This is a genomic window from Micromonospora sp. NPDC003241, from assembly GCF_053589795.1.
Genome location: NZ_JBSFSO010000032.1, coordinates 1 through 57671, shown reverse-complemented (window position 1 = coordinate 57671; position 57671 = coordinate 1). Strand labels below are relative to the sequence as shown.

The following is a 57671-nucleotide window of genomic DNA, read 5'->3' as shown; positions in this document are numbered from 1 at the left end:
ACGAAGGCGTCGATCTGGCCCTTGGTGAGGCCGGGCATGCAGACGATGTGACTGATCGGACCGTCGGTGGCCAGGAGCCACTTGCGGCGTACGGATGCCGGCGGCGTGTCGAGGACGACGGTGAAGGCGTGCGGGTGACGCCAGGCGGGCCAGCCGACCGCGGTGAGCCGGTCGACTGCGTACGCGGCGAGGCGGCGGGCCTCGCTGACCCGCCAGCGGTGCCCCTCGCGACCGTGGGTGGCGATGGCGTGCCAGAGCAGGGCGGCGGCCAGGCCGCAGCGGGAACCGGTGACGGTGGTGTCCACGGTGTCGGTGTAGGCGACGGGGGTGCCAGGGGAGCGGAGTCGACCACGGAGGAGGACGACGCCACACGGGGTGGGCGTACCGAAGAACTTGTGGCCGCTGATGGCGATGCTGTCGATGCCACCGGACGGGTCGAGGCGGAGCCGACCGTCGAGGGCGAGCGGGATGCCGGCGAGGGCGGCGTCGACGTGCAGGTACCCGCCGGCCGGGTGGGCGGCCAGGACGGCGTGGAGACGGGCCGGGTCGTCCACGGCTTCGGTCATGGTGGTGCCGGCGGTGGCGACCACGATCGCCGGGCGGGTGGGTCGTCGGCGGAGCTGGGCGGCGAGCTGCTCGTGGTCGATCTCGCCGTCCGGACGGGCGGGTACTGCGAGACGCCGGGCACCGAGGATGTCGAGGATCTTGGGGATGGAGTAGTGGGCGGCGGTCGAGTGGTAGACGACCGCGCGGGGATGACGGCGCTGGGCGGCGTGCAGGGCGGCCAGGTTGCCTTCGGTGCCGCCGGTGGTGACGTACCCCCATCGGTCGTCGGCGGGCATGGCCAGCAGGTCGGCGACCCAGGCCACGACGGCCCGTTCCATGGCCTTGGTGTGGGCGGCGCCGCCCGGGTCGGTGGCCGGGTCGCCGATGTTGTTCCACAGCCGCCGGCCGAGCCGCGCCATCACCTCACCGTGGTCGAGGTCGACCGCGCCGGGGAAACCGATGCTCGTCGACGCGGCGGCGTCGGCCCGGTCGACCAGATGACGGAGTACGGCCGCCACGTCGATCCGGTCGCGTCCCAGGTCGACCAGTTCCGCGTCCACGACGGACGGCAGCGTCGGGGTGTCGGTCACGGGCGTTCCCGGGGGAGCAGGTGGGCGGCGAGGACGGTGTGCAGCGACCCGAGGGCCCGCCACACCTCGCGGGTGTGCTGGTCGCCCTGCTCGGTGAGGTCGTGGTGCGGGTTGTAGTGGATGATCCGGTCGGGGTCGAGGGTCCGGGTACAGCGGATGCCGTCGACACCGAGCCTGGCGTGCGGATCCCGGTCGACGTGCAGGGCGGTGCCGTCGGTCAGCAGCGCGTAACACTGGCCCTTGAGGTCGAACGCGGACAGCCGCCGACCGCCGGGCGGCGCGTCGCGCAGGGTCCGGGCGACCTGGTGCCAGCGGCCCTGGTCGGTGTCGAGGGTGGTGACCCCGACGCCGACGTAGACGGCACCGACCGGTGGGCTCATGTCACCGCCGTTGACCATCGACCGGTGCGGCCCGAGCGGATGCCACCGGTCGCCGGTCGCGGCGCAGCGGGCCACGTTCTCGGCCGCGATGTCGGCCAGCTCACCGAGGAGCCGGGGCAGGTGATCGGCCTCGGGCGAGGCCAACCACAGCCGGTACGCGGTGTGCAGCCGGTAGCCGTGCGGCTCGGTGGGTGCGGCGGAGACGAAGAACAGCATCACCCCGTGCGGGCCGAGCGCGTCCCGCCGCCCGTAGCGCTGGTCCGCCTCGACGAGGTGGCCCACGTTGAGCCGCTTGGTCCGGAAGACGATCTGCCGGCGCAGGTCGGCCCACCGTCGAGCCTCCGGTGACACGGTCGTGGCATGTGTGGTCATCGACTGCCCCGTTCAGATCGCCACGTCGACGGAGTCGGGCACGGCGTTGGTCCTCGGCGTGCCGCGACCGATGCCGGCGTACACGTCGGGGCGGCGGGCACGAAGGTGCCGGGCCCACAATCCGCCACCGACCGCCGCGCCGAGAAGGCTCAGCGGCAGCAGGTACGGGTACGGCGAGCCGGGTACGGCACCGAGCAGCGATCCGACGTTGCCGACCATGGCGGCCAGCAACGCCGACCCGGCGAACACCCCCAGGATGGGGGCGATCCGCCACTCCCAGCGGCCCGGCCGGGGACCGCGTACGGCGGCGGGGGCGGTCGTCGCGGCCACCGACGCGATCAGCAGCAGGCCGAGCAGCCCCATCGCGCCCAGGGTGGACAACCAGGTGAACATGACCGCGAGCGGGTCGGCGCCGTGCAGCGCGAACGCGGCCACCACGACCGCCGCCACGGTGCTCTGGGCCAGCGAACCACCGCGCGGCGCGCTGACCCGGGTCCCGGTGCCGGAGTGCGCGAGGCGGGCGGGCAGCACCTGCTCGCGGGCCATCGCGAAGACGTACCGGGCGACCACGCTGTGGAAGGCCAGCATCGAGGTGAGGATCGCGAGCACCAGCAGCACCTCCGCCACCGGCGGCCACCCGCCACCGGCCCGCGCCAGCACCGCGAACGGCAGCCCGGCCGCCGGGTCGGCGGCCAGCGCGGCGACCTCGCCGGGACCGACCGCGACGCCCATCGCCCAGGCGGCGAGCGTGTAGACGGCACCGAGGACGACCACCGCGCCGACGGTGACCCGGCCCAGCGCCCGACGGTCGGTGGTCTCCTCGACCAGCGAACCGGGGGCGTCGACGCCGGTGAACGCGGCCACGCAGAACGCGACCGCACCGCCGACACCGCTGACCGCCAACCCCGACGCGTCGAAACCCGCCCAGGACAGCGTGCCGCCGGAAGGGCGTGCCACGGCGGCCAGCACGAACACCGCGACCACCAGCAGCGACGCGGCCAGCACCGCGACCAGGAACCGGGTGGACAGCACGATGGCGCGTACCCCGAGCACGCCGACGACGGCCAGCGCGAGGCCCGCCCACACCCACCACGCACCGCCGAGCCGCGCGGCCACCGTCGCGCCGAACAGCCCGTACAGGCTGATCTGGATGGCGTTGTAGGCGACCAGCGCGACCAGACCGGCGGCGACACCCGCGCCACGGCCCAGCCCGTGTGCGGCGATGCCGTAGTGGGCAGCCGGGTGCCCGACCTGTCGGGCCATCGCGGTGTAACCGACCGCGAGCAGCGCCACCGCCCCGGCCACCAGCAGGAACGTCAACGGCAGCGCCACCACGCCGGTGGTCGCGTAGGTGGCGGGAACACCACCGACGAGCACCACCAGCGGCGCCGAGGCGGCGGCCCCGAACACCCACGACCCGAAGGGCGTGAGGGTACGGCGGGCGAGCGCCACCGGCACGTGCGCGGAGCCGGTCAGGGTCGGCATGGCAGATCCTCCTGGGAGTGTCGGGGAACCGGGACGCGGTGCACGCGTACCCGGCGGGGCAGAACGCTGTCGGGGTCGAGCGCGGCCCGCCACAGCCGCCACAGCACCGGACCGCCGCCGTCGAGCCGGACCGGCGTGCGCGGTGCGTAGCCGAGTCGCGCGAGCAGGCCGGTCCGGGGCCGGTCGGTCACGATGTCGGCGTACGACGGCAGGGCGTGCGGGTCGATCAGCCGGTGGCGGGCGGCGAGCAGTACCTGCCCGGCGTGCTCGTCCCCGGCCAGGTGGGCGAGCCGGTGGTGCGGTCGGTGCGGGTGCACCGCGTCGGTGTGCGCGTGCAAAAGCACGAACCGGCCCGCGTCCCGCCCGAGCGCCCGGTGCAGGCCGAACGGTGCTGCCGAAGCCGGCGCGGGCGGGCCGAGCCGGGGATACCAGACCGCCACGGCGGCGCGGTCCCCGCTGGTCTCGACCTGGCCGTGGGCCAGGCCGTGCGCCACCACGAACCGGGCGTACGCGGCCAGCAGCGCCCGCCGCCGGACCGGGTCCGGCACCAGCCAGGCCGCCAACCGTCCGCTCGCCAGATCGGCGGTGAGCAGCCCGGTCAACGCGGGCAGATCGGCGGCGGTGGCCCGCCGCACGGTGAGTCGTCGCACGTCACGCCTCCGCCGGACGGTCGACGGCACACTGGTCCCGCTGCCGCCCCGGCCGCCGCCCCCACCGCGCCGAGTCCCCGGCCCGCCCGAACGTGACCGCCAGGTGCAGGTCGGCGGCGGCGATGCCGGAGCCGGGCAGCCGGGACCGGGCCGCCTCGATCAACGCCGGAGGCCCGCAGACGTACACGGCCTGCCCTGGCCGATGGTGACGCCTGGCGACCGTGACCAGGTCACCCCGGGCGGCCGGCGCCACCGCCGGATCGTCGGAGAACGCGGGTACGACCGTCAGCCAGTCGCGATGGGACCGCTGGAGCAGGTCCAGGGTGGACGCGTCGTACAGGTCGAACAGGGTGCGCGCGCCCACCACCAACGTGACCCGCCGCCCGTCGGGGGCCGTGGCGACCTGCTCCACCATCGCCCGCAACGGCGCCAGCCCGGTCCCACCGGCCGCCAGCAGCAGATCCGCACCGCCGGACGCCTCCAGCGACAACCCCACGTCGACCGCCGGCCCCAACCAGAGCGTGTCGCCCGGCCGGACCTGCGTCGCCAGCAGCGGCGACAGCGTCCCCGCCGACACACCGCGAACATGGAACTCCAGTGTCCCGTCCGGACGCGGCGCGTTCGCCGGGGAGTACCACCGCCACACACCCGGCAGCCGGGGCGTACCCACCGGCACCGCCTGCCCCGGCCGGAACCGCAACCGCCGCACCGGCCGGACCGTCAACACCGTCACCCCGGCGACCGGCTCCGACCGCGCCTCGACCTCACCGACCATCACCTGCGGCCCGTCGCCGACCGCCCCCGCCACCCGCTCCACCAGCCGCAACGCCCGCCGGCACCCGCGCTCCCAGCGCCCCGCCGCCCCCGCGTCCCAGGCCGTACCCGAGAACCGGCCCACCGTGTCCACCAACGCCGCGCTGATCGCGGTGTCGTGATAGGCGTGCAGCCCGAACCGCTGGTACATCCGCCCCAACACGGCCAGCGCCGCCCGCCGCCCCGCCGGATCGTCGCGCCCCGCGATCACCTGCCCGAGCGTGGTGAAGAACATCGGCGCGTACAGGTGCGGCAGAAACCGCACACTCCGATCCTCCATGAACGCCCAAAAATGATCACTGGCCCGCTCATGCACCCCACGAACGGCCACCCACGACGACCTCGGGTCAGCCATCACTGGCATCCCGTGCCATTGACGTGAAATTCATGGCGTCCCTTTCATGATGAAGCAGGGCGGCGAGTCCAGGGGCACTGCTGTTCAAAGCGCGATCTGCGGGAAGCCGTTCCTGGACATCGGGCTCTGAGTGATTACTCGGCCCGCCGCCGGGTGACCCCTCTGCGCTAGCTCTTGCTGCTCTGAGCCTTGCATCGGCGAACCCAAGGGCGACAGGCCGCCGTTCGTGCGCGCCAGGGTGCGTGAAAGGTGCGTCACTCAATCACGAGCGGCATCAGGGCATGCTGTCCGATCGATGTCGGTACACTGAGCACAAATGCGAGGCGGGGGTATTCATTGAGGTTGCCGGCGCGGGTCACCAACCCAGTTCTGGGCGTGCTGATCCAGCACAGCGGTTACAACTCGCTCGACGAATTCGCCAGCGCTATCAACGACCAAGGTCGGCAAGGCAGCGGGCTCCGGCTCAGCTATGACCACGTGGCGGTGAAGCGCTGGCTCACCGGCGGCACCTGCCAGCAACCACACATCGTCGCGCAAGTTCTCACCGATGCCTGGAACGTACCCATCCCCGTAGCGGTGATCTGGCCTCAACTACGCCAAGGTGGACCGCCTCCACCGCCATATATGTCTCCCTGCGCGGCGGCTCGTACGCTTGACGAGCTGGCTGCCTACATCGGGAGCGACATGCTTACCAGGCGCACCCTTCTCAGCGATGCCATGGAAGTTGCCGTGGGCGCGGCTTTCACCGGTCCACTGTTGCGCTGGCTCGACGCCCCCAGCGTCGGCCTGCCAGCCGAGGCCGCAGCCGCTTCGGGTCGCCTCACCATGGCGACCGTCGCTGGCATCGAAGCGGCCACTGCCCAGTTCGGCGCCCAAGACGCCGCGATCGGTGGTGGACTCAGTCGGGAAGCTGCCGTCGGTCAGCTCAAACACGCTGTCGACCTGCTTCGGGACGCCTCCTACACCGAAGCGGTCGGCAACCGTGCGCTCGCAGCCGTCGCCGAGCTTGCGGGAATGGTCGGCTGGATGAGCCACGACGTCAGCATGGACGGTCCGGCTCAGCGCTACTTCACTTTCGGGTTACACGCCGCGCGAGAGTCGACGCATCACCGTGCTCTCCTGCTGCGCGTCAACCTGCTCGCCGACATGGCTCGACAGATGCAGGCTCTTCGTCAACCTGACACCGGCCTGCGGCTGGTGGACGCCGCCCTCGACCTGATTCCTCGCAACAGACAGCCAGCGGTGTCGGCGATGCTGTGGAATCTCAAGGCGCGCCTTCTCGCTCCACTCGGCACTGCCAGCGTGCCCGAGATCCGGCACGCGACCGCCCTCGCTGTCGACCTACTCGCCCATGCGGGCGAGGACGGAGCAGCTCTCGCCTACATCGACCAAGCAGAGCTGGCGGGTAACGCCGCACTCGCTTGGCAGGACGCCGCCAACCACACTCCTGCCCTGGCCTCCCATGCCGAGCAGCAAGCCTTGTTCGCGCTGAGCCACCGCCCCAGCGGCTACAGCCGCTCTGCCGTCTTCGACCAGGTCAGCCTCGCCGCAGCCCGGTTTACCCTTGCCGAAGCCGAGCAAGCGACGGCCGACTCACACACTGCGCTTGACCTCGCCGCCAATGTGCCCACCTCCGCTCGTGTGCTTGACCGACTGCGGACCCTGCTCGACCATTCCTCGCCTTACCGGCGTCGTCCGGACGTACGCGATCTCCATGAGCGACTGCACCTGGCTTTGAACAACGCCTGACAGTTCAGCCCACCGGAAACCAGCGGATCATGGGGTCCCCACGGCGGAGCGAATCGATCCGCCTACTCGCCTCGATAGCATGCGACGGTGAGAGAGGCGCGCGTCGGATGTGGGCCGCCACCGAACGTAGCTCATAGATGTCCCGCAGGGTCGTCCATCCTGCGCTGCCGCTGGGATCGGTGCCGTAGGCATCCAGAAGCTCGCGGAGCATCTGTGGCGAGCCGCCGAAGCGCTGCTCCACAGCCATTGGAACCAGGTCCCACTCCCGTGGCGCCGATGCCACCCCATCCCAATCGGCCAACACGGGGCCAACGTCAACTACCCGGAGCACGTTGGCCAACTGGGCGTCGCCATGCACCAGGCCCGTAGGACCCAGGGTGAAGATCGATGTGTCCAAGGCATCCTGCAACTCTGCCGCTCGACTCGCCAACCAGCCGCGGTCACTGCTATCCAGCCACGAATTCGACTGCGTGACCTCGACCAGTCGGTCAAGGGGCCGGAAGATGGGCAGTTCCTCGGGCGGCTCCGCGAGCCCATGCAGTCGGCGTAACAATGCACCTAGGTCGGCGGGGGTGACCGGTTCGGCGTCGAGGTAGACCTCGCGCCAGAACGTCACGGCATGCCGGAAGCCAGCCTTATCATCGAGCATTATTGGCTGCGTGACCCCGGCCACGGGCATCACCGACGGAAACCCCAATGTCTCAAGCCATCGGGTCACCACGACAGCCCGACGCGCACGGCCCTCCACATCGGCTCCTACGCCTACCCGGACGATGATCCGGTGTGAAGGAACTCGGAAGACGCCGTTGCTATGCAGCCGAATCAGCCGTAGATCGCCGACAGTAAACCCTGCTCGGTGCAGCGCCTCCACTGCCAGTTGCATCAGCTCTTGTGCCGAGGTCGTGGCTGTCCCGATAGGGCGATCTCGACTGCCGTCTGACTCGATCACGAGCCTCGTCTCCCGTCATCCGAGTTCACCATCTTGAGCCTTTCCGTCTCGTGGCCCACGGTCAAGCGGCACAAGTGCCGGCTCTGCTGGCTGGTCGCGAGCGCAGTCGACTGGAAGCTCGTCAGCGTGGATACCGGTCCGCTGGCAGGCGGGTAGGGGCCCAAGATCGAACGACGGCGGAGTGATTGACGGCGTCGGCTAACGGACCACGTTTGCGAAGAGCAGATCAACGGTGGCAGGCGAGTTTGCGGCTGGTCCAGATGGCCTGCCCCTGCCTGCGCGGGGAGCAGCCACTGGAGGCGACGGCACTGTTGCCGGAGCCGAGATCACCCCCGCGTGCGCGGGGAGCAGCGCGGCGGTGGCGGGTCCGGTCATGCCGGCGGCGGGATCATCCCCGCGTGCGCGGGGAGTAGACCTGGTCCGAGGCCGGCATGGGACTCCGCATGGGATCACCCCCGCGTGCGCGGGGAGCAGCTGCAATCGGGTCGATAGCACCGCCCCGGCGTGGGATCACCCCCGCGTGCGCGGGGAGCAGGACACGACCTCCGACGAGGAGACCGGTCCGCAGGGATCACCCCCGCGTGCGCGGGGAGCAGGCCGCCAAGATCGGCTGGGGTCGCAAGGGCGACGGATCACCCCCGCGTGCGCGGGGAGCAGTCGCAGTGGAACGACGAGCAGCTGGCCGACCTGGGATCACCCCCGCGTGCGCGGGGAGCAGTCGGCCCATGCCCACACCGGGCGCAGACCGGCGGGATCACCCCCGCGTGCGCGGGGAGCAGGAGTCGGGCCCCGACCACGCAGGCTAGCCCTCGGGATCACCCCCGCGTGCGCGGGGAGCAGTCGGGTGGGCAGAAGGCGATGCCGACCCGCAAGGGATCACCCCCGCGTGCGCGGGGAGCAGGACGCCATCCCGACCGCCGTCGGGTATCAGGTGGGATCACCCCCGCGTGCGCGGGGAGCAGGATGGCGCGGCGGTTGGTGGAGTCGGGTCAGAGGGATCACCCCCGCGTGCGCGGGGAGCAGACGGCCACGACGGTGGACTGCGGCACCATGACGGGATCACCCCCGCGTGCGCGGGGAGCAGAGGCCATTTCGCGCGCGAAAGCGAGGATGAGGGGGATCACCCCCGCGTGCGCGGGGAGCAGCGCGGGTGTTGCCCCGAGCGTTGCGATTGGTCGGGATCACCCCCGCGTGCGCGGGGAGCAGGTCAGGCGGCGGCCGGCTCACGAGGCCGGCAGGGATCACCCCCGCGTGCGCGGGGAGCAGACCGAGCTGTGGATGTGCCAGCCCGCCAGCGCGGGATCACCCCCGCGTGCGCGGGGAGCAGCACCCACCGTCCGTTCGGCTGAACCCGGCAGAGGGATCACCCCCGCGTGCGCGGGGAGCAGCACCGGCGGGGAGACGCGCGGCCGGTCTCCGCGGGATCACCCCCGCGTGCGCGGGGAGCAGCGCCAGGAGAGGGCGCGTTCGATGCCGGCCCAGGGATCACCCCCGCGTGCGCGGGGAGCAGGTTGGTCAGGCGATGAGGCCGGACAACTGCTTGGGATCACCCCCGCGTGCGCGGGGAGCAGCAGACGTTGCGGCAGTAGCGGATGGCGCGGGCGGGATCACCCCCGCGTGCGCGGGGAGCAGTCGTCGACCCGCTCACTGAGCAGCGACGACGGGGGATCACCCCCGCGTGCGCGGGGAGCAGCTGCCACGGCTTGAGCAGCGCGACGACGTCGAGGGATCACCCCCGCGTGCGCGGGGAGCAGGTCGGCGAGGGTCAGCCAGTGGTCCGGCTTCGGGGATCACCCCCGCGTGCGCGGGGAGCAGAGTCAGGAAGCCTGCACGGCAGGCCGAAAAAGGGGATCACCCCCGCGTGCGCGGGGAGCAGGGTTCCCTCCCGGTCAGGCTCACGATCGCGGCGGGATCACCCCCGCGTGCGCGGGGAGCAGGTGGTGAAGCGAGTCTGAGCGATGCACGGCGCGGGATCACCCCCGCGTGCGCGGGGAGCAGGATGTGGCCCGGATTCGCTCCATCAAGCCGGAGGGATCACCCCCGCGTGCGCGGGGAGCAGCGGGTCGGCAAGTCCGCCATCCAGATGCGGATGGGATCACCCCCGCGTGCGCGGGGAGCAGAACCGGCAGGTGGATCATCATGTGTCGACTCCGGGATCACCCCCGCGTGCGCGGGGAGCAGGTCCCCTCGGGGGACCCGGGGCAGGGGGGGTGGGGATCACCCCCGCGTGCGCGGGGAGCAGCGAGCAGATCAGCCGCTCGCGGGTGTGTCCGCGGGATCACCCCCGCGTGCGCGGGGAGCAGGACGTCAGCGCGTCGGACGCCCCGGTCGGATCGGGATCACCCCCGCGTGCGCGGGGAGCAGACTTCTTGACCTGCGGCGCTAAAGATCAAGTGTGCGGTTTTTCTTCACTTCACTCCTCAAGATCACCAAGCTGCTCGGTCTCGGGGTGACGAGTTGGGCTGACGTTCACGTCAGCGTGACGGTCAGCTTAGCGGCCATCGGTGATCAGGCGTGTGCACCAACCGCGCGGACCGGTCTTGCCGCGTCCGTGAGATTCCGACTCCGCAGAGCCGTTGGAAGATCGCGTGCGATCGGGCAGCGTGCCATCGTGGGTGGACCGCTGACGAGACATGGGTACGGCGCTTCGACGGGATGGCGATGCTGTGAGGACTGTGCAGATCCGCACCTACCGCGTGCGTGAGGGGCGGCTGGACGAGTGGGTGCAGGCGTGGCGGACTCTGGTGGTGCCGTTGCGGCGCGAGTTCGGGTTCGAGATCCACGGGTCGTGGGTGGACCGGGAGCGCGACGCCCACGTCTGGGTCATCTCCTACGACGGGGAGCAGTCCTTCGAGGAGGCGAACGCCGCATACTGGGCCTCGTCACAGCGTGAGCAGCTCGGTCTCGATCCGGCGGAGTATCTCGTCGGCGAGGAGGTTCGCACGGTGGAGCAGGTGCTCTAGCCGTCGGTGACGGGCATCAGGTGGGCGCGGCGTTCGTCGGCGGTGAGCTGCCGGAACACCCGGTGTCGTGCCGCCTCGGTCATCGCCGCCAGGTCCAGGTCGACGGCCCAGATGCGAGCGGTGGCGTCGGCGGAGCCGGTCACGACGTGGGTGCCGTCGGCGAGCCACGCCAGGCAGGTGACCGCGTCGCGGTGCACGCCGAACGATCCCCGCATGCGCGGGACACGACTGACCAAGGAATTGTTTGCGGTCCGGGACCTGGGATAATCCCCTGCCTGCGGGGGGAGCAGGCGGACGTGCCGACCTCGGGCATAGAGGAGACGGGACCACCCCCGCGTGCGCGGGGAGCAGGGCCTGGTCACCCGACGAACGGCAGCTCGCGAGGGATCACCCCCGCGTGCGCGGGGAGCAGCTGCCCTGCGGCGACTGTGCGCGGGGTGTGGCGGGATCACCCCCGCGTGCGCGGGGAGCAGTGCTCGCATCCGGGGTGGGCGTACCTGGTGGCGGGATCACCCCCGCGTGCGCGGGGAGCAGGCGACCTCGCGGACGATGTCGGCCTTGCCGGCGGGGTCACCCCCGCGTGCGCGGGGAGCAGGGCCGGCGGATTCTCGGCGCAGAGCGGATTCTTGGGTCACCCCCGCGTGCGCGGGGAGCACTTGTTGACCTGGGGTGCCGGAGATCAGGTACCGGATTTTCCTTCACTTCGTTTGGGTTCCGTCGCGGAGCTTCCTGGGTCCGCCGGCTGCTTTCGGCCGAACCGGCGGCGCTTCGATGCCTTGCTCCAACCTTGGGCTGTCGCAGGGTTGTAGGTTCGGCGTTCGGTCGGCCGACGCATCATGGTGACGCCGTCGAGGTCGACGGGCTCCCAGTGGTGATCGTGCACCTCGAAGGTGAGTCGCTGCTCGCCTTGCTGCTGATAGACCAGGAGCGCCCGCCCTGGCCCTGCCATCTCGACGACCTTGGCCCAGAGGCGTTGGCGGATGCGGGTGTTGACGTGTCCGACATACACCCCGGCAGAGATTTCCAGCAGCCATTGCGTCAGGTGTCCACGGAGGCCTTCGGGACAGGCGGTGAGGATGATGACGGTCATCAGAAGTCGACATCTCCACTGTAGTTGCGACCACCGGCCAGCTCGTACCCCTCCTCATCCCACAGGTGGACGGTGTCGGTGCTGGCTTCCTCGTCGAGCCATGCCTGATCGATCGGTCCGGAGGCGCTGCTGGTGAGCAGGAGGCTTCTGATGTCACGTACGCAACGGTCGAGGAGCGTGCCGTCGTGGACGCGGTCGCGGACCGCACGCCGGGTGTCGGCTCCGATGTCGGTCGATTCGGAGGCGGCGATGTCGAACGCCACCGGGATGCTGATCTCGGCCTTGTAAAGATCGGCGATGTCGTACACGAAGGATCGCTCGTGGCCGGTGTGCACGAAGCCGAGACCGGGTGAGGCGCCGATGGCGACGATCACCGCGTGCACGACGCCATAGAGGCAGGCGTGGGCGGCCGACAGTGCCTGATTGACCGTGTCGCTGCTGTCGAAGTCGTCTGGGTTGTATTCGCGGTTGTTCCAGGTGACGCCGGTGCGGAGGGCGTGCTCGCGGTAGCAGCGGCGTACCCGCGCGCCTTCTTTTCCGCGTAGCTGTTGCATGGTGAGGGTGTGGGTGTCTTCGCCGGGGAAGCGCATTCGGTACATCGCTCGGGCCACGTGGAGCCGCCGGTTGCGGTGCGACACGGCGGCGGCCTGGGCGATGAGAAGGCGGCTCGAACGAGCGAGCGTACGGCCGTGGGCGTAGTACCGGACGCCGTGCTCGCCGACCCAGACGACGGTCGCGCCGTTGTCGGCGATCAACATCATCGCCTGCTGGGTGACGCTGGTGCCGGGGCCGAGCATGAGTACGCCGAGGGTTGCCGCCGGTATGTGGATGACGCCCTTCTCGTCGGTGGCGGTGATGGCGTTGCTGTCTCGGTGGATGACGCAGCGTTCGAGGTAGATGAAGCTGATTCGGTCTTGTGCGCGGTTGAGTTCCGAGAGTTCGGCCGGTGGTACGCCTGGGTGCTTCACGACCCGCCCTGTGCAGGAGCCACGGTCAGCAGACCGCACCCGTAGGCGCGGGCGTGTCCGATGCCCTGGGTGAGTACGCGTCGGAACAGGTTCGGGTCGGTGACTTCGAGAACTCCGTCGTAGGCCGCCGTGACAAGGGTGACCGGACGTTCGCCCCGGTTCCTGCCGAACCGGTGGACCTGGCGGTTGTAGCTGCGGAGGTTCAGTTCCCCGTCGTCCTGCCTTGCCACCGTGAACCCGTTGCGCTCTGCTCGGCTGGTCAGCCACTCGATCTGCTGTGTGGCGGTGACTTGACCGAAGCGTTGGGTGGTCGGGGAGGTGTCGGTTTTGCGTCCGGTGCGGACGGGATTCGCGGTGAGCCGGAATGCCCACTGCTGGTCCTTGTCGAGGGAGCCGAGGAGCCGGTCGTAGGGGCGGGTCTGCCAGCCCTCGGCGCTGGTCGGCCAGCCGGCCTGTTCGACCAGATGAGTCAGGTCGGGTGCGGTCGGGCTGACGATGTAGAGGACCGTCTGCCGGTGCTGCTGGTCGAGGCGCCACAGCGTCCGCGCGTCATCGCGGGTGTGGTCCTCGGGCCGAGGGAAACCGGACAGCACGGCAGCGTGCATCGCCTGCGGCGAGGCGAGCAGCTTGCGTGCGCCGCGTCGGGCAGTGTTCACGAGGAATCGAGTGAGATGCATTCGTCGTCCTTAGAGCCACGACAGGGGGTCGTGGTCGGCTGGTGGCGCGCCGGCAGCGGCCACGGGAACACGGCCCTCGGGGTTGGGCACGACGACCTGGGTACGCACGACGGCTCGCCACCCGTACTGCCGGTGGGCGGGGTCGAAGCTGATCGGCTCGTCGGGAAGTGTCTCGCTGACCTCTGCTCCCGGTGGCGCGTCGCTGAGCACCTCCAGCGGCACGGTCAACCCACCACGCTCACGTAGGCGTTTCGCGGCCTGCCAGGGCCAGTCGGCGAGTACCTGGGCGACGGTGCCGGGATGAACGCCGAGTGTCATCGGGGCGACCGGTGGGCAGGAGCGTCGACCGAGGTAGAGCGGGTAGGTGGGTCGGCGTACCGCGTCGTGCAGGCTGGCGAGCAGGTCGTCCTCGCCGCCGATCGCGGCGAGGAACACGGCGTCGGAGAGGTAGTAGCGGGTGGTCAGCGGCATGCTGTCGCGACCGTCGAGGCTCCGCGCGACTTGGAAGTCGCGCAGGATCTGGCCGGGCTGATCGATCCTGACCCCGAAGTCGAGGCCGAGTAGCTCGGTGAGTGGATCGGTCCGCCGGAGGCCTTTGGCTGCGGCGAGCATGCCGAGGACGCCGCTCTTGGTGGGGGCGATCTCGGTGTGTCGTTGGCTGAACCGGCTGGTCGCTCCCCACGACTGGAGGGGGCCGGCCAGCCGTAGCAGCAGGACGCTCATGCGGGCGTTCCGAGGCGGTCGGTGACCGTCGTTCCGACGGCGGCGACCAGCTCCGGGAGAGGGAGCACGTCGCCGAGAGCGGCCAGGGCGGCGGTGCGGGTGCCGACGTGGGTGACCCAGGCGGCGACGGCCGGGTCGCCGTAGGCCTGCTCGACCTCGGTGGTGTGCGCGGCGAGTTTCTCGGCGGCGGTGGTGACGATGCCGGATCGGTCGCCGAACTGCCGTTCCCGGACGGGTTCCTCGAAGGCCCCGACCAGGTTGACCGGCTGGGTGTCGCGCAGCCGCACCATGACGGCGTCGGGGCGGGTGCCGTTGGCGAAGGTGTTCCGTTTGCCGGAGGGCATGCTCGTGGTGAAGGCGTGCAGGAACGCCTCCACGGCGTGCCGGGTGGCGGCGATGTCGCCGAGGGTGTCGTGCAGTCGGTCGACGTCGATGGCCGCGTACCGGTAGAGGGTGGCGGAGTTGAACTCGATCGTGCCGATCATGCCGGCGCCGGTCTCCTGGTTGTCGTGCTTACGGTCGTCGACGGCGGTGTAGTAGTCGAACTCGTTGTCGACGGCGTGCACGCTCAGGGCGTGGGCGACCTGGACGGCCGCGTCGACGTTCAGGTCGGGCACGTCGGCCAGCATCCGGCCGAACATGGCGATGTCGACGGAGTGGTCGGTGTCAGCCAGCTTCTGGAGCTGCTTGGCGTCCAGCTTCGTTCCCGACAGTTCGGCGTCGATGGCCGCTCGGGCGAGGTTCTCCTGCTGACGGTGACTGAGGAAGAGCAGGTAGGTGGACTCGATGTCCACGCTCTGACCGGTCTCCTTGGCCTTCTTCGCCGCGTCCTTCTTGGCGGTGGCCTCTCTCTTCACGAGGCCGGACGCCTTGAGGACCTCGGTGGCCAGGGCGGATGCCTTGTCCTTGAGCTGCGGTTCGAGGTCGGCGATCCGCTCGGCGATGGCCTCACCGACGCGCTTGGTGCGCTCACCGAGCTGGGAGTCGTCCAAGGTGCGGCCGAATGCGAGCCGCACCGCACGCTTCCAGGACTGGGAGGAGACGCGAGCGCGGCGTACTCCGCCGTACATGGCGGTCTTGGGTGAGCCCGAGTCGTCGCGGTTGATGTTGCTCGGCGGGACGGTGTGCAGGATGTGGACGTCCAGGATGGTGCGGGTCATGGTCACTCCTCGGAGGTGGCGCCGTCCGGCGCGGAGTCGGTGTTCGGGTCGGTGACGTCGCCGTTCGGGTGACTCTCAGGCTCGGGCTGGCGATAGAAATCCCGGCCCCACAGACCACGGACCTCGGCCGGTCCCCACGGCTTCTGGAGCTTGACCAAGTCCTCGGCGAGCACCCCGTAGTCGAGGGCGATCCGGTGGTCACGCAGGAGTCGGATCAGGCTCCGCAAATGGGTGATGACCGAGCTGTAGCTGGTGGCCGTGCCGAGGGCGGCGAAGCGACGGCGTACGGCGTCGATGCTGGTGGCCTTGTGGGTCAGCAGGTTGACTGCCGCGCCGAGGCCTTTGCCGTCCTGGTGCATCTCCTGGTCGCGGATGGACTGCTGGTGCACCGCGTAGAGGGTGAGCGCGGTGTGCATGGCCCGCTCGGTGTGCGTGGGATCGTCGCCGATCCAGTCTTCGAGGTAGCTGTCCGTCACCCGCGTCTGTTCGAGGGTGGTGAAGTCCTCGCCGGGACTGCGGCCCGCGCTCGCCCGGAGCCGGGCCAGTGCGGCGATCGCGTAGCTCTCCTCCTTGAGGTATCCGGCTTGCAGTGCGGCGACCTTGGCGGCGACGTAGCCTCCGAACCGACCACGCCGACGGGCGTAGCGGTTCGGGGTCGGGATGTCGTGGTCGGTGTGGGCTGTGGCGGTCACGCCGGCACCTCCTGGGCAATGGGCGCGGTCTCGGGAGCGGCAGCCAACGGCAGGGCCCGGCGGAGTGCGGCGCCGAAGAACATGTCCGCGCGGGGGCTGCTCACATGCTTCGTCTTCTCCGGGTCGATGTAGCGGCCCGCCCAGGCCTTCGGACCGGACCTCTCGACGAGGTCACTGCCGATCCGCCGGACGCATCGCGCCGCCTGCCGCTGCCACTCGACGCGGGCGTGTTCGGGATCGTCGGACGGGCCGAGGTCGCTGAGCCACCGGCGGAACAGCACGTCCAGCTGGGAGTAGGCGAGTTCCGCAGCGCGGTCGGCAGCGGTGGCCGGTGGGTCTTCGGGCCGTTCGCCGTAGCCGCCTGCGGCGCGGCAGAGGTTGACGGCGAGCCCACGCAGGGCCTTCACGGCGGCCTCGGCATCGGCGGCGCTATCGACGATCGTGGTGGTCCAGGGTCCGGTCGGGTCGAACGCCTGCACCGTCATGGTCAACGCGTCGTGATAGACCTCGTCCACGACGGACTGCTGGTTGCCGTACACGACACCGATAGCGCGCGTGGTGACCCGATAACCGTCGTCGATCATGTTTTTCGACCGCAGCCGGGCGAGCCACTGGGTGATGACCGGGGGACGTCGCGCAGAGGCGTCAGCGCCAGGCTTCTCGGCCGTGGTGGGCAGCAGGCCGGCCAACCCGCGCCACAACGCCTTGGTGTGGTCATGTAGTGCCGGCAGATAGACGACGGGCTGGCCGAGCTTCTTCTCCTGGTTGGTGCTGCGCCGCCAGCCGCTCATCGGCTCCTGCTGCTGCAGATTGTTCCAGGTGATCCGGTCACCGTTAGCGATCATGGCGCCGGTGATGCCGGCCTGGTCACCGAAGAGTCTGATCCGCCGTGACTGCCAGGTGTAGAGGTTGAGAAGGCCGTGCGGTCCCCGATCCTGCTCGCGCTCCTCGGCCGGCCCGTGCGGGTCCCGTTCCCAGACCGGGGAATCACGTCCGGGATCCTGCCGCAGGTAGGGGTTGTCGAGAGTGATCAGGTTGAGCAGAAGGGTCTCCCGCAGAGTGCGACCTTCGAGGTGGACCAGGCCGAGCGAGCCGCAGGAACCGGGCCCGATGGGGTAGCCCTTACCGCCCTTGACCCGGGTGTCACCGACCGCGCCCGACTTGATTCCGGAGGTGTCGTAGGCCTGGCAGTGCACCAACCAGACGGCTGCCTCGGCCGGAGTGAGTCGCTCCAGACCAGGACCGAGTCGAGTGGTCAGGTACGGCGCGTTGTTCGGCACGTCCGCGATCAGCCGCTCCATGCCGAACGTGTCGTCGTTCTGCGTACGCAGGCCGGCCACCTGATAGAACGGCGTCACCGGATGCAGCAGATCGAAACGGTCCCGGTACTCATCCAGGTATCCGACGATGTCGGTGGCCGGCAGGTCGGACCGTTGCCAGAGATCGCGCCAGGCCCGCTCGTCCTCGGGGCCGTGGACTGCACGGTGCAGGATGGCGAGGAGGAGCCGGAGAATCGCCGCCGTCTGGGTCGGCAGGTCGCCAGCGACCGCCCGGAGGTCCGTCGCCTGCGCGAAAAGCTCGGCAAGGGAGACTGAGCGGCGGCGGCCCGCCAGGTCGAGGACGGGGATCCACGGCTGCCTGATCAACGAGAAGGAGGCAACGGCATCCAGCATGTGAGGGTTCTCCAACCACTGCGGTCAGCCAAAAGGTGTTCGGCCTAACCTGTCCCTACCAAGGAATCGCGCTAGGCACTCTAGCTGTTCCCGCACAATGCGGGGTGATCCTCTGTCGCTACCCGTATTTACGGTGCTCCCTGCGTAGGCAGGGGTCTTAGCAGGTCAGACAGAACCTGCGACGTGCGGTGGACCGGCGAGCATCGACGGCTGTCCGAAATCAGACAGCCGTCGATCAGCTCGGTGCATTCCTCGTCATCCGCAGGCCGCTTGACCGGTCGTACATGAGAATGAAGTCGGCGAGTCGACCATGTCCGTTCTCATCGAGGTCGAGGATCAGCTCTCCGCCGAGGAGGGGGTCCTTCTCCCAAGCACCAAAGGCGTTCCGTTGCTCCAGCTCGGCGATGACCCGGTCGACGCCGCCGTTCGAGGTGATCGCCTTCGGCAGTGGCAGGGCACATCTCAGCATCGTCCGGGCGATCTTCTTGGGCGGTACGAAGTCCGTCGGCACCACCATGCCGCCGCCTTCGTCCAGCCACGGCGGCGTTATCAGGTCGTCGCCTCGGCGTATGAGGATCAGCACCTCCAGTGCCTCGGCCCCGTCATCCCGCACATGGGCTCGCCCCCGCCGCTCGTTGCCACCTACGGTCTCGGCGTCGCCCACGCTGGCATCGAGCCATCCCACGAGGGATTCACCCGCCCGTCCGACCGCTCCGACCCGGAAACTCTCCGCCCGCTTACCGGCCGCCTCCCCGTGCATCCGTGCCGTAGCCGCCGCTTCGGTGAGCACGGGCTGCCACGACCCAGGGCCGATCGCCTCGGTGCCATAAGCGGTCTGGACTGTCGGCGCAATGTCGTGGGGGAGGCGCAGGAGCCGCTCGTCGTCGAGGTACGGCAACAGGACGGCCGCCGCCCGCAACAGCGTGGAGCGCTCATAGACCCTGGCCGAGCCCGTCACTACGGTCGGTGGCTCGGTCGACCAGTCGGCGCCGGTCACCAGGACTCGCGGCTGCGTCAACCGGGCAGGGCGATCGGCACGGAGATGTCGGTGCAACCGGCCGACGCGTTGCAGAACCAGATCGACCGGGGCGAGGTCCGTGACCAGCAGGTCGAAATCAATGTCCAACGACTGCTCGGCAACCTGACTGGCTACCACCACGTGGCAGAACGGTCGGCTCCGGCCCGCCTTCGCCAGATGCGACGGCGACCCGAAGGTATCGCGTAGCCACGCGTCCTTGACCGCTCGGTCGGCGGCCATGAAGCGCGAATGCGCGACCGCCACCGGTATCTGTGGTCCCAGCTTGTCGCGCAGTTCGGCGGCGGCATCCAACACCCGTGCGACAGTGTTGCGCACCACCAGGACACAGCCGCCTTCCACCAACTCGGCTCGAAGCCGAGCGGCGAGCACGTCCAGGTCGTCGGCGATTCTCTCCAACCGCACCCCAAGCGTGCGGCCCGAGGCGGCGCACGTCGTGGTCGTCGGCTCGCGACCGACGCCGGAGACGCTGAGCAGCGGATATCGCACGTCATCTCGGAGAACTTGGTAGCTTTCCAGCCCGGTAACACCGCCACCATCGCGGGACCAGCGACGGGGACGTCCGGCGGCCCGCCGCGTGCCCAGCCGGCCGTCGTCGTACGCCCGCATCATGCTGGCGCGTCGATCGGCAGGCAGGGTCGCGGAGAGAACGACCACGGGTACCCCGTGCGCCGCCAGCCACTCCAGCGCCCGGTCGAGATACCGACTCATGTAGACGTCGTAGGCGTGGGCCTCGTCGATGACGACGACTTTGCCCGCCAGGCCGAGATGGCGCAGCGCGACGTGCCGCGTCTGCAACGCGGCGAACAGCAGTTGGTCGACGGTGCCGACGACGAAACTGGACAGCATCTTCCGCTTCCGCCCGGCCAGCCACGCGTGCACCGCAGTCTCCGTACCCCCCTCGTCCTCGGCGATCGCGCTCGGCAGCCCGCCACGGTAGAGGCGGCTGTACTCGTCGTTGAGCATCGCCTTGCCGTGTGCGAGGGCCGCGTCGCGCGCACCCCGGTCGAGATCGGCGTCCGGAAGACGGCTGAGCCAGGTGAGGACCCGGCTGAACATCGCATCGCCGGTTGCCCGGGTGGGCAGCGCGAGAAAACAACCGCCTGCGCCGGAGCGCCGGGCGAGGATCTCCACCGCCGCGAGCGCTGCCTCCGTCTTACCTTCCCCCATCGGTGCCTCGACGATCAGTAGACCCGGCAGCGGCATGGCCCGAGCCTGTTCCACCACCGCCGCCTGCACCGGATACGGCCGAGCCCCCGCCGGCATCTCGAAACGCCGTGCGAACAGATCGGGTGTGTCCAGGTCCGCGACGTCGACAGGCGCCCAGGGGATGGGCAGGTCCAACTCGTCCCAGGCCCGAGCTAGTCGGTCGGGAGCGTCCTCCTGGCGGTAACCGTACGGAAAGAGTTCGTCGTTGCTGGCGATCCAGTCGGAGACGATCACGATCGCGGTCAGCAGAACCTGCACTGACTGCGGAAGGGCCACCTCCCGCCAACTCGGTAAACGGTCGATGCTGCCCGTGCGTCTGCCCATCCACTGGAGCAGTTCCCCGCGCACCTCCGGCCACGGCCCGTCGACACCGAGAAGGTACGGCCGCTCGCGGATCCGCAGAAGGTCGGCATCGGTCGGCGGCACCCCGTGATGGCCGCCGACCACGACGGCGTAAGCGTCGACCTGATCGCGGGACCACCCGTGCTCAACGGTCAACCAGTCGACGAGAGCCAGGTGCCCCGCCGGCCCGTGGGGAGCGCAGAGCCGGTCGGACTCGACCCGTCGATCGAAGGTAAAACCGGCCTGCTCCATGTCCTTCCGGAGATGCCGTACCTGCCAGGCGAAGGCCGGGCTGACCTTGCCGATGTCGTGAATGCCGGCAAGCCAACACGCCAACCTGCGGCCGTCGTCGTCGCCGCCCGGCAACGCCGCTGAGATTTGCTTGCGCACCGCACTCGGCAGCCACACGTCCCACAACTTGCCAGCGACGTCGGCAGAATCGGCGAGATGCCGATAGAGCGGTAGCCAGAAGCCTCGGTCGCGGTTGGTCTTTCCCCAGACCAAACGGGCGCACTCACTCAGGCCATGTTGGTCAGTCACGGATGGAACCAGAGCAGAGGGGTACGACATCGTCGCCAACTTCCGCGCCAATCGGTAGTGCCGCTGCCTGCCATGCGGCCCATTGCCTAAAGTGAACGACTGTCCGGTAGGCGCGACACGGCTGCGGCGACGACCGCTCTGGTTCGATCCGATCGGGCAGGTTGTCCAGTGCCTGATCGGTCTTAGGCGTTACGGGATTCAGTAGGCTGATCGGGCATGACCGGCCAGAGTGGACGTATGTGCAAACTGAAGGACGGCGATGATCGTGGTGCTCGAAGTGAATGAAAACCGGGAGATTGATCTTTAGGGCCCCAGGCCAGGAAGTCTGCTCCCCGCGTACGCGGGGGTGATCCCAGGGTTCCGCCGCCGGTGACCGACCCCAACCCCTGCTCCCCGCGTACGCGGGGGTGATCCCGCCTGGCGGTTCTCGTCGTTCCGGCCGGCCTGCTGCTCCCCGCGTACGCGGGGGTGATCCGGCGTGGGAGGGCTACAACGCCGAGCGGACGTCCTGCTCCCCGCGTACGCGGGGGTGATCCCAAGATCAGCAACCACAGCGCTTTTGCCCGTATCTGCTCCCCGCGTACGCGGGGGTGATCCCCGCATCAACCCAGCGCTAGCGAAGTCCGGGCACTGCTCCCCGCGTACGCGGGGGTGATCCCATCATGTTCATGGGGCGGTCCGCCTGGGTGAACTGCTCCCCGCGTACGCGGGGGTGATCCCGGCCACCAACGTCACCGGCATCACGTCGACCACTGCTCCCCGCGTACGCGGGGGTGATCCCGTGGTGCAGATCCACCACGAGGCGGTCGAGGTCTGCTCCCCGCGTACGCGGGGGTGATCCCCGACGACACCGCCCGCCGGCGGACAGGAGGGACTGCTCCCCGCGTACGCGGGGGTGATCCCTTGCCCGCCGTGAGGGCCGCCGTCGCCACGGTCTGCTCCCCGCGTACGCGGGGGTGATCCCGATTCCGAGTACGGCGGGTGGGTCTCAACCCGCTGCTCCCCGCGTACGCGGGGGTGATCCCGCTAGCGACTCCTCGTGCACTGGGAGGGTGGGCTGCTCCCCGCGTACGCGGGGGTGATCCCTGCGACCGGTACAGCGCCAACGCCAACACCTCCTGCTCCCCGCGTACGCGGGGGTGATCCCGCCGCATTGATCAGATCCAGGGCGGGAGTGCGCTGCTCCCCGCGTACGCGGGGGTGATCCCTCCGGAAGCGTCTAGCCCCATTGATCGGACGTCTGCTCCCCGCGTACGCGGGGGTGATCCCGAGACACGCCCGTACCACAGCCGAAAGGCGGGCTGCTCCCCGCGTACGCGGGGGTGATCCCGCTCAAGGCGCCGCAGGCGCCGACCGCCACCGCTGCTCCCCGCGTACGCGGGGGTGATCCCATGCCCAGCGCCACGCCGACGAACGACATGAGCTGCTCCCCGCGTACGCGGGGGTGATCCCCCCCTGTGCGATCATCAGCGTTGCCGCGGTGCCTGCTCCCCGCGTACGCGGGGGTGATCCCCGGATTCAGACGACCGTTTACCGGATCGGGTACCTGCTCCCCGCGTACGCGGGGGTGATCCCGCGATCTGCGCGTGCTCGGACTCGAACGCTCGCTGCTCCCCGCGTACGCGGGGGTGATCCCGTCCGCCCCACTGAGCTTGAACTGGGTCATCGCTGCTCCCCGCGTACGCGGGGGTGATCCCCGCCGGTCCTACCTGCGGACCTCCGACGGTATCTGCTCCCCGCGTACGCGGGGGTGATCCCCACTCCCGCACGGCGGCGTCCTGAGGGCCGGCCTGCTCCCCGCGCACGCGGGGGTGATCCCGAGGAGAAGCAGCCCGACCTGATCGAGCGGCGCTGCTCCCCGCGTACGCGGGGGTGATCCCGTGGAGCCGAAGCGGCACTACATGCCTGTGGCCTGCTCCCCGCGTACGCGGGGGTGATCCCCCGATCACCGGCACACCCGGGACCGGATCAGCCTGCTCCCCGCGTACGCGGGGGTGATCCCTCGCGCCACGTCAGCGCGGTCACGTCGGGCTCCTGCTCCCCGCGTACGCGGGGGTGATCCCGCTGCGCAGGTGTACCGCGAACGGGTGCTGCACTGCTTCCTGCGTACGCGGGGGTGATCCAGGTTCCGGATGTGCATGTGCCAGGGCAGCTTCTGCTCCCCGGCGCAACCGGAGATGATCCCATCTTCAGGTGGGGCCTGTCCGTGAGTGGCGACTGCTCTCCCGCGCACGGCGGGCGATTCCGCAGCATCACGTTCTGGCCGGTGTTCGTGTTTGTGCTTGATCAGGCGTGCGGTGGTGCGATGGCTCGACCCGACCAGCGGTGCCGAAATCGGGCGTGTCGCCGTACCCGGACTGGTGGGGTTGCGTGGTCCGGTGCTGTCGTCCTGAGCGGTCATTACCGTCGGTCAGAGGAGCGATTCCCGGCGTGATCGAGCCGTCCGACCCGTCCGATTAGGGTGACCAGCGTCGTCGTACGTTAGGGGGATCAGGGAACAGGATCAGGGGGAGTGTCAGCCCCCTGACGCCGGGTCTTCTCTGGTACGAACGTAGGAGTTTCGACGAGAGGACAGCGCCCTTATGACCCATGCCCTGGTCACCGCCGAGAACCTCAACGCCGCGCTCGACGACATCGTGGATCGGGTGCCCGGCGCCAAGTTCGCGGTGGTGCTCTCCCCGGACGGCATCATGCTGGGGGCCTCGCGGGGCATCGACGAGGAGATCGCCGAGCAACTGTCCAGTGTGGTCTGTGGGCTCCAGGCGCTGGGGCTGGCCGCTGCCCGACTGTGCGGTGAGGGTGAGCTGCACCAGGTGGTGGTGCAGATGTCGCGGGCGTTCCTGTTCCACGCCACCGCCGGCAACGGGGCGATCCTCACCGTCGGTATCGACGGCTCGGCGGAGGTCGGGGACATGGCGTACGAGGTCGCCCTGTTCTGTGCGCAGGCCGGCGATCACCTGCCGGTGTACGTGGAGCCGGCGCCCCACCTGACCGGGCGGTGATCCGCTAGCCGCGGTCGCGCTGCGCGTCGTACGAGGGCGCCGGGTTGGCCACCTGCCACAGTTCGGCCGGCAGGTTCGCGATGACGTCGTCGTAGTCGGCGGGGGCGACGTCACCCCGAATGGTGTCCATCACCGCCCGGATGCCGGCCTCGGCCAGGTCGGGGTCGACGTCGGCCCGGCCGCCGACGCGCTGGACGAACACGTCGAGCCCGAACCGTTCGGCGGTCTCGCTGGGCGCGAACGTGTACGCCCGCAGCCCTTCCGGGAGTTGGTCGGCCAGGTCCCGGGCCTCGCCGCCGTCGATCCGCTCGGCCAGCGTGGTCAGGGTGGCGCGCGCGATGGCGGTCGCCTGCTCCGTCGACGCGCCGGTGCGGTTCGCCACGGACTCGATGAACTCGTTCTCGTCCAACCCGCCGGCCCCCTTCTCGCAACGGATCTGGCGTCTACCCGGGAATCGTCGTGACAAACGGCACTCTTCACCCGAGTACGGCCGCTGGGGCATCGACGAGTCTTGTGCGCCGGTGCGCGGAACGGATAACGTCGCGCCGTCGCGGTAATGGGAAGCCGGTGTGAGACCGGCGCGGCCCTCGCCACTGTGACCGGGGAGTTCACTCCGACTTGTACGCCACTGGGTCCGTGGAGGACCTGGGAAGGCCGGAGTTCGCGACGATCCGGGAGCCAGGAGACCGACCCCGACGTGTGATCTCGTCCACGAGGTGTTGGAAGGGGAGGTCGACTCATGCACATCGCTGAGGGCTACCTACCACCGGTGCAGGCGGCGGCATGGTTCGCGGTCTCGACACCGTTCGTCATCCACGGTGCGCGCAACCTGGTCCAGCAGGTCCGCGCGAACCCCGACGCGAAGCTGTTGCTCGGCGCGGCCGGGGCGTTCACCTTCGTCCTGTCGGCGCTGAAGATCCCTTCGGTGACCGGCTCCTGTTCCCATCCGACCGGTGTGGGTCTCGGCGCGATCCTGTTCCGAGCCCCCGTGATGAGTGTGCTCGGCACGATCGTGCTGCTGTTCCAGGCACTCCTGCTCGCCCACGGCGGGTTGAGCACGCTCGGCGCGAACGTCTTCTCGATGGCCATCGTCGGCCCCTGGGTGGCCTTCGGCGTGTACGCGCTGATCCGCCGGCTCGGTGGCGGCCTCGGCATCTCGGTGTTCTTCGCCGCCGCCCTGGCCGACCTGGCGACCTACTGCGTGACCAGTGCCCAGCTCGCGCTGGCCTTCCCCGATCCGGATTCGGGCTTCGTCGGCGCGCTGGCCAAGTTCGGGTCCATCTTCGCGGTCACCCAGATCCCGCTGGCGATCAGCGAGGGGCTGCTCACCGTCCTGGTGGTGCGGTTGCTGGTCCGGGTGAGCCCGCAGGAACTGCGCCGGCTCGGCATTCTGCGCCGTCCGGCCCCGACGACCCAGGGAGCGGTGGCGTGAAGTCGTTCGGCCGGACCAACCTGTTGTTGCTGCTCGCCGTGGTGGCGTTGGCGGTGGCGCCGCTGGTGCTGGGGCTCGGCAGCGGCGAGGAGCCGTTCACCGGTGCCGACGCCCTCGCCGAGGAGGCGATCGTCAACGACCACCCCGACTACGAGCCGTGGTTCAGCTCGATCTACGAGCCGCCGTCGGGCGAGATCGAGTCGGCGTTGTTCGCGCTCCAGGCCGCCCTCGGCGCCGGGTTCCTCGGCTACTACTTCGGGGTCGCCCGGACCCGGCAGCGGCTGCGTGGCGAGCAGACCGCGACCGGGGAGAAGACCACCGACTAGTGCTCGCGTTGGACGTGGCGGCGTACGCCAGCCCCTGGCGGCGCCGCCACCCGGCGGAGAAGGCCCTGTTGGCCCTGGGCCTGTTGGGGTGCGCGTTGCTCCTGCCACCGTGGCCGGGTGCTGCGGTGGTGGGCCTGACCGCGGCGGCGGCGTTGCTCGGGCCGGCGGCGCTGCCGCCGCGCCTGCTGGTCCGGGCGGCCCGGACCCCGCTGTTGTTCATCCTGACCGGCTCGGTGCCGATGCTGGTGGCGGTCTCCGGCCCGACGCGCGTGCGGTGGGCGCCGGAGGGGCTGGCGACGGCCGCCGCGACCGCCGGTCGGGCCTGTGCCGCGCTGCTCTGCCTGCTGCTGTTCGCCGCCACCACGCCGCTCGCCGACGTGCTGCCCCGGTTGCAGCGTCTCGGGGTGCCGAGCGCGGTCACCGAGGTGGCCGCGCTGATCTATCGGATGTTGTTCCTGCTGTTGGAGAGCGTGCACGCGGTGCGGCAGGCCCAGGCGGCCCGGCTGGGGTACCGGACCTGGGCCAGCACCTACCGGTCGCTGGCCGGGCAGGCCGGTGCGGTCTTCGTCCGGGCGTTCTCGCTGGCCCGGCGTTGGGAGGAGGGGTTGGCGCTGCGCGGTTACACCGGCTCGTTGGCGGTACGCACCGAGGTCCGTCGGCCGTCGGCGGCGTTCCTGACGGTCACCGTGCTGCTGTTGGCGGCGGTGGTGCTGGCCACCCGGCTGCTGGTGGCGCTCGGATGAGCGGCGACCCGCCCCCGGAGCTGCGCGAGGTCGGCGACCCGCCGCTGTTGGAGCTGCGCGGCGTCAGCTTCGGGTACGAGGCGGAGCGGCCGGTGCTGACCGACGCCGACCTGCGGGTGCCGGCCGGGCGGCGGATGGCCGTGCTGGGGCCCAACGGCGGTGGCAAGACGACCCTGTTCCGGCTGATGGTCGGCGCGTTGGCCGCCGACGCGGGCACGGTGCTGGTCGGCGGGGTGCCGCTGCGTCGGACCCGGGCCGGGCTGCTCGATGTCCGCCAGCAGGTACAACTGGTGCTCCAGGACCCGGACGACCAGTTGTTCGCCGCGACCGTCTTCCAGGACGTCTCGTTCGGGCCGGTCAACCTCGGTCTGGACGACGCGCAGGTGCGGCAGCGCTGTGCCGAGGCGCTGGCGGCGTTGGAGATCACCGACCTCGCCGACCGCCCCACCCACCTGCTGTCGTACGGCCAGCGCAAGCGGGTGGCGATCGCCGGGGCGGTGGCGCTGCGGCCCCGGGTGCTGATCCTGGACGAGCCGACCGCCGGGCTCGACCCGTCGGGGGTGGAGGCGCTGCTGCGGACGCTCGACGCCCTGCACCGGGCCGGCACCACGCTGCTGCTCGCCACGCACGACGTGGACCTGGCATACCGGTGGGCCGACGAGCGGGTGCTGGTGGCGGGTGGCCGGATCCGGCAGGGCGTGACCGGTGCCGAGCTGGGCGGCGGGGACCTGCTCGACGGTGCCGCGTTGACTCCGGCGTGGGCGCCGGTGGTGCACCGGCTGCTGGACCGCGTACCCGACCTGGCCGGTGCCCGGCCACGGACCCCGGCGGAGTTGGCCCGGCTGTTGGACGCTCTGGTCGGAGCCGGCCGAAAGGTTCCGGAAGGACCTTGACGCATCGATCAAGATGGTTACGATTTGCGCAATGCGACGGATTCGCCCGGAGCTCACCGGCCCCGACCCGACCGACGTCCATCCCGCCTGGCTGCCGCCGGCCGCGTTTCGCGCCGTCGGTTCCCGGCACACGCTCGTCCACGGCGACGGCCAGCTCGTCGACACGGTGCTGCACGAGGTCCGACTCGCCTGCGCCACGCACGGCGGCACGGTCCGCCGCTGCGCCGACGGCCCCCCCGCCGACCTCGTCCTCGCCCTGACCGAGACCGCCGGGCGTCCGGGCGGGACCGCACCCGCGACCGAGCCGTCCGACCGCTCACCGTCCGTCGTGGACGAGGACGGGACGCGACGGGTCCTCGACGCCGCGCGGGCCGACCTGGCCGCCGCCGGGGGTGGGCCGCTCGGCGACGAGGGGTACGCGGTCGTCCGCCACGGTGAGGTCACGGTGGTACTGGCCGACGCGCCGGCCGGACTGCTCCACGGACTGTTCCACGTCGTCCGGCTCGGCGAGTCGGCGTTCGGCGCACCGCATCCGGCGCGGGCGTACCGGCCGGTGATGCGGCGACGGATGCTGGACCACTGGGACAACGTCGACGTGCACCCGGTGATGGGCCAGGTCGAGCGCGGGTACGCCGGTGGGTCGATCCTCTGGCGCGACGGCCGGGCACACCCGGACCGGGCGCGGGTGCGGGCGTACGCGCGACTGTTGGCCGCGTGCGGGATCAACGCGGTGTCGGTGAACAACGTCAACGTGCACGCCACCGAGGCGCGGCTGCTCACCGACCGGCTCGACGACGTCGCCGAGATCGCCGACGACCTGCGTCCGTACGGCATCCGGGTGCACCTGTCGGTGAACTTCGCCGCGCCGGTGATGGTCGGTGGCCTGCCCACCGCCGACCCGCTCGACGAGAAGGTGCGCGCCTGGTGGGCCGAGACCACCGCCCGGGTGTACGCCCGCATCCCGGACTTCGGCGGTTACCTGGTGAAGGCCGACTCGGAGGGGCAGCCCGGCCCGTTCAGTTACGGCCGCGACCACGCCGACGGGGCGAACGTGCTGGCCGAGGCGTTGGCGCCGTACGGCGGCGTGGTGCACTGGCGGGCCTTCGTCTACAACCACCGGCAGGACTGGCGGGACCGCTCCACCGACCGTGCCCGCGCCGCCCACGACACCTTCGCCCCGCTCGACGGGAGCTTCCGGGACAACGTCGTGGTGCAGGTCAAGCACGGTCCGGTGGACTTCCAGACCCGGGAGCCGGTGTCGCCGGTGATCTCGGCGATGCCGGGCACCCGGTTGGCGGTGGAGTTCCAGGTGACCCAGGAGTACACCGGCCAGCAGCGGCACGTCTGCTATCTGGCGCCCTGGTGGCACGAGGTGCTGCGGTTCACGCCGTGGGGCGACGACGGGCCGACGGTCGCCGACGTGGCCGCCGACGGGGGTGGGCTGGCCGCCGTCTCCAACGTGGGCGACGACCTGTTCTGGACCGGTCATCCGCTGGCCCAGGCCAACCTGTACGCGTACGGGCGGCTCGCCTGGGATCCGCGCCTGCGTCCGGAGGACGTGCTCGACGAGTGGATCGACCTGACCTTCGATCCGGCGGCCGGCGCCGATCCGGAGCTGTTGCGCCGGACGCTGCACGAGATCATGGACGACTCGTGGCGCACCTACGAGCGGTACACCGCCCCGCTGGGGGTGGGCTTCATGGTGCGACCCGGGCACCACTACGGCCCGGACGTCGACGGATACGAGTACACCCCCTGGGGCACCTATCACTTCGCCGACCGGGACGGGGTGGGCGTGGACCGTACCCGGGCCACCGGCACCGGCTTCACCGGCCAGTACCCGCCACCCTGGTCGCAGGTGTACGAGTCGCCTGAGCAGTGCCCCGACGAACTGCTGCTCTTCTTCCACCACGTCCGCTACGACCATGTGTTGCGCAGCGGCAGCACGGTCGTGCAGCACATCTACGACACCCACTTCGCCGGGGTGGCGGAGGTGACGGCGATGAGTGACCGCTGGGCGGCGCTGACCGGGCTGGTCGACCCGGTCGTGCACGCCCGGGTGGACGAGCGCCTCGCCGAGCAGCAACGCAGCGCCCAGGAGTGGTGCGACCAGGTCAACGCCTATTTCCACCGTAAGTCCGGAGTGCCGGACGCGTACGGTCGCCCGCTGTACTGAGCGTGGGCGGGGTCGGTGCGGGTTGACCGACTCCGGTAGCGTGTCGGCGGTCTGCCTGGGGGAGGTTCCCCAGCGTTGTCCAGGGAATGGGGCTGTCAGTTGTCACTGTCCAAGAGGGTCGCCGTCGTGGCGGTCTCCGCGCTCACGGCACTCGCGATGACCGCCTGCGGTGGCGGCGGCGGTTCGTCGTCCGACTCGGATGCTGCGGCGCAGCCGAACGTGCTGGAGCAGCTCGCCAAGGACCTCAAGGGGTCGCTGCAGAAGACCGTGGAGAAGACCGAGTCCAGCGACTCGGTGACCATGTCGATGCAGGGCACGGCCGCCGGTGAGAAGATCACCGCGCAGGGTGTCATCGATCTGCGTGACCCGATCAAGGTCGAGATGACGACCACCGACTCGGACGGCAAGCCGACGACCATCCGGATGATCGAGACCGCGGTCTACGTCGAGGTCCCGGAGGCCGACCGCGCCAGCATGGGCGGCAAGCGCTGGCTGAAGATCGATGTGGGTGCGGCCGGCGCGCAGGCCGGCATGGACTTCACCAAGCAGCTTGAGGACGTCGACCCGACCAAGCAGGTCAAGGCGCTGCTCGCCAGCGAGAACGTCACGGTCGTGGGCGAGGAGAACGTGAACGGGGTGGACACCGTCCACTACACCGTGACCCAGTCGATCCAGGAGTACCTCCAGCAGGTCGACGCCGAGATGCGCAAGGGCGTCGAGCAGGAGCTGGCCAAGCAGGGCGTCAAGGAGATCACCATCGACCTCTGGGTCGACGGGCAGTACCAGCCCCGTCGGGCCAAGGTCGTCACCGGCAACCTCGGCGACATCACCGTCGACTACACCGACTACGGCAAGCCGGTGAACATCGAGACCCCGCCGGCGGCGGAGACCACCGACTTCGCCGAGATGATGAAGGGCCTCGGGGACCTGACCTCCTGACCCGGAACCACCACGACTGCCCGGTCGGTGAGTACCCCTCACCGGCCGGGCAGCGTCGTCTCCGCCGGAAGATCCAGGTACGCGGCGAGTCGCGCCGCGCCGGTGAGCAGGTGCCGGCCGCGTACGGTGAGCCGCTCCCGCCAACCGCGCAGCGAGGCGGCGAGCGGGGCGGCACCCCCGGCGGCGCGTACCCGGCGGAGCACGTCGGCGATGTGGTCGAGCCGGTATCCGCCGCGCCGCAGCAGGTGGGCGAGTTCGGCGTCCCGCACGTCGTCGGGGGAGTAGACGCGGTAGCGGGTCGCCGGGTCACGGTCCGGCCGCAGCACGCCGGCCCGTTCCCACTTGCGCAGGGTCGCCGGCCGTACGCCGAGCCGGTGCGCCAGGGCGCCGATCGGCAACCCCTCCCGGCGGCGCGGTTCGGGCGCGACCCCGGTGAGGACCGCCACCGCCGTCTCGACCGCGTCCAGGGTCTCCCGGTCGCGGCGCAGCAGGGCGTGACCCTCGTCGATCACCCGCAACGCCGTGTCGATCTCGCCCCGGTGCACGGCGCGCATGATCTCGCCGCTCGCCGCGTGCCCATGCCCCGGGATCAACGCCAGGTACGCGTCGAGCGCCCGGGCGTGCCGCTCGGCGTATCGGCGGTACCCGCTCGGACTGCGTTCGGCGGGCGGTAGGACCCCGTCCCGCTCGTAGTTGCGGACCGCCTGCGTGGACAGGCCGTACGGACGGGCGAGGTCGACCGGTCGCCGTACCCCGCTGTTTGAGGGTTGCACCACGTTCACCGTGCCATCTTGCTGGAAAGTCTCAATGGGCGGTTCAGCGATACGGTCGATGGAGTGACGAATCTCCTGGACCTGCTTCCCGTACCGCCGACCCTGCTCGCGCTCGGCGAACCGACCCACGGCGAATCCGCCTTCCTCCAGATCCGCAACGAGCTGTTCCTGGCGTTGGCGCAGCGCGGCTACCGGTCCATCGCGCTGGAGAGCGACCGGGCCGCCGGCCTGGTCGCCGACGAGTTCGTGCGGGGCTCCGCCACGGTGACCCTGGACCGCGCCCTCGCCGAGGGGTTCAGCCACGGGTTCGGCGACGTCCCGGCCAACCGGGACCTGCTGGTGCGGATGCGCGAGTACAACGCGGGGCGGCCGACGGCCGAGCGGCTGAGCTTCCACGGCTTCGACGCCCCGCTGGAGATCACCGGTGCCCCGAGCCCCCGCACCTTCCTGCTGCGCGTCTGCGAGTTCCTGGGCCAGGACCGGACGGCCGAGATCGACGCCCTGGTGGGGGACGAGGCGCGGTGGAGCGACCAGGCGGCGATCTGGGAACCGGGGCGGTCGGTCGGCGACACGCCCGAGGCGCACCGTCTGCGGGTGCTCGCCGACGACCTGCTGACCGAGCTGTACCTGCACGCTCCCCGGCGGCCGGGCGGCTGGCGGGCGGCGTACGCGCAGGCCACGTCTGCGGTCGCAGTGCTGCGCTACCACGCGGCGGCCGCCGCGCCGCTGGGCCGGGAGGAACGCTTCGCCCGACTGGTGGCGGTCCGGGACGCGCTGATGGCGGAGAACCTGCTCGCGATCCGCGCGGCCGAGGCGGACCGGGGCCCCACCCTGGTCTTCGCGCACAACCGGCACCTGCAACGCGACCCGGGCACGATGACGATGGCCGGCACCGAGGTCACCTGGTGCAGCGCCGGTGCCATCGCCGGCTCGCTGCTCGGCGACGGGTACGCGGTGGTGGTCGGCAGCCTCGGCGTCAGCCCGGCACTCGGCATCGAGGCACCCGAGCCCGGCTCCTTCGAGGCGGCCCTCCAGCGCGACGGCGACCTGCCCCGGTACGTCCCCGTCGCGGCGGTGCGTCCCGCCGGAAAGCGCAGCCACGACTACCGCTACTTCCCGCTGGAGCAGGCGACCGTGGACCACGCCGACGTGCTGCTGCACGTGCCGACCGGCACCGACCCGGCGATGCTCGCCGCCCGGATTCTGGCGCTGCCCGACACCACGCAACTGGTCGCGAGCGAGGAGAACGGTGCGCCGGAAGGTGCCTGGGGCGACCGGTTCTTCTCCGTCGGCCCGGATCACCGCCGGCCGTTCGCCACCATCGTGGAACGCGACGTGCCCGGCTTCGACGAGGACTCCGGACTCGACCGGCCGGGTGTCTTCCGGCTCAACCTCGACCTGGGCCGGACCGAGTTCGCGCGACTGTTCGGCTTCCCGCCCGCCGACTTCCCGCAGCACCGGCACGAGTACGACTTCGCCCGGCTGGACACCGTGCTGCCGCATCCCGCTTACGCCCGGCAGGGCTTCGCCAGCATCGTCATGCCCGGCCCGCAGATGCTGCCCGAGATCGACCGGCTGCTGGCGATCGCCCACGCCCGCGCCGTCGCCCGTGGTGAGCGCTCGGGGTGAGGTGTTAGGAGGGGACCCCTGCTATGCACGAGACGTTAGGAAGGGTCCCTTCCTTACACCTCACCGCACGAACTCCTCGCGGACCACGTCGGTCATCGGCGCGGCGCCGCGCACCAGCGCCAGCGCCATCAGCGACCCCATGGCCGCGGTCGCCGCCTCCGACGCGACAAACGTCAGCGTCGTCGCCGCGACCAGCAGCAACGCGGTACCGACCGCCACCACCGGCGTACGCAGCACGAAGTAGCCGGCCAGCCGCAGCACGTCCCGCAGCCGGAACGTGAACAGCGAGGTGATGACCAGTGCGTTGACCCCGACCACGGCGACCCCGACGCCGACCGTCACCAGCGGCACCACCCACCAGCCGGGGACCCCGGCCACCGGCAGGTTGACCAGGTTGACCGCGATGATGGTCAGCCACACCAGCGTCGCCACCCAGACCAGCAGCGCACCGACCAGGTTGGCCCGGTAGCCGCGCCAGAACAGCCGCCCTGGGTGCAGGTCGGTGAGGTCGAGGCGTTGGTGGTGCAGCGTGTAGAGCGCGGCGGACAGCGCCGGGCCGAGCGGCACCGCGCAGAGCGCGACCAGCGGCAGGTTGCTCGGGTGACGTTCCAGCGCGAACAGGGCGACCAGGCCGGGTGCCGCGCAGACCAGCAGCAGCACCTCGACCACCAGCAGCGTGTAGACCAGCGCGGCGCCCCGCGACAGCGGCCCGTCGCCGAACTCCCGCACCACGACGCTCACGGCCGCTCCTGGCCTTGCAGGCGGCTCTCGGTCCCGCAGGGCGCGGTGTGGTCGACAACGGTGATGCGCATCCTCGTCCTCGGGCTCGCGGGGGCGGGCGGGAGAGTGGCCGGTCCGATCGCACCGACACGATCGGACCGGCCCGGGGTCAGCCGTTCGCCTCCTTGTAGCGCTCGTACGCCTTGTTCGCCAGCTCCACGTACGCGTCCATGTTCTTGGTCTTCAGCTCCGCCAGGTAGGCGTCCCACTGGCCGAGGTCCCGCTGGCCGAGGACGAACTGGAGGGTGGCCTGGTAGACGTGGTCGCGCAGCGGGGTCTCCCAGAGCGACACCTGCTCGCGTTCCTCGTCGTTGAGCGGGTACGGCGGTGGCGGTGACTTCGGCGCGCGGGCGTTCATCACCTGCTGGAACTCCTGCTCCTCGGGGGAGAAGAACGCCTGGACCAGCTCGGGCTTGCCACCGTAGGCGAACACGCCGTTGTAGAAGCCGAAGTCCTTCTGCAGGTGCTTGGGCGCGCTCGGGTTCAGGCCGATGACGTTGACGTCGGGGGCCAGGGTGGGCTTGCCGGAGGCGTCCTTGACGAAGGTGGTCCCCTCCACGCCCCACTTGGCGAACTCCTGGCCGGCGTCGGAATACCAGAGCCAGTCGACGAACTGCATCATGGCCACGAAGTTCTTGCTGTCCCGCGCCTTCGACGAGATCATCATCCCGTTCTCCAGGCGGCTGGAGGGGTTGATCTCACCGGCCGGTCCGACCGGCAGCGGGATCTTGGCGATCTTCGCCTTCGGGTTGGTCGCCGCCAGGTCGGGCCGGTAGTCGTTGACCACGGCCTGGGCGTTCGCGCTGATCACGAAGGACTTGCCGTTGGCGAGCTTCTGCCGGGCGGCGTCGTCGGTCTGGGTGAAGCTCTCCGGGTCGAGCAGCTTCTCGGCGACCAGCTTGTTGAGGTACTCCAGCACGTGCCGGTAGTGCTCGCTGGCACCGGTGTACTCGAACTTCTGCGCCTGCGCGTTCCAGCTCATGTGCTGGAAGTTCCAGCCGGCGCCGTCCAGTCCGTGCGTGACGGCCAGCAGGTTGAGCAGGTTGCCGGCCGGGTTGGGCTGGCTCCACCGGTCGGAGAACGGATAGACGTCCGGGTACGCGGCCTTCATCGCCTTGAGCACGGTGTAGAGCTCGTCCCAGGACTTCGGGATCTCCAGGTTCAGCTCTTCCAGGATGTCGGTCCGGATCGCCAGCGAGTAGTCGTGCCAGGGCTTCTCGTGCAGACCGGGCAGCAGATAGAACTTGCCGTCCTGCTGGCGGAGCGTGTCGATCTCAGGCTTGAGGTTCCACTTCTCGATCTTCTCCTTGAGGTTCGGCATCAGATCGAGGTAGTCGCTGACCGGCAGGATCGCCCCGGAGGAGACGAACGTGTTCACGTCCGGCGGGTACGTCTTGGGAATCAGCAGCGGTGCGTCACCGGCGCCGATCAGCAGGCTGCGCTTCTGGTTGTAGTCGCTCAGCGGCACCGCCACCGGATCCAGCGTGACGTTGGTCCGGGAGGTCAACTCGGACCAGAACAGCCAGTCGTTCTTCAGCGGGTAGTTCGGGTGGTTGTTGTAGAGGACGGAGAAGGAGATCGGCTCGGTGGCCTTGAACTGCGTACCGACCGCGTAGTTCTCCATCGCGCCGGCCCGGTTCTCCGACAGGTCCTGGTTGTCGGACGGGTCGTCGCCACAGGCGACGAGGCTGGAGGCGGTGAGCAGGGCGGCAGCGGCTATCGCCACCTGGCGCCACGATCTGCGGAGCATGGCGGTCCTTTCGGTGTGGTGGTGGGAGCGGGGGTGTACCGCTGGTCAGCCCTTGACCGCGCCGAGCATGATGCCCCGGACGAAGTACCGCTGGACGAAGGGATAGACCAGGAGGATGGGCAGGGTGGTGAGCACGATGGTCACGGACTTGAGGGTCGCCTCGGCCTGCACCTCGTTGGCCTCGGCGATCGCACCGACGTTCTCCGCGCCGGTGGCACCGGCGATCAGGTTGCGCAGGTACACGGTCACCGGCCACAGCTCCTGCTTGTCCATGTACAGGAAGGCGGCGAACCAGGAGTTCCAGAAGGCGACGGCGTAGAACAGCACCATGGTGGCGACGATGGCCTTCGACAGCGGAAGCACGATCCGCAGCAGGATGCCGTACGTGTTCAGCCCGTCGACGGCGGCGGCCTCCTCCAGGTCGGTCGGCAGGCTCTCGAAGAACGCCTTCATCACCAGCAGGTTGAACACGTTGATCGCGTTGGGCAGCGCGATGGCCCAGACGCTGTTCTTCAGGCCGAGGCTGGTGACCAGCACGTAGTTGGGGATCAGGCCGCCGGAGAAGAACATGGTGAACACCGCGATGCCGACCAGCGCACCGCGTCCCTTGAGGTCCTTCTTGGACAGGACGTACGCGTAGCAGGTGGTGAGCACGATCGAGATGACCGTGGCGGTGACGGTGTAGACCAGGGTGTTGCGGTAGTTCGTCCAGAACAGCGAGTCGGACAACACCAGGCGGTACGTGTCGACGGTGAACCCGCGCGGCACCAGGTTCACGTCGCCCGCGATGATGTACGCCTCCCTGCTCAGCGAGCGGGCCACGATGTTGACGAACGGATAGAGCGTGACCAGCACGACCAGGGTCAACACGATCGCGTTGGCCACCTGGAACGCCCGGTAGCCCCGGCTCTGCCGGATACCCCTGCGTCGACGGGGACGGGGACGGGGACGGACGGCGGTCGGGTCGACGGTCACCACAGGCTCGTCCCCACCGTGCGACGGGCGATCAGGTTCGCCGACAGCACCAGGATCAACCCGATCACCGCCTCGAACAGGCCGATCGCGGCGGCGTAGCTGAAGTTGCTGGACCCGAAGCCCATCCGGAACAGATACGTGGAGATCACGTCGGCGGTCGGGTAGGTCAGCGGGTTGTACAGCAGCAGGATCTTCTCGAACCCGACCGCCATGAAGGTGCCGATGTTGAGGATCAGCAGCGTCACCATGGTCGGCCGGATCCCCGGCAGCGTGACGTGCCAGGTCTGCCGCCAGCGGTTCGCGCCGTCGATCCGGGACGCCTCGTACAGGTCCTCGTCGATGGTGGTGAGCGCGGCGAGATAGAGGATGGTGCCCCACCCGACGGTCTGCCAGACCTCGGAGGAGATGTAGATGGTCCGGAACCACTCGGGGCGTTGCAGGAACGGCACCGCCTCGCCACCGGCGGACGTGACCAGCGAGTTCACCGTGCCGTCCATGGAGAGCAACTGCATCACCATGGCTGCCACGATCACGATCGACAGGAAGTGCGGCAGGTACGACACGGACTGCACGAACCGCTTGAGTCGGCGCGCTCGCACCTCGTTGAGCAGCAGCGCCAGCACGATCGGCAACGGGAAGCAGAACAGCAGCGTCAACCCGCCCAGCACCAACGTGTTGGTGAAGACGTTCCAGAACGTCGGGTCGGCCAGGAACATCTTCACGTACCGCAAGCCGACCCAGTACTCGCCGAAGATGCTGCCGCCGGGCTGGAACCGGCGGAAGGCGATCACGTTGCCCAGCATCGGCAGGTACCGGAAGACCAGGAAGAACAGCAGCGGCAGGATCGCCAGCGAGTAGAGCTGCCAGTCCCGGCGCAGCGCCCGTCGCCAGGTACGCCGGGCCGCGCGCGGGGGGCCGGGCGGGCGGGCCGGTGGGTCGGGGGCCGGCGCGGTCACCGTGGCCGGGGCACTCATCGCCGGCCCCGGGTGGCGGGGGCGACCCGGGCCCGCGAGACCAGTTCCCGCTCGGGGCCGACCTCGCGTTCGGCGCCGACCAGCCGCAGCGCCAGGTGCGCCACCGGGTCGCCACTGGACCGGGCCAGCCGCAGCTCGACGTCACCGGGCTCCACCACTCGTCGGCCGCGCAGCCCGGTGAAGGAGGTGACGTCGGCCGGGACCTCGAAGGTGACCCGGGCCGCCTCGCCCGGACGCAGCGGCACCCGGGCGTAGCCGACCAGGCGTACCACCGGTCTGGTGGTCTGCGCGACCGGATCGTGCAGATAGAGCTGGACCACCTCGGTGCCGGCCCACGAGCCGGTGTTGCGGACCGTGACGCCGACCGTGGCGGTGCCGTCGACCGGCCACGGCGTGGGCCCGGTGTCGTCGGCGTCGGCCCCCGTGACCTCGTCGGCGTCGGCCACCGTGGCGCCGTCCCACGCGAAGGTGGTGTAGCTCAGGCCGTGCCCGAACGGGAACGCGGGCGTCGGGTCCACCGACGACACCTGCGTGCGGTGGCCGAGCGGCGGGGAGAGGTACGTGCCGGGCAGGCCGCCGCCGTGCCGGGGCACGCTGACCGGCAGCCGCCCGGACGGGTTGACCTCGCCGGTGAGCACCTCGGCCAGCGCCTGACCGCCGAGTTGCCCGGGGAAGAACGCCTGCACGACGGCGGCGGCGTCGTCCACCTGCGCGCCGAGCGCGTACGGCCGGCCGGAGAGCACCACCAGCACCACCGGCGTACCGGTGGCCAGCACCGCACGGACCAGTTCGGCCTGCACGCCGGGCAGGTCGAGGTCGACGGCGTCGCAGCCCTCGCCGGAGGTGCCCCGGCCGAACATGCCGGCCCGGTCGCCGACGGCCAGGACGCAGACGTCGGCCTCGGTGGCGGCCTGGACCGCCGCCGCGATGCCGGAGGTGTCGTCGCCGGTGACGGCGGTCCCCGGCAGGTACGTCAGGCGGGGGTGGCGCTGCTTGAGGGCCGTACGCAGCGACGGGATCTCCACCCCCACGCCGTGCTCGGGATAGTGCACCCCCACGTGCAGCGGGAACGAGTAGCAGCCGAGCATCGCCATCGGATCGTCGGCCACCGGGCCGATCAGGGCCACCTGCCGGTCGGCGGCGAGCGGCAGCACGCCGTCGGCGTTGCGCAGCAGGACGACGGACTGGCGGGCCAGCCGCAACGCGACGGACCGGCCGGCCTCGTCGTCCAGGCGCAGCTCGTCGACGTCGGCGGGCAGCTCCTGCCAGCCCTCGTCGAGCAGCCCCAACTCGATCTTCTGGATCAGTACCCGGCGCAGCGCGCGGTCGACCAGCGCCTCCGCGACGGCACCGGAGCGGACCGCCGCCACCAGCGGGGCGCCGTAGGCGTCCACGGTGGGCAGTTCCACGTCGATACCGGCGCGCAACGCCAGGCCGGCGGCGTCCCCGGCGTCGGCGGCCACCCCGTGCAGGCTCTGCAGGAAGCGGACGGCGAAGTAGTCGGCGACCAGGACCCCGCCGAAGCCCCACCGGTCGCGCAGCAGCCCGGTCAGCAGCTCCTCGTCGGCGGCCACCGGCACCCCGTCGATCTCGGCGTAGGAGTGCATGACCGAGCGCGCGCCACCGAGCCGCAACGCCATCTCGAACGGTGGCAGGATCACGTCGGCCAGTTCCCGGCGGCCCATCGGCACCGGCGCCAGGTTCCGTCCGCCCCGGGAGGCCGAGTAGCCGGCGAAGTGCTTGAGGGTCGCCACCACCCCGGCCCGTTCCAACCCCCGCACGTACGCCGCGCCGACGGTCCCGACCAGGTACGGGTCCTCGCCGATGGTCTCCTCGGTGCGGCCCCAGCGGTAGTCGCGGGTCACGTCGAGCACCGGGGCGAGTCCCTGGTGCACACCGGCTGCCCGCATCGACCGTCCGATCCGGTCGGCCATCTCCTCGACCAGTTCCGGATCGAAGGCGGCACCCCAGCTCAGCGGTGCCGGGTAGACGGTGGCCCGCCAGGCGGCGAAGCCGGTCAGGCACTCCTCGTGCACCTGCGCCGGGATGCCGAACCGGCTCGCCGCCACGATCTGCGCCTGCGAGGCGGCCAGCGACCGGGCGCCGCGGACCGGATCGACCGGTGCGGTGCCGAACGGCCGGGTCAACTGCCCCAGGCCGTACCGGATCGCCTCCGGCCACGGTGGAGTGTGCTCGACCATGTCGGTCTGGTGGGGTGCGACGCCCTCGCCGGAGGCGTCGGCGCCGACCCAGAGGCCGACCAACTGGGCGACCTTCTCCTCCAGCGACATCAGCGGGATGAGCGCGTCGGCCCGCTCGTCGGGGCGCCGGGCCGGGTCGCGCCACCGATTGCCGTCCGGTGACGTCAATCGATCGTCGACAGGTAGCTGACTCGTCATGCGAACCCCTCTGGCCGCACCGGGGCAGGTCGTTCCGGCAGGCCACACCGACGCCGCTGCGGACGGCGATTATCGATAGTTTCGGAAACCAGTTCGTCACCTGTGTCGGGAACCTATGGGTGTCGATGGAGTGTGTCAAGGGCTCACGAACCGACTGCCCACACGGTTCCCACAGGGCAGGCAAGCGATTTCCGGACCTTCGTGCACGCTCCCGCCATATCGACTGCCGTCGTCGCCATCGGAGCGATCCCGTGCTATGGTTCCCCGAAATTTTCGGGATCGTTGCAGAGGGTTCGGATGACGGAGAACCGATCGCCGGACGTGCTCGGCTCCACCACCATCGCGACCATCGCCCGAGAGGTGGGGGTCTCGGCGGCGACCGTCTCCAAGGTCCTCAACGGCCGGTCCGACGTCGCCGCCGCCACCAGGGCGCGGGTCGAGGCCAGTCTGGAGCGACACCGGTATCGTCGCCGTGCCCGGCGGTCGTCCGGTGAGGGTCAGATCGAGCTGGTGTTCCACGAGTTCGGCTCGGACTGGGCCCTGGAGATCATCCGTGGGGTCGAGGCCGTCGCCGCCCTGCCACCGGTGAACCTGGTGCTCTCCCAACTCGGCGGGGCACGTCGACCGCCGCAGTCGTGGGTGGACGCGGTGCTCGCCCGGCGTCCGCTCGGCGTCCTGCTGGTCATGTGCAACCTGACCGACCAGCAGCGCCGACGCTTCGACCGGCAGTCGATCCCGGTGGTGGTGATCGACAACGACAGCGCCAGCGCCGCCTCGGTGCCGGCGGTCGGCTCGAACAACTGGAACGGCGGCCTGCTGGCCACCCGTCACCTGCTGGAGCTCGGTCACCGGCGGATCGCGATCATCTCCGGCCCGCAGGACGTGCTCTGCGCGCGGGCCCGGACGGCGGGATTCCGCTGCGCGCACGAGGAGATGGGCGTACCCGTCGCGCCCGACCTGGTCCGCTTCGGCAACTTCCACCTCGACGCCGGCTACACCCACGGCATGCAGTTGCTCAGTCGCCCGGACCGCCCGACGGCCGTCTTCGCCGGGTCCGACCTCCAGGCGATGGGGGTGCTGCGGGCCGCCCGGCAGCTCGGTCTGGACGTGCCCGGCGACCTGTCGGTGGTCGGCTACGACAACCTGCCCGTCTCGGCCTGGATCGGTCCCGCGCTGACCACCGTCAACCAACCGTTGCGGGACATGGCCGGTACGGCGACCCAGATGCTGCTCGACCTGGCGCGCGGGGTCGCGCTGCCGACCAGCCGCATCGACCTGGTCGCCGAGCTGATGATCCGCGAGAGCACCGCCCCGCCGTCCACCTGAGCGACCGCTGCGAGGAGCCATGCCCCTGTTCGACCTGCCCCTCGACGAGCTACGGCGGTACGCGCCGACCGTGCCGGAGCCCGCCGACTTCGACGCCTTCTGGCAGGGGACCCTGCACGCGACGGCGGCGACACCGGTGCTGATCGACGTCCGGCCCGAGCCGACCGACCTGCGTCTGGTCGACACCTGGGACGTCACGTTCGCCGGCTTCGCCGACGAGCCGGTCCGGGCCTGGTACACCCGGCCCTCCGGGGTGCACGGAGCACTGCCGGTGGTGGTGGAGTACGTCGGCTACGGGCGCGGCCGGGGCCTGCCGCACGAGCGCCTGACCTGGCCGGTGGCCGGGTACGCGCACCTGCTGATGGACGCCCGGGGACAGTCCGGCCAGTACGGCCTGGGTGACACGCCCGACCCGCACGGCGCGACGCCCGGTGGGCCGACGCCGGTGACCCGGGGCATCCTGGCGCCGGAGGGCTACTACTACCGGCGACTCGTCACCGACGCGGTCCGGGCCGTACACGCCGCCCGTGCCCTGCCCGGCACCGACCCGGCGCGGGTGGTCGCCGCCGGCAACAGCCAGGGCGGTGGCCTGGCGCTGGCCGTCGCCGGACTGGTGCCCGACCTGGCCGCCCTGGTCACGACCGCGCCGTTCCTCTGTCACGTGCAGCGAGCCATCGAGATCACCGACACCGCCCCGTACGGTGACATCGTCACCTACCTGGCCGTGCACCGGGAGGCGGAAGCGGCGGTCCGGCGCACCCTGTCCTATGTCGACGGGGTCAGCTTCGCCCGCCGGGCCCAGGCGCCCGCGCACTTCGGGATCGGGCTGCGGGACACCGTCTGCCCGCCGAGCACCGTCTTCGCCGCCTACAACCAGTACGGTGCCGGCATCGACGGCCCCACCCCGCAGCGGAGCATGCACGTGTACCCGTTCAACGGTCACGAGCACGGCGACGCGACCCACGTCCGTCGCCAACTCCGGTGGCTGTCCGAGCTGCTCTGCGGGACGACGGACCGGCCCGGGCCACCGAAACTTCCGGAGGTGTCGGTCGGGATCGGCTGACGCCCTGGCCACAGGGTTATCCCTCTGCCGGGTGCACGCGCGTCCGGCTCGGGCGGGTCGAAAGTGTGTCGGTGCGCGTTGAGCTTTCAGACGTGTTTCGATACTGTTTTCGATACAACAGCCTCGATCTACTCATGGTGGCGGGCTGCAGGCACCGACCGGCGCGGCTCACGGGCAACCGCGCAGACGGCGGGAGCCACCATGTTTGGGCAGTAGTCGGGGCCGGCTTCCATCAAGCACGGCTTCGTCGAAAGGCTCATGCCATGAACAACGCCTTCGCCCGCGGTAGCGGGCGTCCGGCTCCCCGACTGCGGCCACGCATCGCGTTGGTCTCGGCCGCCGTCGGTCTCGCCCTCATCTCCACCAGCGTGGTGGTGGCCTCCAGCGCGAGCGCCGCGACCACCCTGGGTGCCTCGGCCGCCGAGAAGGGCCGCTACTTCGGCGCGGCCGTGGCGGCGAACAAGCTCTCCGACTCCACCTACGTCGGCATCCTCAACCGCGAGTTCAACTCGGTCACGGCCGAGAACGAGATGAAGATCGACGCGACGGAGCCGCAGCAGGGGCAGTTCAACTTCGCCAACGCGGACCGGATCGTCAACCACGCCATCTCGCGCGGCATGTCCGTCCGGGGGCACACCCTGGCCTGGCACTCGCAGCAGCCCGGCTGGATGCAGAACATGTCCGGCACCCAACTGCGTAACGCGATGCTGAACCACGTCACCCAGGTCGCCACCTACTACCGGGGCAAGATCCACTCCTGGGACGTGGTGAACGAGGCGTTCGCCGACGGCAGTAGCGGCGCCCGCCGCGACTCCAACCTCCAGCGCACCGGCAACGACTGGATCGAGGCGGCGTTCCGTGCCGCCCGGGCCGCCGACCCCGGTGCCAAGCTCTGCTACAACGACTACAACACCGACGACTGGACCCACGCCAAGACCCAGGCCGTCTACCGGATGGTCCAGGACTTCAAGCAGCGCGGTGTGCCGATCGACTGCGTCGGCCTGCAGTCGCACTTCAACCCCAACTCGCCGTACCCGGGCAACTACCGCACCACGCTGTCCAGCTTCGCCGCCCTCGGGGTGGACGTGCAGATCACCGAGCTGGACATCGAGGGTTCCGGCACCTCGCAGGCGAACGCGTACCGCGGCGTGGTCACCGACTGCCTCGCCGTCGCCCGCTGCACCGGCATCACGGTGTGGGGCATCCGGGACACCGACTCGTGGCGCTCCGGCGGCACCCCGCTGCTCTTCGACGGCAGCGGCAACAAGAAGGCCGCGTACAACTCGACGCTGGAGGCCCTGAACGCGGGCGGCACCACCCCGCCGCCCACCACCCCGCCGCCCACCACTCCGCCGCCGACCACCCCGCCGCCCACGACCCCGCCGCCGACCACCCCGCCGCCCGGCGGATCCGGCTGCACCGCGACCGTGTCGCTGAACTCCTGGACCGGCGGATTCGTCGCCACCATCCGGGTCACCGCCGGCTCCACCAGACTCAACGGCTGGGCGGTGACGGTGGCACTGCCGAGCGGCAGCACGGTGACCAACACCTGGAACGCCCAGGGCAGCGGCACCAGCGGCAACGTGACCTTCCGCAACGTCAGCTACAACGGAACCGTCAACGCGGGTACCACCACCGAGTTCGGCTTCCAGGGCAACGGGACCGGCCCGACCGCCACCCCCACCTGCACCGCCAGCTGAGATGAAAGGAAGGGTCCCCTGCTAACGCCTCGTGCATAGCAGGGGACCCTTCCTAACACCGCACGCCGCACGCCGCACGCCGCACGCCGCACGCCGCGCCCGGTGCGCCGGGCGCGGTCGCGCGGGGGTCAGCAGCGGCTGATGCTCGCGTTGGAGAGCGTGACGTTGCTGATGGTCAGGTTGGTGGCGCAGGGGTTCTCCACGATCCGGTTGTTGGCCAGCGTGAAGTTCCGCAGGGTGATGTCCCGGTTGCCGGGGAACTCGGCACGGGCTGCCAGGCGGACCTCCCCGCCACCGCTGATCGTGCCGCCGCCCGCCGCGATGTCCACGCCGGTGCAGTTCTCGATCAGGACGGCGTTGTTGCCGGTGTTGGCGATGTCCACGCGGTTGATCGCCGTGCCGCCGGACTCCGAGACGCAGAAGACGCCCCGACCGCCGCCGCGCGCGCGGACCGTACCGACCCGGATGTTGATCGGGTACGACGAGCCGATCCGACCCGCGCGGTTGGCGACCCGGAAGGCCGCGTATCCGGTACCCGCACCGGCGTTCTCCGCGTCCACGGTGGTCACCGTGGCGTTGATGGTCTCGTTGAGCAGCAGGCCCGACTCGCCGACGTTGCGGGCGGTCACCGTGCCGATGGTCAGCCCGTCCACCCCGTACGTCTCGACCGCGTGCGCCCGGGCGCCGGAGACGTACACGTTGTCGATGCGGATGTTGCGCGACCACTGGCTGGTGTCGCCCCGGTTGTCGATGCGGACCCCCAGACCGCCGGTGAGCCGCATGTCGATCTGCCCGAGGATCACGTTGGTGACGTTGCGCATGAAGATGCCGTACAGCGGGGCGCCGGTGACGCTGAGGTTCTGCACCTCGACCTGGGTGGTGCCGCGTGAGTAGATCGGGGCCTGGTCGCCGGTGCCGGAACCGGTGACGTTGATGGTGCCGCACACGTCGATCGTGGTGTAGCTGGGCAGCGAGATGCGGGAGCCCGCGCTGATCGTGCCGGAGCCACGGACCACGACCCGCTGCTTGCTGGTGCGGCCGGCGCTGAGGCTGTTCACCGCCGCCTGCACGGCGGCGCGCATGTCGGTGCCGGTGTAGACCGTGCTGCCGCCGTTACGGGCGGTCCAGGTGCCGCCGTTCAGCACGGCCTCGGCCTGGAACGCACCGCTACCGCAGCCGCTGGAGCCGCCCAGGACGGCCAACTGCCACTGCTGGTTGGTGCCGCCGACGTCCTGATACTGCGAGATCATGCCGCCGTCCGCGGTGGACCACTCCCACACGTCGAGCGCCTTGTTGGAGTGCCGGTTGACGAAGCGGACGAAACCGCTGTCGGAGTCGGCCAACCGGAAGTGCTGCCGGTTGTTGCCGCTGACCGGCGCGTTCTGCACGAGCTGGACGCCGTCGTTGGCGTTGGGCAGTTCGAGGACCTTGCCGCTGTGCACCGAGCGGATCTGGTAGTAGCCGTTGCCCACGTCGACGAAGCGCCACTGCTGCACTGTGGCGTCGTTGCGGGTGAACTGGTTGACCGGGGCGTTGTCGGCGGTGGACCAGTTCCACACGTCCATCGCCTTGCCGCTGTGCCGGTTGACGAACACGTACGTGGCGTTGGGGTCGACGGTGGCGGCCCGTGCGGCCGGCGCGGTGACCGTCTCGGCGGTGCCGAGGAGCACCAGCGCGGCGACGACCACCAGGCCGAGGCGTGGTCGTCCCTTCGTTGTCCTGAGCAGCATGCGGTTCCTCCGGGGTGTGGATCGGTGGTGGCGCGCCTGCCGGCGGAGCGGTGGGACGGGCAAACGCTTTCCCGGCCACCAATATATCGACATACAACGATTAGTCACAACGTGGCGACGCCCGCGCGGCCGTGGACCGCGCGGGCGTCGCCGCCGGGTGGCGAGGGGTACGCCGGTCCGGGGTCAGGCGATCGCGCAGGGCGTGGCGTTGAGGGTGAAGGCCGACGGTGCGGCGGTGTTGCCGCCGTGGGTGGCCTGGAAGCCGATGGTCACCGAGGCGTTGGGCGCGATGGTCCCGTTGTAGGCGGCGTTACGGGCGGTCACCGCACCCGAGGTCGGGGCGTAGGTGGCGTTCCAGCCGCCGGTGATGCTCTGCCCGCCGGGCAGCGTGAAGGCCAGACTCCAGCCGTTGACTGCGGTCGGGCCGGTGTTGGTGATCGTCACCGAGGCGGTCAGCCCGGTGTTCCAGGCGTTGACCGTGTACCCCACCCGGCAGCCGGTGCCCGGCGGCAGGGTCGGGGTCGGCGGCGCGGTCGGGGTCGGCGGTGGGGTGGTGGGGGTGATCGTCGGCGTCGGGGTGGTGGTCGGCGGCGGCGCGTTGTCCAGGCCGAAGAACCGCACCGCTCCGGCGGCGTCGACCGGCAGGTTGTGCGACACCCCCTGCATGCTGATCGCCTCGACCGGCGCGGTGCCGCCGGTACCCCCGTACCGGGTTCGGGTGTAGCCGGCCTGCGGGCTGTCGGTCATCGTCGGGGTCTGGCTCAAGCCGTGCACGTTCGTCCACTGCTTGACCTGCTCACCGAAGTTCGGATACCGCAGGATGTCGTCGTTGGTGCCGTGCCAGATCTGCATGCGCGGCCGTGTTCCGGAATAGCCCGGGTACGCGGCGCGGACCAGGTCACCCCACTGCTGCGGAGTACGCGTCACCTGCCCGTTGGCGCACTCGCTGTTCCACTCCGAGCCGTTGGTGGTGGCGAAGCATCCGAAAGGTACGCCCGCGAAGGCCGCCCCGGCGGCGAACACGTCCGGATAGACGCCGAGCAGCACGTTGGTCATCATCGCGCCGGACGAGACGCCGGTGACGAAGATCCGCGACGCGTCGACCGGGTAGCGCTGCCGGACGTGGTCCACCATCGACATGATGCCCACCGGATCGCTGCCGCCGCCCCGACGCAAGGCCTGCGGCGAGGAGACGTCGAAGCACTGGCTGCTGCGGGTCACCGACGGGTAGACCACGATGAAGCCGTACCGGTCGGCCAGCGATGCGAACTGGGTGCCGGAGTGCAGCGCCGGCCCGCTGCCGGTGCAGTAGTGCACCGCGACCAGCAGCCCCGGCCGGGGTGCGACCCGGTCGGGCACGTAGAGGTACATGCGCAGGTTGCTCGGGTTGGTGCCGAAGTTGGTGACCTCGGTCAGCGTCGCTGCCGAAGCGGGTGTCGGGATCGACAGCGCGGCCAGCGCCGTCAACGCGATGGCCGCCAGGGCGGCGCAGCACAGTCTGATCGCCGTTCTCATCGGGACGTGTCCTCCGGACGGGGTGCGGACAGGGTGGTGTTCCGATCGTGGGCTGCCCGGTGCCCGTGGTCGTCCGGCTCAGATACATCGATGATTATCAGTCGAGCGGCGGCGGCTGGCAAGACGCCCGACCTGCCAAGGCCGGCGGTCGCCGTCAGCGCCGCCGGGCTGGGGTGCCCGTGCTCACTGCTCGTCGTCGACCACGTCGGTCTCGCCGTCGTGGGAGAACAGCGACGGCAGGTGCTCGTCGGGCTGCGGTGCCTGCGCCGGATCGTGGTGCGGGTCGCCGTCGGGGGAGAAGAGCACCTGGTCGGTCTTCGCGGTCTTCTCGCGTTCTTCCTCCGGCTCGGTCACGACCCGCTCCTCCGCTCGTGGGCGTTGCTCCTCGACGCTACGTGCGGCCGACGGCACGCCAGGTGCGGCGGTGCCGCCGACCACCCGAACGGGGTCAGGGCCGCAACAGCACCGGGCCGGCGTCGATCCGGGTCCGGAACAGCGCGTACGGCTTGCGTCGCAGGTCCCGTCCCCGGTTGAACGGCGGCTGCCGGTGCACCTGGTTGGCGATCACGTACAGGTGCCGGTCGACGGCCACGCTCAGCGTGTCCGGCCAGAGCAGCCGCGCGTCGTGCACCACGGTCTCGTACTCGCCGTCGGGTCGTCGGCGCAGCACCGCGTTGTGCTCGTAGTTGGTCAGGTAGAGGCGTCCGGCGTCGTCGGACTCCAGCCCGTCGGCGCCGCCGCCCTTGTCACCCTCGTCCGCCACGGTCGCCGCCACCGCCGCGTCGCCCAGGGTGCGGTCGGCCAGCGCGTCGGTGGCGACGCTGTACCAGCGGCGGGTCGCGAGGGCGCAGTAGTACAGCCGGGACCCGTCGGCGGAGATGGCGATGCCGTCCGCGCCGACGCCCACCGGTTGCGGCGGGCCGTCCGGCGGCCGGACCAGGAACGGGCGGCCCTCGACCACCGGGCGGAAGTCGGCCGGTGGCGCGGCCTTGGTCGAGGGGTGGTCGTTGAGCCGACGCCACGACTCGCCGCTGGCCAGGTCCACCACGATCAGCGCGTTCGGCGCCCCGTCGGCCGAGTCGGTGAGGTACGCCAGGCCCGCCTCGCCGCGCCGCAGGTCGAAGCGGACGTCGTTGAGGTACGAGGTGGGCAGTGCCACGTCGGGCGGGAACGTGATCACCTGGACGACCCGGTCGGTACGCAGGTCGATCCGGACCAGCTTCGGCCCGCCCGGCTCGGTCGGCTGGAACATCGGGCTGCCGGTGTCGAGCACCCAGAGCCGGTCGGCGGGGTCGACCACGACGCTCTGCACGGACACGAAGGCCGAGGGGTCGTCGTTGCCGGACGGGGTGTTCCACGCCCGGTCGGGGTAGGCGACCTCGCGTCCGCGCCGCAGCTCGACCACGGTCGCGGGCACCTCGTCACCCCAGCGGGGAAAGTTGACGAAGATCCGCCCCCGGTGTGAGACGGTGACCCCGGTCGGCATCGGGCCTCGGAACCGGTGCACCACGTCCAGCGTGCCGACCGGTTCGTCGGTGGGTAGTCCGTTTCGCATCTGCGACCTCCCGGAAGATCCCGGCATCGGTTGATCTCTCTGTATCAATCATTGCAAATCGGGCAGCGGGTCGGACACCTCGCGTCAGCCATCCGACCCGCCGTCGGCCGGAAATCCATTCGTCACGCAACCGTCATGCGTCCGCGCGGTACCCGCCACCTGCCGTCGGCAGGGTGGGGACGACCCCTCTACGTGGAAAGGAGCGCGCTATGGCCGTTGCACTGGACGACCAACTGGTCACTCTGACCTGCGACAACTGCGGTGACATCGTCACCGGGTCGGGTGCGCCCTCGGGCGGCGAGGTGGTGTGGACGCTGCTCTCCGAGCACGGCTGGAGCGGCTCCCCGCTCGCCGACGGTCCGCACCGATGCGCCCACTGCACCCGACTCGGCCCGGCCTCCGATGGCGTACCCGGAGGCGTCACCGGCATCGAGCACCTCGACGGCGTGACCGTGGTGACCATCGCCGGTGACGTCGACCTCGACACCGGCGACGCCCTGGAGTTGGCCCTGCGGCACGCGACCGACATGGGCGGTCACGTGGTGGTCGACCTCGGCCGTACCGACCTGATCGACTCGACCGCGCTGGGGCTGCTCGTCCGGGCCCACCACCGCGTCGCCGAGCGTGGCGCGACGCTCTGTGTCGCGGCGAGATCGCCGCTGATCCGTCAGGTGCTGCGGGTCACCCGCCTGGACGAGGTCTTTCCGCTCGTCGAGACCCGCGCCGACGCGCTGGCCCGCCTCGACGACGTGACCTCCGACCCAGCCCGCTGACCGACGGCCGACTCCGCCGAACGGACGCCGCCCTCGACTCCGTCCCGGGAGCGAGGGCGGGACGGCCGCTGTGCCGATCCCGTCCGCCGAACGGCGGCCCGCCGGGTCGCGGTCCACGAGGCGGCCGGTCGGCGCGCTGATCCACGTCACCCGCAGACCGGTGGCCGGGACGGTCGTGTCGCCCGACCCCGGGCCCTGGGGGAGGGGCCCGGGATCGGACCGGCCACGGGACCTGGCCGGGGGATAGGCGACACGAACAGATCCGGCCCGCCCGCACCAGCCGGTGCCTGGCGGTACGGGCGAGCCGGAGTTCAGCGGCGGCTGCGCCGGGTGTTGGCCAGCCGCAGGGCGTTACAGACGTCTTCCACACCTTCGACGTCCCAGGCCAGCTCACCGGCGGCGCGGCGGGTCTCCGCGCTGCCGACCAGCCCGGTGAGGATCACCACGCTGTTCTGGACCATCACGGTGATCTGCTGTCGCCGGGTGGTCCAGTCGGCGCTGAGTCGCTGGGCGACCAGGGCGGCCAGGCGGACGTCCTCGTCATGATGCTGCGGTTCGTCCCAGAGCGCGCGGAAGGAGTGGTCGTCCGGCATCGGCCAGGGCCACGGCATCACCACAGCGGTCTCCTTCGTCGTCGACGCCGGCGACGCGAGGCGCCGTCCCGATCGACCACCACACTGCGCAACGACCTTGGAGTGGACCGCACGGTTGGATGACATTTGCATGACAGATCCTGCCGATGCCCGCCGCCCACCGATGCCCGCGCCCGCCGGCCGGGCCCGTTCCGGTGCGGCGACCAGGGTCAGAAGGCCAGGTCAGAGCGGTGAGGTGACCGGCGGTGGCGCGTCGTCGGCCCGGTCCGCGGCGGGCAACCACAACACGAAGACGCTGCCCGCGCCGGGCCGGGAGAAGACCGCCGCCTGCCCGGCGTGCGACTCCACGATCTGCCGCACGATGGCCAGCCCGAGTCCGGTACGCCGGTCACCCGAGTCGCCCCGCCCGGTCTCGCCACGCCAGAACCGGTCGAAGACCCGGCGCTGGTCGTCCTCGGCGATACCCGGTCCCTCGTCCGCCACCGCCAGCCACAGCCAGCCGCCCGCCCGGCCGGTCGCCACCTGGACCGCACCGCCCAGCGGGGAGAGGCGTACCGCGTTGGAGAGCAGGTTGCCCGCTGCCCGGCGCAGCGCGTCCGGGTCGCCGATGAGCCCGAGGTCGGTGCCGAGCGCGTACCGCAACCGCAGCCCGCGCCCAGCGGCCAGCGGGGCGAAGTCCTCGCCCGCCTCGCGGGCCACCGCGCTCAGGTCGACGTCGGTGTCGGCCATCGCGTCGGCGTCCCGGCGGGCGGTGGCCAGCAGGTCCTCGACCAGCCGCGACATCCGGGTGGTCGCCCGGTCGATCGTCGCCACCGCCGCCGTCCGTTCCGGCTCGGTCGCCTCCGGCGAGTTCAGCGAGGCGTCCAGGTTCGCCCGGATGATCGCCAGCGGACTGCGCAGCTCGTGCGAGGCGTCGTCGATGAGCTGACGTTGGGCGTGGAAGGCGTGGTCCAGCCGGTCCAGCATCGAGTCGATGGTGTCGCCGAGATCCCGCAGCTCGTCGCGGGGACCGGCCAGCCGGATCCGGCGGGACAGGTCGGTGGCCTGGATGTCCCGGGCGGTACGCGCGATCGCGCCCACCGGACGCAACGCCCGCCCCGACAGCACCCACCCGATGCCGAGGCTGGCCACGAAGAGCCCACCGAGCGCGATCAGCGAGTAGTCCCGGACGGTCTGCAACAGCCGCAGGTTGACCTCGTCCTCTATCTGCTGCACCTCGGCCACCTCGATGGTGGTCCCGGTGGCCACCGTCCGGCCGTCCTCCTTCTGCTTGTAGAGCTGCGCCTCGTACCGTTTGCTGATCGGCTTGGGGTCCACCGCCCGGTCCACCGCCACGTACGCCACCGCCAGCCCGGCCCCGGCCAGCGCGAACAGCAGCGTCGAGTAGAGCACCGTCAACCGGAACCGGATCGACCGGAACAGCCTCACGCCGCCACCTCGCTTCGCTCGGCGCCACCGTGACGCTCGCTCACGCCGCCACCTCTCGCAACCGGTAGCCGCGCCCGATCACCGTCTCGATCGGTGGCTCGGTGTCGGCGCCGGTGAGTTTGCGCCGCAGCGTACCCACGGTGACCCGGACCGTCTCGGTGAACGGGTCGGTGTTGGCGTCCCAGACGTGCTCCAACAGCTCCTCGGCGGGTACCACCCGACCGGGATGCGTCATCAGGTACTCCAGCACCCCGAACTCCTTGCGGGTGAGCTGGAGTTCCCGGACGCCCCGCCGGGCCTCCTGCCGCGCCACGTCCAGGGTCAACGCCCCCACGGTCAGCACCACCCCGGTGCCGCCGGTGTCCCGCCGCAACAGGGCACGTACCCGCGCCAGCAGCTCGACGAGGGCGAACGGCTTCACCAGGTAGTCGTCCGCGCCCTCGTCGAGCCCGCGTACCCGGTCGCCGAGCGCGCCCCGGGCGGTCAGCATCAACACCCGCAGGTCCTGCCCACCGGCGACCTCGACCGCGCCGGAGCGGATCGCCCGACACACCGCGAACCCGTCCTCGTCGGGCAGGTTGACGTCCAACAGCATCAGGTCGTACGCGTTGACCAGCAGCAGCTCGAACGCCTGCGCCGCGTCCACCGCGACGTCGACGGCGTAACCGGCGCGGACCAACCCGAGCCGCAACGCGCCGGCCAGGTCCTCCTCGTCCTCCACCACGAGCAGCCGCATGTCCCCGTCACCCTCTCGCGATCAGCCTCTGCGCCACCTGCGACGCGCGGTCGATCGGGACCGCGAAGCCGATCCCGATGTTGCCGCCTCCCTCCAGTGTGGCGATGGCGGTGTTCACTCCGACCACCTCGCCCCGCCCGTTGACCAGCGGCCCGCCCGAATTGCCGGGGTTGATGGACGCGTCGGTCTGCACCGCCGGCTGCCGAGCGCCACCACCGAGCCGGACCGGGCGGTCCAGCGCGCTGACGATCCCGGCGGTCACCGTGCCGGAGAGCCCCAGCGGCGAACCGACGGCCAGCACCGGTTCGCCCACCCGAGTCTGCCCGGTGGGGGCGAGCGGCAGCGGGCGCAGCCCGTTGCCCGGATCGACACGCAGCACGGCGATGTCCGTACCCGCGTCACGGCCGACCAACCGCGCGGTCAACCGTCGGCCGTCCTGACCGACTACCTGGATCGTGCCGCCCCGGGCCACCACGTGGTCGTTGGTGACCACGTGCCCCCGGTCGTCGATCAGGAAACCGGAACCGGAGGCACCGCGCCCGCCGGAGGAGGTCTGCACCGACACCACCCCGGCCAGGACCCGGTCGGCGGCGGCCACCAGGTCGCCACCGGGCCCGAGGGTGAGCGGCGGCGCGGCGGCCTCCGCCGCCTCCGGCGCGTCGTCGCGGGCGGCGAGGTGACCGGCCACCCCACCGGCGCCCGCCGAGACCGCCACCAGCGTCAACCCGACCAGCAACATCCGAGGCCACCGCGACGGGCCACCGCCGGGGGAGGCGTCCGGCGGCGTGTCCGGCCCGACCGCCCCACCAGCCCCGGTGGGTACGCCCGGCGGGGCCGATCCGCCCGGCGGCGCGGGTACGGCGGTCGGTGTGCCTCCCGGTACGCCGTTCGGGGCGGCACCGGGATGCATGTTCGGGGAGACGAACCGCGGCCCACGCGGCTCACCGAGGCCCGGAATCGTGCTCGTCATGAACTGTCCCTTCGAAGTCGTCACGGCAGGCGGGAGAACCAGAGCATCGACGCCGCCGCGGCCAGCAGCGCGAGCACCAGCCCGCCACCGATGAACCGGGCCGACACGTCCTGCCGCTCCATCCGGTAACCCACCGACGAGCCGATGTCGGCGTACGCCTCGCGCAGCTCGGCGCTGCTGCCCGCCTCGTAGTAGCCGCCCCCGGACTGCTCCGAGACGACCCGCAGGGTCTCCCCGTCGACCGGGACGCGCTGTCCCGCGCCGATCTGGCCGTCGAGCGTGCCGAAGGAGATGGTGTCGACCGGTACCCCGGCCTCCACCGCGTCGCCCGCCGCCGAGGTCGGATTGCGCCCGGTGGTGTTGGCCCCGTCGGAGAGCACCACTACCCGGGCCGGCGGCGGCTCCTCGACCGCCTGCGCGTCAAGCGTGCGGATCGACTCCAGCGAGGCGTCGATGGCATCGCCGATCGCGGTGCCCTGCACGCCGGTGATGCCCTCGTCGAGCCGGTCGATACCGGCCGCCATCACCTCCCGGTCGCCGGTCGGCGCCACCATCACCGAGGCGCTGCCGGCGAACGCCACCAGCCCCACGTTGAACTCCTCGGGCAGGTCCGCGACGAACTCCCGGGCCGCGTCCTTGGCGGCGATCAACCGGTCCGGCGGTACGTCGTCGGCGAGCATGGACCGGGACACGTCCACCGCGACCATCACGGTGGCCCGTTCACGCGGTACGCGTACCTCGTCGGTGGGCCGGGCGAAACCGACTACCAGCAGCGCCAACATGGCGATGAACAGACCGGCCGGTACGTGCCGCCGCCACGCCGGACGGGCCGGCGCGACCTTGTCCAGCAGTCGCAGGTTGGTGAACCGCACCGCGTACCGGCTGCGTCGCCGCTGCATCACCAGGTAGCCGACGACCAGCGCGACCACCCCGGCGAGCAGCCACAACCTTTCCGGCGATTCCCAGCTCACGCTTTACCTCCGGTCGGTGGTCGGGTGGCTCGGGCGAGCCGTCGTTGGGCGTGGACGTGGCGGACGATGTCGGCGATCCAGTCCCGGTCGGTGCTCAACGGCAGGTGCGACGCACCCGCCCGCCGCAACGCCCGGGTCACCGCAAGGCGCTGGGCGGCGGCGGCCGCCGCGTACCGCTCCCGCAGCTTGCGGCTGCCGGTGGACACCTCGCGGCGTCGACCGCTCTCCGGGTCGACGAGCGTGATCAGGCCGACGTCGGGCAGCTCCAGCTCGCGCGGGTCGCGGACCTCGACGGCGAGCACCTGGTGCCGGGCGGCCAGCCGTCGCAGCGGTCGCTCCCAGTCCGGCGGCGGCCCGTCCGCGCCGCCCATCCCCTCGTCGGGCAGGCCGTCGAGGAAGTCGGAGACCACCACGGCGAGCCCACGCCGTCCGGCGGAGCGGCGCAACCCGTCGATCCCGTCGGCCAGCGCCACCGGCTGGGTGGCGGGCCGCCCCCGGGGCACCTCCATCAGCGTCCGCAGCAGGCTGATCAGGTGGTGCCGTCCGGTGCGGGCGGGGAATCGGCGTACCCCGGCGTCACCGAGCAGATGAGCGCCGAGCCGGTTGCCGGTGCCGGCGGTGAGGAACCCGACGGCGGCCACGGCCGCCACCGCCAGCTCCCGCTTCTCCAACTCGGCGGTGCCGAAGTCCATGCTGGGCGTGGCGTCCACGAGCGTCCAGGTGGTCAGCTCCCGGTCCGCGTCCACGGTCCGCACGTGCGGCACGGCGGTACGCGCCGTCACCGACCAGTCCATCCGCCGTACCTCGTCCTCACCGGCCCGGTACTCGCGGCTGCCCGCCGGCTCGCTGCCCGCTCCGGGCAGCAGCCCCAGGTGCTGGCCGTGCAGCAGCCCGTCCAGACGCCGGGTGACCGTCAACTCCAACCGGCGCAGCCGACCCTGCGGCGCGAGCCGCCCGACACTCGTCGTGTGTGGGTTCACGCGGCCGCCCCCAGGCCGGGCCCCTGCTGCTCCTGCGCCGGGGCGATCTGCGGCGGCGGCACCGCCTCCACGATCCGCCGCACCAGCTCACCGGCGTCCACGTCGTCGGCGACCGCGTCGAAGCTGAGCACCAGCCGGTGGGTCAGCACGTCGGCGGCGATCTCCCGCACGTCGGCGGGAAGGACGTAGTCGCGGCCCCGCAGCAGGGCCAGCGCCCGTGCCGCGGCGACCAGGCCGAGCGTTGCCCGGGGGCTGGCACCGTACGCGAGCTGGTCCGCCACGTCGGCCAGCCCGAAGCGGCGCGGGTCCCGGGTCGCCAGCACCAGGCGTACGACGTACTCGGCCAACGCATGATGGACGAACACCTCGCGCGCCCGGGCCTGGAGCGCCACCAGCCGGGCCGGGTCCAGCACCGGCCGGGCGGCCGGGCTGCTGGTGCCCATCCGATAGAGGATGCCCAGTTCCTCGTCGTCCGTCGGGTAGTCGACCACCACCTTCATCAGGAACCGGTCACGCTGCGCCTCCGGGAGCTGGTACACCCCCTCGGACTCGATCGGGTTCTGAGTGGCCAGCACCAGGAACGGAGTCGGCACCGGATAGGTGCGTCCACCGAGCGACACGTGCCCCTCGGCCATCACCTCCAGCAGCGCCGACTGCACCTTCGCCGGAGCCCGGTTGATCTCGTCGGTGAGCACGAGGTTGGCCATCACCGGCCCCAGCTCCACGTCGAAGCTCTCCGTCGACGGGCGATAAATTCGGGTGCCGAGGATGTCCGACGGCACCAGGTCCGGGGTGAACTGGATCCGGGCGAAGCTGCCACCCACCGCCGTGGCCAGGGTCTCGGCGGCGAGCGTCTTCGCCACCCCGGGTACGCCCTCCAACAGGCAGTGCCCCCGGGCCAACAGCGCGGTCAACAGCCGCTCCACCAGCCGGTCCTGCCCGACGATGACCCGCTTCACCTCGAACAGGGTCTGTTCCAACAGTCGGGCCGCCCCGGCGTGCTCGCCGAAGACGTCGAATTCGCGTATGTCGGTCGTCGTCACGCAGTCGCTCCTCGGTCGCGTCAGGGACGCGGGTACCCGACCCACGGGGAAGGCCGGGTACCCGCTCCTGACCCATTGGGCCAGAGCCCCCCGAAAGCCAACCGAACGACGACCATGAAGGCCGGGCACCGCCAGGTCGATGACCCGTTCTCCGCAGGTTGTTGGGTGCGGAGTGAACGTGGACGGCTGCTGCGCGGATGCTCCCGGCGAGGTGAGGTGGGGTGTGCGGGCGCTATCGAGCTGATAGCGCAGACGGATCGCGATCCGGGCCCGCACACCGAGGCGCACGACGATGCCCGTCGCGATAGCACAAACGGTTCAGCTCGACAGGGCTCAGTCCCACAGATGTGCGCCATCTCCGGTCGTGACCTGATTCGGCAGACGAGAGGGCGGCCCGCCCCGCCCCGCCCCGCCAAGATCACGCTCGATCCTGGATCGAGTGGCATCCCCGCGCCACGATAACCACTCGATCCAGGATCGAGCACGGCCTTGATGTCAAGGCACGGGTGGGCTTGCGTGGGCGGGCTACAGCGGTAGCAGATCCGGGACGAGCCGGTGTCTCGCCCGTCTCTGCCGACAGTGCTGACGGGCCAGCTTGGGCGGTGGGCGGGTCAGTGCGGCTCGGTCTGCTCGGATGGCGACCAAGGGGTCGCCGGCTCGCCGGGCTAAACGCCGAGTCGTCCCGCGATACGTGGCGTCGCGGGGACCTTCTCGCTCGCCGCCTCCCAACTCGATCGCCGCTGGCCGCTTCGCTGTCCCGAGCGAACGGCGATGAGCTGCCGAGGCGCTTGCGCATGTCTCGGGAATGGGCGCGACGGATGAGCTGGGTCCGATCGCGCACGTAGTCTCCAGAGCCCCGCCGACCCTCGATGAGGCCTTCACTCCTCAGCAGAGTGAGTGCGTGCTTGATGATCGTCGTGGAGAAGCCCCACCGCTGTTGCATGTCCTTCTCGGTGGAGAGCTTGTCACCCGAGGCCGGTTCTCCAGAGAGGATCCGCGAGCGCAGGCGCGACTGGCCACCAGCGTCGGTCCGATCCCCAACACCCCCACCTGACCAAGGCCCTTCCCGTCCTCCCCATCCCGCCGGCCGCGTCCTCCCCGACCCCTCCGGCCGTCCCGCCCCCGACTTCCCGTCCCGCCGGCTTTGCCCCCGGCCTTCGTGCCCGCCCCCCGATCTCCTGCGCCGATCATGGAGGCCTGGCAGCTGGTTTGCGTCAATTCGCCCAACTTTGTAACCGCCACGACTCCATGATCGCGGGGGTGCAAAGCCCTCGGCCCGGGTGATCAAGGAGTTTTGGTCGTTCACACCGAGGTGGCGTGACCAAAACCCCCTTGATCAACGCGCCGAGGAAGGGCGGGGCAGGGCAGTGGGGACGGGGGCGGGGTGAGGCGCCGGTCCGGTGTTCGGTGTGAGTTCACCAAGATCCGCGCAACTTCGGTGAAGTAGTTCCATCCTGTTTGGGCTGGTCGGGGGGTGTTGACTGTGGGGTTGGTGGTGGTGGGTGGGCTGGTTGTGGGGTGGGTGATCTTCGGGT

General features: G+C 70.8%; 48 protein-coding genes, 3 CRISPR repeat arrays and 1 riboswitch (1 of these 52 running past the window's edge). Of the genes, 14 read left to right on the top strand and 34 right to left on the bottom strand.

All coding sequences use genetic code 11. The features are described 5' to 3' along the window. The 5 genes in view from ACWDVW_RS22955 to ACWDVW_RS22935 are tightly spaced (at most 12 nt apart) and all read right to left on the bottom strand, a layout consistent with a single transcriptional unit that may run on beyond the window. A protein-coding gene (locus ACWDVW_RS22955; RefSeq protein WP_449952256.1) for a histidine decarboxylase crosses the window boundary here: on the bottom strand, positions 1-1136 show its 5' portion. The gene continues 274 nt to the left of window position 1, outside the view; 1136 of the gene's 1410 nt are visible here — the first part of the coding sequence; the start codon lies at positions 1134-1136; the stop codon falls past the left edge of the window. Then, positions 1133-1888, bottom strand: coding sequence for a hypothetical protein (locus ACWDVW_RS22950; RefSeq protein WP_449952254.1), 756 nt, complete (start codon positions 1886-1888; stop codon positions 1133-1135). Before ACWDVW_RS22950 ends, ACWDVW_RS22955 begins: the two co-directional genes overlap by 4 nt. 12 nt (positions 1889-1900) lie before the next feature. Further along, complete coding sequence (locus ACWDVW_RS22945; RefSeq protein WP_449952252.1) at positions 1901-3373, bottom strand: APC family permease; 1473 nt, start codon at positions 3371-3373, stop codon at positions 1901-1903. Then, positions 3361-4023, bottom strand: a complete 663-nt coding sequence (locus tag ACWDVW_RS22940) for an N-acetyltransferase (RefSeq protein ID WP_449952250.1) — start codon at positions 4021-4023, stop codon at positions 3361-3363. The genes ACWDVW_RS22945 and ACWDVW_RS22940 overlap by 13 nt, the downstream gene beginning before the upstream one ends. 1 nt (position 4024) lies before the next feature. Next, positions 4025-5101 (bottom strand): FAD-binding oxidoreductase, encoded by a 1077-nt coding sequence (locus ACWDVW_RS22935; RefSeq protein ID WP_449952248.1) that lies wholly within the window; start codon positions 5099-5101, stop codon positions 4025-4027. Positions 5102-5566: 465 nt separating this feature from the next. On the opposite strand from ACWDVW_RS22935, the gene ACWDVW_RS22930 reads away from it, so the two are divergent. Continuing rightward, positions 5567-6940 carry a hypothetical protein gene (locus ACWDVW_RS22930; RefSeq protein ID WP_449952245.1) on the top strand — a complete coding sequence of 458 codons (1374 nt, stop codon included), beginning with the start codon at positions 5567-5569 and terminating at the stop codon, positions 6938-6940. Positions 6941-6944: 4 nt separating this feature from the next. Here the strand turns inward: ACWDVW_RS22930 and ACWDVW_RS22925 are convergent, their stop codons facing one another. Beyond that, positions 6945-7823 (bottom strand): phosphotransferase family protein, encoded by an 879-nt coding sequence (locus ACWDVW_RS22925; protein ID WP_449952242.1) that lies wholly within the window; start codon positions 7821-7823, stop codon positions 6945-6947. A 388-nt stretch (positions 7824-8211) separates the two neighbouring features. Next, positions 8212-10253: direct repeats of the CRISPR family, unit length 29 nt; unit sequence GGGATCACCCCCGCGTGCGCGGGGAGCAG. Positions 10254-10522: 269 nt separating this feature from the next. On the opposite strand from ACWDVW_RS22925, the gene ACWDVW_RS22920 reads away from it, so the two are divergent. Then, the gene (locus ACWDVW_RS22920) at positions 10523-10852 is read left to right on the top strand and encodes an NIPSNAP family protein (protein WP_449952239.1); all 330 of its coding nucleotides are present in this window, start codon (positions 10523-10525) and stop codon (positions 10850-10852) included. On the opposite strand, the gene ACWDVW_RS22915 is transcribed toward ACWDVW_RS22920, so the two are convergent. The 9 genes from ACWDVW_RS22915 to cas3 all read right to left on the bottom strand — a co-directional run bounded on the left by ACWDVW_RS22915 (position 10849) and on the right by cas3 (position 20962). Continuing rightward, positions 10849-11067 (bottom strand): WD40 repeat domain-containing protein, encoded by a 219-nt coding sequence (locus tag ACWDVW_RS22915; protein ID WP_449952236.1) that lies wholly within the window; start codon positions 11065-11067, stop codon positions 10849-10851. The two genes, ACWDVW_RS22920 and ACWDVW_RS22915, sit on opposite strands and share 4 nt — an antisense overlap. Positions 11068-11173: 106 nt before the next feature. Then, positions 11174-11508: a CRISPR direct-repeat array (repeat unit 29 nt; unit sequence GGGATCACCCCCGCGTGCGCGGGGAGCAG). 23 nt (positions 11509-11531) lie between these two features. Continuing rightward, complete coding sequence (gene cas2e / locus ACWDVW_RS22910) at positions 11532-11942, bottom strand: type I-E CRISPR-associated endoribonuclease Cas2e (RefSeq protein ID WP_449952233.1); 411 nt, start codon at positions 11940-11942, stop codon at positions 11532-11534. Next, positions 11942-12910 carry a type I-E CRISPR-associated endonuclease Cas1e gene (gene cas1e / locus ACWDVW_RS22905; protein WP_449952230.1) on the bottom strand — a complete coding sequence of 323 codons (969 nt, stop codon included), beginning with the start codon at positions 12908-12910 and terminating at the stop codon, positions 11942-11944. Before cas1e ends, cas2e begins: the two co-directional genes overlap by 1 nt. Beyond that, positions 12907-13587, bottom strand: coding sequence for a type I-E CRISPR-associated protein Cas6/Cse3/CasE (gene cas6e / locus ACWDVW_RS22900; protein ID WP_449952227.1), 681 nt, complete (start codon positions 13585-13587; stop codon positions 12907-12909). The genes cas1e and cas6e overlap by 4 nt, the downstream gene beginning before the upstream one ends. Positions 13588-13596: 9 nt before the next feature. After that, on the bottom strand, positions 13597-14310 hold the full coding sequence (gene cas5e, locus ACWDVW_RS22895; protein ID WP_449952224.1) for a type I-E CRISPR-associated protein Cas5/CasD: 714 nt from the start codon (positions 14308-14310) through the stop codon (positions 13597-13599). Beyond that, positions 14307-15470, bottom strand: coding sequence for a type I-E CRISPR-associated protein Cas7/Cse4/CasC (cas7e, locus tag ACWDVW_RS22890; RefSeq protein WP_449952221.1), 1164 nt, complete (start codon positions 15468-15470; stop codon positions 14307-14309). Before cas7e ends, cas5e begins: the two co-directional genes overlap by 4 nt. A 2-nt stretch (positions 15471-15472) precedes the next feature. Further along, positions 15473-16162, bottom strand: a complete 690-nt coding sequence (gene casB / locus ACWDVW_RS22885; RefSeq protein WP_449952218.1) for a type I-E CRISPR-associated protein Cse2/CasB — start codon at positions 16160-16162, stop codon at positions 15473-15475. Continuing rightward, positions 16159-17835, bottom strand: coding sequence for a type I-E CRISPR-associated protein Cse1/CasA (gene casA / locus ACWDVW_RS22880; protein WP_449952215.1), 1677 nt, complete (start codon positions 17833-17835; stop codon positions 16159-16161). Before casA ends, casB begins: the two co-directional genes overlap by 4 nt. Before the next feature lie 235 nt (positions 17836-18070). After that, entirely contained in the window at positions 18071-20962 is a 2892-nt protein-coding gene (cas3, locus tag ACWDVW_RS22875) for a CRISPR-associated helicase Cas3' (protein WP_449952213.1), read from the bottom strand. 325 nt (positions 20963-21287) lie between these two features. Further along, positions 21288-23086: direct repeats of the CRISPR family, unit length 29 nt; unit sequence CTGCTCCCCGCGTACGCGGGGGTGATCCC. 458 nt (positions 23087-23544) lie between these two features. On the opposite strand from cas3, the gene ACWDVW_RS22870 reads away from it, so the two are divergent. Continuing rightward, the gene (locus ACWDVW_RS22870) at positions 23545-23964 is read left to right on the top strand and encodes a roadblock/LC7 domain-containing protein (protein ID WP_449952210.1); all 420 of its coding nucleotides are present in this window, start codon (positions 23545-23547) and stop codon (positions 23962-23964) included. 4 nt (positions 23965-23968) lie between these two features. Here ACWDVW_RS22870 and ACWDVW_RS22865 read toward each other — a convergent pair whose 3' ends face one another. After that, positions 23969-24373 carry a DUF2267 domain-containing protein gene (locus ACWDVW_RS22865; protein ID WP_449952207.1) on the bottom strand — a complete coding sequence of 135 codons (405 nt, stop codon included), beginning with the start codon at positions 24371-24373 and terminating at the stop codon, positions 23969-23971. Between the two features lie 125 nt (positions 24374-24498). Next, positions 24499-24673: riboswitch (cobalamin riboswitch) on the top strand. Positions 24674-24703: 30 nt separating this feature from the next. On the opposite strand from ACWDVW_RS22865, the gene ACWDVW_RS22860 reads away from it, so the two are divergent. The 6 genes from ACWDVW_RS22860 to ACWDVW_RS22835 all read left to right on the top strand — a co-directional run bounded on the left by ACWDVW_RS22860 (position 24704) and on the right by ACWDVW_RS22835 (position 30473). Continuing rightward, complete coding sequence (locus ACWDVW_RS22860) at positions 24704-25396, top strand: energy-coupling factor ABC transporter permease (RefSeq protein WP_396748317.1); 693 nt, start codon at positions 24704-24706, stop codon at positions 25394-25396. Then, on the top strand, positions 25393-25722 hold the full coding sequence (locus ACWDVW_RS22855) for an energy-coupling factor ABC transporter substrate-binding protein (RefSeq protein WP_449952203.1): 330 nt from the start codon (positions 25393-25395) through the stop codon (positions 25720-25722). The genes ACWDVW_RS22860 and ACWDVW_RS22855 overlap by 4 nt, the downstream gene beginning before the upstream one ends. Next, positions 25722-26465, top strand: coding sequence for a cobalt ECF transporter T component CbiQ (cbiQ, locus tag ACWDVW_RS22850; protein ID WP_449952202.1), 744 nt, complete (start codon positions 25722-25724; stop codon positions 26463-26465). Before ACWDVW_RS22855 ends, cbiQ begins: the two co-directional genes overlap by 1 nt. Beyond that, a complete protein-coding gene (locus ACWDVW_RS22845) occupies positions 26462-27358 on the top strand; it encodes an energy-coupling factor ABC transporter ATP-binding protein (RefSeq protein ID WP_449952199.1) in 897 nt (298 codons plus the stop codon). Before cbiQ ends, ACWDVW_RS22845 begins: the two co-directional genes overlap by 4 nt. Before the next feature lie 31 nt (positions 27359-27389). Then, a complete protein-coding gene (locus tag ACWDVW_RS22840; protein ID WP_449952196.1) occupies positions 27390-29534 on the top strand; it encodes an alpha-glucuronidase in 2145 nt (714 codons plus the stop codon). Positions 29535-29660: 126 nt separating this feature from the next. Next, positions 29661-30473, top strand: coding sequence for a hypothetical protein (locus tag ACWDVW_RS22835; protein WP_449952193.1), 813 nt, complete (start codon positions 29661-29663; stop codon positions 30471-30473). A 38-nt stretch (positions 30474-30511) separates the two neighbouring features. Here the strand turns inward: ACWDVW_RS22835 and ACWDVW_RS22830 are convergent, their stop codons facing one another. Then, on the bottom strand, positions 30512-31246 hold the full coding sequence (locus ACWDVW_RS22830) for a MerR family transcriptional regulator (protein WP_449952296.1): 735 nt from the start codon (positions 31244-31246) through the stop codon (positions 30512-30514). A 63-nt stretch (positions 31247-31309) separates the two neighbouring features. Here ACWDVW_RS22830 and ACWDVW_RS22825 point away from each other — a divergent pair, with 63 nt between their 5' ends. After that, entirely contained in the window at positions 31310-32875 is a 1566-nt protein-coding gene (locus tag ACWDVW_RS22825; RefSeq protein WP_449952191.1) for a DUF6194 family protein, read from the top strand. A gap of 60 nt (positions 32876-32935) precedes the next feature. Here the strand turns inward: ACWDVW_RS22825 and ACWDVW_RS22820 are convergent, their stop codons facing one another. From ACWDVW_RS22820 to ACWDVW_RS22800, 5 genes are all read right to left on the bottom strand, one after another. Then, complete coding sequence (locus tag ACWDVW_RS22820; protein ID WP_449952188.1) at positions 32936-33616, bottom strand: hypothetical protein; 681 nt, start codon at positions 33614-33616, stop codon at positions 32936-32938. 148 nt (positions 33617-33764) lie between these two features. Next, positions 33765-35405, bottom strand: coding sequence for an ABC transporter substrate-binding protein (locus tag ACWDVW_RS22815; RefSeq protein ID WP_449952185.1), 1641 nt, complete (start codon positions 35403-35405; stop codon positions 33765-33767). Between the two features lie 45 nt (positions 35406-35450). After that, the gene (locus ACWDVW_RS22810; protein WP_449952182.1) at positions 35451-36380 is read right to left on the bottom strand and encodes a carbohydrate ABC transporter permease; all 930 of its coding nucleotides are present in this window, start codon (positions 36378-36380) and stop codon (positions 35451-35453) included. Beyond that, positions 36377-37354: an ABC transporter permease gene (locus tag ACWDVW_RS22805; protein WP_449952180.1), complete on the bottom strand. Its 978-nt coding sequence runs from the start codon at positions 37352-37354 to the stop codon at positions 36377-36379. The genes ACWDVW_RS22810 and ACWDVW_RS22805 overlap by 4 nt, the downstream gene beginning before the upstream one ends. Next, positions 37351-39753, bottom strand: coding sequence for a beta-xylosidase/alpha-l-arabinosidase (locus ACWDVW_RS22800; RefSeq protein ID WP_449952177.1), 2403 nt, complete (start codon positions 39751-39753; stop codon positions 37351-37353). Before ACWDVW_RS22800 ends, ACWDVW_RS22805 begins: the two co-directional genes overlap by 4 nt. 297 nt (positions 39754-40050) lie before the next feature. On the opposite strand from ACWDVW_RS22800, the gene ACWDVW_RS22795 reads away from it, so the two are divergent. From ACWDVW_RS22795 to ACWDVW_RS22785, 3 genes are all read left to right on the top strand, one after another. Continuing rightward, positions 40051-41079, top strand: coding sequence for a LacI family DNA-binding transcriptional regulator (locus ACWDVW_RS22795; RefSeq protein ID WP_449952174.1), 1029 nt, complete (start codon positions 40051-40053; stop codon positions 41077-41079). Between the two features lie 19 nt (positions 41080-41098). Then, entirely contained in the window at positions 41099-42142 is a 1044-nt protein-coding gene (locus ACWDVW_RS22790) for an acetylxylan esterase (protein ID WP_449952172.1), read from the top strand. A gap of 263 nt (positions 42143-42405) precedes the next feature. Further along, on the top strand, positions 42406-43842 hold the full coding sequence (locus tag ACWDVW_RS22785) for an endo-1,4-beta-xylanase (protein WP_449952169.1): 1437 nt from the start codon (positions 42406-42408) through the stop codon (positions 43840-43842). Positions 43843-43970: 128 nt separating this feature from the next. Here ACWDVW_RS22785 and ACWDVW_RS22780 read toward each other — a convergent pair whose 3' ends face one another. From ACWDVW_RS22780 to ACWDVW_RS22765, 4 genes are all read right to left on the bottom strand, one after another. Beyond that, positions 43971-45572, bottom strand: coding sequence for an RICIN domain-containing protein (locus ACWDVW_RS22780; RefSeq protein ID WP_449952167.1), 1602 nt, complete (start codon positions 45570-45572; stop codon positions 43971-43973). A 183-nt stretch (positions 45573-45755) separates the two neighbouring features. Further along, positions 45756-47087 carry an extracellular catalytic domain type 1 short-chain-length polyhydroxyalkanoate depolymerase gene (locus ACWDVW_RS22775; protein ID WP_449952165.1) on the bottom strand — a complete coding sequence of 444 codons (1332 nt, stop codon included), beginning with the start codon at positions 47085-47087 and terminating at the stop codon, positions 45756-45758. Between the two features lie 183 nt (positions 47088-47270). Next, on the bottom strand, positions 47271-47441 hold the full coding sequence (locus tag ACWDVW_RS22770) for a hypothetical protein (protein ID WP_162854384.1): 171 nt from the start codon (positions 47439-47441) through the stop codon (positions 47271-47273). A gap of 94 nt (positions 47442-47535) precedes the next feature. Next, complete coding sequence (locus tag ACWDVW_RS22765) at positions 47536-48642, bottom strand: L-dopachrome tautomerase-related protein (RefSeq protein ID WP_449952161.1); 1107 nt, start codon at positions 48640-48642, stop codon at positions 47536-47538. A gap of 209 nt (positions 48643-48851) precedes the next feature. On the opposite strand from ACWDVW_RS22765, the gene ACWDVW_RS22760 reads away from it, so the two are divergent. Next, entirely contained in the window at positions 48852-49415 is a 564-nt protein-coding gene (locus tag ACWDVW_RS22760; protein WP_449952158.1) for an STAS domain-containing protein, read from the top strand. Between the two features lie 311 nt (positions 49416-49726). Here the strand turns inward: ACWDVW_RS22760 and ACWDVW_RS22755 are convergent, their stop codons facing one another. The 8 genes from ACWDVW_RS22755 to ACWDVW_RS22720 form a co-directional block, all read right to left on the bottom strand. Next, a complete protein-coding gene (locus tag ACWDVW_RS22755) occupies positions 49727-50026 on the bottom strand; it encodes a BON domain-containing protein (protein ID WP_449952293.1) in 300 nt (99 codons plus the stop codon). Between the two features lie 204 nt (positions 50027-50230). Then, a complete protein-coding gene (locus ACWDVW_RS22750) occupies positions 50231-51436 on the bottom strand; it encodes a sensor histidine kinase (RefSeq protein WP_449952155.1) in 1206 nt (401 codons plus the stop codon). A gap of 40 nt (positions 51437-51476) precedes the next feature. Continuing rightward, the gene (locus tag ACWDVW_RS22745) at positions 51477-52172 is read right to left on the bottom strand and encodes a response regulator transcription factor (protein ID WP_449952152.1); all 696 of its coding nucleotides are present in this window, start codon (positions 52170-52172) and stop codon (positions 51477-51479) included. Between the two features lie 7 nt (positions 52173-52179). After that, positions 52180-53142 (bottom strand): S1C family serine protease, encoded by a 963-nt coding sequence (locus ACWDVW_RS22740; protein WP_449952150.1) that lies wholly within the window; start codon positions 53140-53142, stop codon positions 52180-52182. A gap of 20 nt (positions 53143-53162) precedes the next feature. Continuing rightward, entirely contained in the window at positions 53163-54113 is a 951-nt protein-coding gene (locus ACWDVW_RS22735; protein WP_449952148.1) for a VWA domain-containing protein, read from the bottom strand. Continuing rightward, complete coding sequence (locus ACWDVW_RS22730) at positions 54110-55093, bottom strand: DUF58 domain-containing protein (protein WP_449952145.1); 984 nt, start codon at positions 55091-55093, stop codon at positions 54110-54112. The genes ACWDVW_RS22735 and ACWDVW_RS22730 overlap by 4 nt, the downstream gene beginning before the upstream one ends. Further along, positions 55090-56121, bottom strand: coding sequence for an AAA family ATPase (locus tag ACWDVW_RS22725; protein WP_449952290.1), 1032 nt, complete (start codon positions 56119-56121; stop codon positions 55090-55092). Before ACWDVW_RS22725 ends, ACWDVW_RS22730 begins: the two co-directional genes overlap by 4 nt. 433 nt (positions 56122-56554) lie before the next feature. Then, a complete protein-coding gene (locus ACWDVW_RS22720; RefSeq protein WP_449952142.1) occupies positions 56555-57442 on the bottom strand; it encodes a GntR family transcriptional regulator in 888 nt (295 codons plus the stop codon). Positions 57443-57671: the final 229 nt, after the last annotated feature.

What these genes read in the sequence shown, in the direction of transcription:
- ACWDVW_RS22950 (WP_449952254.1), bottom strand. Translation starts at nt 1,888, where the DNA reads ATGACCACACATGCCACGACCGTGTCACCGGAGGCTCGACGGTGGGCC.
- ACWDVW_RS22945 (WP_449952252.1), bottom strand. Translation starts at nt 3,373, where the DNA reads ATGCCGACCCTGACCGGCTCCGCGCACGTGCCGGTGGCGCTCGCCCGC.
- ACWDVW_RS22925 (WP_449952242.1), bottom strand. Translation starts at nt 7,823, where the DNA reads ATGCAACTGGCAGTGGAGGCGCTGCACCGAGCAGGGTTTACTGTCGGC.
- ACWDVW_RS22920 (WP_449952239.1), top strand. Translation starts at nt 10,523, where the DNA reads ATGGGTACGGCGCTTCGACGGGATGGCGATGCTGTGAGGACTGTGCAG.
- ACWDVW_RS22915 (WP_449952236.1), bottom strand. Translation starts at nt 11,067, where the DNA reads ATGCGGGGATCGTTCGGCGTGCACCGCGACGCGGTCACCTGCCTGGCG.
- cas2e (WP_449952233.1), bottom strand. Translation starts at nt 11,942, where the DNA reads ATGACCGTCATCATCCTCACCGCCTGTCCCGAAGGCCTCCGTGGACAC.
- cas6e (WP_449952227.1), bottom strand. Translation starts at nt 13,587, where the DNA reads ATGCATCTCACTCGATTCCTCGTGAACACTGCCCGACGCGGCGCACGC.
- cas5e (WP_449952224.1), bottom strand. Translation starts at nt 14,310, where the DNA reads ATGAGCGTCCTGCTGCTACGGCTGGCCGGCCCCCTCCAGTCGTGGGGA.
- cas7e (WP_449952221.1), bottom strand. Translation starts at nt 15,470, where the DNA reads ATGACCCGCACCATCCTGGACGTCCACATCCTGCACACCGTCCCGCCG.
- casA (WP_449952215.1), bottom strand. Translation starts at nt 17,835, where the DNA reads ATGCTGGATGCCGTTGCCTCCTTCTCGTTGATCAGGCAGCCGTGGATC.
- ACWDVW_RS22870 (WP_449952210.1), top strand. Translation starts at nt 23,545, where the DNA reads ATGACCCATGCCCTGGTCACCGCCGAGAACCTCAACGCCGCGCTCGAC.
- ACWDVW_RS22860 (WP_396748317.1), top strand. Translation starts at nt 24,704, where the DNA reads ATGCACATCGCTGAGGGCTACCTACCACCGGTGCAGGCGGCGGCATGG.
- ACWDVW_RS22845 (WP_449952199.1), top strand. Translation starts at nt 26,462, where the DNA reads ATGAGCGGCGACCCGCCCCCGGAGCTGCGCGAGGTCGGCGACCCGCCG.
- ACWDVW_RS22840 (WP_449952196.1), top strand. Translation starts at nt 27,390, where the DNA reads ATGCGACGGATTCGCCCGGAGCTCACCGGCCCCGACCCGACCGACGTC.
- ACWDVW_RS22815 (WP_449952185.1), bottom strand. Translation starts at nt 35,405, where the DNA reads ATGCTCCGCAGATCGTGGCGCCAGGTGGCGATAGCCGCTGCCGCCCTG.
- ACWDVW_RS22805 (WP_449952180.1), bottom strand. Translation starts at nt 37,354, where the DNA reads ATGAGTGCCCCGGCCACGGTGACCGCGCCGGCCCCCGACCCACCGGCC.
- ACWDVW_RS22800 (WP_449952177.1), bottom strand. Translation starts at nt 39,753, where the DNA reads ATGACGAGTCAGCTACCTGTCGACGATCGATTGACGTCACCGGACGGC.
- ACWDVW_RS22795 (WP_449952174.1), top strand. Translation starts at nt 40,051, where the DNA reads ATGACGGAGAACCGATCGCCGGACGTGCTCGGCTCCACCACCATCGCG.
- ACWDVW_RS22790 (WP_449952172.1), top strand. Translation starts at nt 41,099, where the DNA reads ATGCCCCTGTTCGACCTGCCCCTCGACGAGCTACGGCGGTACGCGCCG.
- ACWDVW_RS22785 (WP_449952169.1), top strand. Translation starts at nt 42,406, where the DNA reads ATGAACAACGCCTTCGCCCGCGGTAGCGGGCGTCCGGCTCCCCGACTG.
- ACWDVW_RS22780 (WP_449952167.1), bottom strand. Translation starts at nt 45,572, where the DNA reads ATGCTGCTCAGGACAACGAAGGGACGACCACGCCTCGGCCTGGTGGTC.
- ACWDVW_RS22775 (WP_449952165.1), bottom strand. Translation starts at nt 47,087, where the DNA reads ATGAGAACGGCGATCAGACTGTGCTGCGCCGCCCTGGCGGCCATCGCG.
- ACWDVW_RS22765 (WP_449952161.1), bottom strand. Translation starts at nt 48,642, where the DNA reads ATGCGAAACGGACTACCCACCGACGAACCGGTCGGCACGCTGGACGTG.
- ACWDVW_RS22760 (WP_449952158.1), top strand. Translation starts at nt 48,852, where the DNA reads ATGGCCGTTGCACTGGACGACCAACTGGTCACTCTGACCTGCGACAAC.
- ACWDVW_RS22755 (WP_449952293.1), bottom strand. Translation starts at nt 50,026, where the DNA reads ATGCCGTGGCCCTGGCCGATGCCGGACGACCACTCCTTCCGCGCGCTC.
- ACWDVW_RS22745 (WP_449952152.1), bottom strand. Translation starts at nt 52,172, where the DNA reads ATGCGGCTGCTCGTGGTGGAGGACGAGGAGGACCTGGCCGGCGCGTTG.
- ACWDVW_RS22740 (WP_449952150.1), bottom strand. Translation starts at nt 53,142, where the DNA reads ATGACGAGCACGATTCCGGGCCTCGGTGAGCCGCGTGGGCCGCGGTTC.